Here is a 56,731-nt window from a genome sequence, read left to right as displayed (position 1 = left end):
CCATGTGAGCCGCCGGCCCGACCCCGCCGACCGCCGCGCGGTCCTGGTGGAGGCGACCGAGCGCGGCCACGCGCTCCGCGAGGACGTCCAGCAGGCCTGGGTACGGCTGGAGGAGCGCACCCTGGCCGGGCTGGACGCGGGGGAACGCGTGGAGCTGGTACGGCTGCTGGCCAAGGTGGAGGGGAACCTCTGCGCCGAGGTGGCCGACTGCCCGTCGGAGGCCGCCGGCTGCACGGAGGAGCTGGGGCCCCCGGTCTGCTGACCCGGGCCCCCGCTCCGACGGCGCGCACGGGCCCGGGCCTTACGGGCGCGGGCAAGGCGGGCGGGGCGGGCGCGGGCTCCGCGGCTGTAGGTCCGCTACGGCTGTAGGTCTTCCACCGCTGTGGGTCTGCTACGGCTGTGGGTCTTCTACGGCGGTAGGTCTGGCTACGGCTGTACGTCGGCGAGCGCCGCGAGGGCCCGGTCCACGTCCGCCACCCCGTTGTAGAGGTGGAAGGCGGCCCGCAGATTCCCGGCCCGGGACGAGACGATCACACCCCGGCGCACCAGCTCCGCCGCCCGGTCCCCCAGCCCCGGGACGGCGACGATCGCCGACTCCCCCGGTATCGCCGTATGCCCCAGCTCCGCCAGCCCCTCCCGGAACCTCTCGGCGAGCCCGGTGGCATACGCGTGGATCGCGTCGATCCCCACCTCCTCCAGCAGCGCCAGCGCGTGCTCCGCGCCGTGGTACGGGAGAAAGGCCGGGGTCTCGTCGTAGCGGCGGGCCGACGCGGACAGATCCTCCACCGGCCCGTAGAACGTCCACTGCCGCTCCCCGGCCGAGGGCCCTGCATGGATCGGTACGAGGGAGGGCTGGGCGTCCTCGCCGACGGTGAGGAAGGAGACCCCGCGCGGACAGAGCAGGAACTTGTAGCCCGCGGTGACGGTGTAGTCCCAGTCACCGGCGGCCAGCGGCAGCCACCCCGCGGACTGGCTGGCATCGGCGAGGGTGCGCGCGCCATGGGCCTCGGCGGCCTTGCGCACGGCGGTGAGATCGGCGATCCGGCCGTCGGCGGACCGCACCGTGGAGAAGGCCACCAGCGCGGTGCCGGGGCGTACGGCGTCCGCGAGGCCGTCCAGGGGCGCGTACCGGATCCGCAGATCGCCCCGGACGGTGAAGGGGGTGACCACGGAGCTGTACTCCCCCTCGGGGAAGAGCACCTCGGCGCCGGGCGGCAGGGCCTGGGCGACCAGGGCGACATGGACCGAGACCGAGCTGCCGACGGCGACCCGGTCCGCACCGACCCCGGCGAGCCGGGCGAAGGAGTGCCGGACGGCGGTGACGGCGGAGGAGTCCCCCGAGCCGCCGGCCCGCCCGGCGACCAGCTCCCGGGCGAGCGCCCCGACCGCCTCGGCGGCACGGGTGGGCAGCAGCCCGCACCCGGCGGTGTTGAGATAGGTCTGCTCCGGCGCGAACTCGGTACCACCCAGTGTCTCCATGGCCTCCACCCTGGGCCAGGCCCCCGCCCCGGTCAATCGCGCGCCGTGCCGCCCCGGGGAGCGCCCCGGGGGCACGGGCCCGCAGGCCACCCGGGGTCGGCGGTGGATCACCCGGTTCGGGGACGGCCGCACGGGCCCGGCGGCGGTACGGGGTCAGCCGGCCGAGGGCTCGCAGCCGTCGGGGGTGCACGCGGGGGCCGCCCCGGCGGCGGACGGCGCGGGGTCCTGGCCCTGGCTCCGCTCGCGGCTCCGCTCCTGTTCCTGGTCCTCGCGGGTCTCCCAGGCGCGGGTCAGGGCCTCGGTGAAGACATCCGCGGGCTGCCCGCCGGAGATCCCGTACCGCCGGTCCACCACGAAGAAGGGCACCGCGCTCGCCCCCAGCGACGCCGCCTCGCGCTCGTCCGCGCGGACCTCCTCGGCATAGGCGTCCGGGTCCGCGAGGACGGCGCGGGCCTCGTCCTCGTCCAGCCCCGCCTCGACGGCGAGCGCCAGCGCGGTCACCGGGTCGAAGACCGAGCGCTCCTCGGCGAAGTTCGCCCGGTAGGCCAGGTCCAGCAGGACCTCCTGCCGCCCGTGCGCGCGGGCGAGATGGAGCAGCCGGTGGAGGGCGAAGGTGCTGCCGTGGTCGCGGCCCTCCGTGCGGTAGCCGAGGCCCTCGGCGCGCGCGGCGGCGGCGACATGCTCCTCCATCGCCCGTGCCTCCTCGGGGGTGCGGCCGTACTTGCGCGCCAGCATCCCCACGACGGGCTCGACATCGGCCGGGTCCCGGTTCGGGTCCAGCTCGAAGGAGCGGTGCACCACCTCGACGCCGTCCCGGTGCGGGAAGGCGGCGAGTCCCCGTTCGAAGCGGGCCTTCCCGATGTAGCACCAGGGACAGGCGATATCGCTCCAGATCTCGACGCGCATGAGGGTTCTCTTCTCCCGGGGGGCTCGGACGGTGGCCGGAAAACCGGACCTCCGGGGTCAACACGGACGGTGCCCGGCTGATTCCCGGGCCCGGTCACCGGCGGGCGGCGGGGGACCCCGGGTCGCCGGGGCGGTACGGGATCCCGGGTCACCAAGTGGCGGGGAGGTCCGGGTCGCCGTCCACCGCCGGGGGGCGGCCGTCCACCCGGCGGGGCAGCCCCAGGGGGTTGTCCTCGCGCAGCTCCGGCGGGAGCAGCGCGTCGGGGACGGTCTGGTACGTGACCGGGCGCAGCCAGCGTTCGACGGCGGTGGTGCCGACGGAGGTCCCGGTGGAGGTGGTGGCCGGATAGGGCCCGCCGTGGTGCTGGGCGGGGGCGACGGCGACCCCGGTGGGCCAGCCCCCGGCGAGGATCCGTCCGGCCAGCGGGGTGAGCCGGTCGAGGAGGGCGGCGGCGTCCCCCTCGCCCCGGGACTCGGCGGTGGAGAGCTGGAGGGTGGCGGTGAGATTGCCGGGGAGCCGGTCGAGGACGGCGGTGATCTCGTCGGTGGAGGTGTAGCGGGCGACGACGGTGACCGGGCCGAAGCACTCCTCCAGGAGCAGATCGTGCGGTCCGCCGTCGGTGAGCGGGGCGGCGGGGAGGGTGAGGACCCCGGCGGTGACAGTGGTGGGGCCGGGTCCGGCGCCGGGGGTGACGGGGGCGGTGACCGAGGGCAGCCGCAGCCGTTCGGCGACCCCGTCGAGGAAGGCGGTGCGCATCCGTCCGTCCAGCAGGACTCCGGGGTCGTGTGCGGTGACGGCGCCGGTGAGCGCGGTGAGGAGCCGGTCGCCCGCCGGTCCGGCCGGGGCGAGGACCAGCCCGGGTTTGGTGCAGAACTGTCCCTCGCCGAGGGTCATCGAGCCGGCGAGCCCGGTGCCCAGCTCCTCGGCGCGCTCGGCGGCCGCCGCCTCGGTGACCACGACCGGGTTGAGGGAGCCCAGTTCGCCGTGGAAGGGGATGGGGACGGGGCGGGCGGCGGCGAGGTCGTGGAGGGCGCGTCCGCCGCGTACGGATCCGGTGAACCCGGCGGCGGCGACCAGGGGGTGGTGGATCAGATCGGTGCCCGCGTCGAAGCCGTGGACGACGGCGATCACGTCCTCGGCGACCCCGGCCCGGCGGGCGGCCCCGCGCAGCAGCGCGGCGCAGAGTTCGGCGGTGGCGGGGTGGCCGGGGTGGGCCTTGACGACGACGGGGCAGCCCGCGGCGAGCGCGCTCGCGGTGTCGCCGCCGGGGACGGAGAAGGCGAGCGGGAAGTTGCTCGCCGCGTAGACGGCGACCACGCCCAACGGTACCCGGTAGCGGCGCAGATCGGGCCAGGGCGGGGTGCGGCTGTCGTCGGCGTGGTCGATACGGATGTCGAGGAAGGATCCGTCCGCCACCACCTCGGCGAAGGCGCGCAGCTGGGCGGTGGTGCGGGCGAGTTCGCCGGTGAGGCGGGCGGTGCCGAGCGCGGTCTCGGCGTCGGCGGCGGCGGTGAGTTCGGGGCGGGCCGCGTCGAGGGTGTCGGCGGCGGTGCGCAGCAGCCGTACGCGGGCGGCCCGGTCGGCGAGGGCGCCCCGGGCCGTGTGTGCCGCGCGGACCGCGCGGTCGACGCCGGCGGTGGAGGACTCGCCGGTGACCTGCGCGCACCGCTTCCCGGTGCGGGGGTCCACGCTCCAGACTGGTGCTGCTGTCACCGCGGCTTCCTTCCTGGAATTTCTTCCCGTCGGGCGGCCCTCACCAGCGCCTGTTCGGTATCGTGAACGATGTTCCCGTTGATGAATGGCCATCGGGACTCTATTTCCGGGCGTTCAGCGCGGTCAAGAAGGCAGTTCGGGGGAGCCGGCGCGGTCCTGGGGCCCGTGCGGCGGAGCCCCGCGCGGCCGGCGGGGCCACATGGCGGAGAAGGGGCGGAGCGGGATGTCGACGGTCGATTCCGGTGGATCACAGGTCAAGTCCGCGGTGCGGACGGTGGAGTTGCTGGAGTACTTCGCCGGACGGCCCGGCATGCACTCGCTGGCCGCCGTCCAGGAGGCGGTCGGCTATCCGAAGTCGAGCCTCTACATGCTGCTGCGCACCCTGGTCGAGCTGGGCTGGGTGGAGACGGACGCGACCGGCACCCGGTACGGCATCGGGGTCCGCGCCCTGCTGGTCGGCACCTCGTACATCGACGGCGACGAGGTGGTGGCGGCGGCCCGGCCGACGCTGGACCGGCTCTCCGACGACACCACGGAAACGATCCATCTGGCGCGTCTGGACGGGACCAATGTGGTCTATCTGGCGACCCGTCAGTCCCAGCACTATCTGCGGCCCTTCACCCGGGTGGGGCGCAGGCTGCCCGCCCACTCCACCTCGCTCGGCAAGGCGCTGCTCGCCACCTTCAGCGACGATCAGGTGCGCAGACTGCTCCCGGCGACGCTGCCGTCGCTGACCGAGCACACCGTCACCGACCGGGAGAAGCTCATCCGGGAGCTGCACACCATCCGGGAGCAGGGGTACGCGGTGGACCGCGAGGAGAACACCCTGGGGCTGCGCTGCTTCGGGGTGGCGATCCCCTACCGGACCCCGGCGCGGGACGCGATCAGCTGCTCGGTGCCGGTGGCGCGGCTCACCCCGGGCCATGAGCAGCTGATCAAGGACGCGCTCTTCGACGCGCGGGACCGGCTGACCCTGGCGACCCGGCGGCTCTGAGCCCAACGGCCCCTGAGCCGAGGACTCCTGAGCCGAGGACCCTGGACCGACGGCCCGTGCCGAGCACCCGGGACGACGGCTCTCCCCGGCGAGCACCCGGGGCGGCCGGACACCCCACAGCACTAGGCTGACCGCATGATGATCAGTCCGCCGGGGGGCGGTGCGTGAGCGCTCGGCGGGCGATACGGGCGGCCCGTCCGGTACGGGACCTGTTCGGCAGGACCGCCCGGCTGCGCTGGCTCCATCTGCTGCTGGGCGGGGCGCTGCTGATGCCGTACTGGCTGCTGGCAGCGGTACTGCTCACCCCCGTGACCGCCGATGTGACCCCGCTGTCGGGGCCGTTGTCGGACCAGCTCCTGGCCTATGGGCTCGCCCTGCCCATCGCGGCGGTCACCGCCTGCGCCCCGCTCGCCCGGCCGCTGTCGGTGGCGGCGGCGCGGGCGCTGTGCGGGGTCCCCGCCCGGGCGCTGGCGGACGGGCCGGCCCGCTCCTGGGACGCCCGGCTGGGCGCCGGCGCCTGGTTCGTCCTGCACACCGGGATCGGGGCGCTGATCAGCGGGGCGACCCTGGCCGTCCCGCCCTTCGCCGGGACCATGCTCGTGGTGTCGGTCTGCCCCTGGCTGCGGGAGCCCCTGGAGGTGCCCGCCTTCCCGGCGTGGGTCTTCGTCCTGCTCCCGTTCGCGGGGACGGCCCTGCTGCTGGCGCTCGCCTGGGCCGCCGCGGCGAGCGGCCGGCTGCTGGCCCGGCTCGCCCCCCGGCTGCTGGGCCCCTCCCCCGCGGACCGGCTCGCCGCCGCCGAGCGGCGCTCGGCCGAGCTGGCCGAGCGCAACCGGATCGCCCGGGAGCTGCATGACTCGGTGGGGCACGCGCTCAGCGCGGTCACCCTCCAGGCGGGCGCGGCCCGCCGGGTGCTGGAGAAGGACCCGGAGTTCGTCCGGGAGGCGCTGACCGCCATCGAGGAGACCACCCGGCAGACCGTCGGCGAGCTGGACGCGGTCCTGGGACTGCTGCGGGAGGACATGAACGACACCGACACCGGCGATGGGGACAGGAACGGAGACGGGGACGGGGACAGGAACGGAATGGACAAGGCGGACAGGACAGCCAGGGCAGGCGGGGCGGACGGGACGGGACCGGGCCTGGAGGCACTGGCGGGGCTGGTCTCCCGCGCCGCACCAAGGGTCTTCCTGACCTGCGAGGACGACCTCTCCACCGTTCCCGCGCCGGTCTCCCGCGCGGCGTACCGGATCATCCAGGAGGGGATCACCAACGCCCTGCGGCACGGCGCGGACCAGCCGGTCGATCTGACGGTCCGCGTCCTCGACGACTGGCGGGACGAACGGCCCGGCGGATGGCTCGGCCGTCTGCTCGGCCGCCCCACCGGGCCCGAGGGCCCCGGGGTCCGGGCGCTGATGATCGTCATGGACAACCTGGAGCACCCCGGCCCCCACCGCCCCCGCCCCGGCGGCGGCCGGGGTCTGCGCGGCATCGCCGAACGGGCCGAGCTGCTCGGCGGCCGAGCCCGCTCCGGCCCCGTCCCCACCGCCCCGGGCCAGAGCTGCTGGCGCCTCCTGGTCCATCTCCCGCTGACCGACCGCCCCGGCACCGGAGGGGATGCGCGATGACCGAGGTACGGATCCTGCTCGCCGACGACGAGCGGATGGTACGGACCGCGCTGCGGGTGATCCTCGACGCCGAGCCGGGCCTCTCCGTCGTGGGCGAGGCGCCGACCGGTACGGAGGCGGTCGCGGCGGCCGGCGCGCTCCGACCGGATGTGGTGCTGATGGATGTGCGGATGCCGGAGCTGGACGGCATCGGGGCCACCGAGCGGATCATGGCCGAGGTCCCGGACCCGCCGAAGGTGGTCGTCGTGACCACCTTCGAGAACGACTCCTTTGTGTACGACGCGCTGCGCGCGGGCGCGGCGGGCTTTCTGCTGAAGCGGGCGGCGGCCGAGGAGCTGGTGCAGGCGGTACGGCTGGTGGCGCTCGGGGACTCGCTGCTCTTCCCCGCCGCCGTGCGCTCGCTCGCCGCCGGCCACCCGGAGCGGGAGCGGGGGCGGGGCACCGCTCCCGCCTGGGCCGCCCGGCTGACCGAGCGGGAGGCGGATGTACTGCGGCTGATGGCGACGGGCCTGACCAATGGGGAGATCGCCGGACGGATGGGGGTGGGCCCGGCGACGGTGAAGTCGCATGTCGCGGCGGTGCTGGCGAAGACGGGAGCCCGGCACCGCACCCAGGCGGTGATCGCGGCGTACGAGTCGGGGTTCATCGCCCCCCGCTGACCCGCCCGGGGCACCCGTTCCCTGAGGACTGCGTGAGAAAACCCATAAGAGGGAACGGAATGGACCATTCCGCTCGTCGTTCCCAGGGATGAACAAAACGATCCGGCATGCCGCCGTCTTCAGTCTGCTGCTCGTCCTCGCCCTGCTGCTGCGGGCCACCTGGCTCCAGTCCTACCGGGCCGAGGCGCTGTCCGACCACGACCGCAACCCCCGCCAGACCATCGACCAGTACGCCCAGCCCCTGGGCGACATCGTCGTGGGCGGGTCACCCGTGACCGGATCCGCCCGGTCGAAGGAGGGTGATCTGGCCTATCAGCGCACCTACCCGGACGGCGCGCTCTACGCCCCCATCACCGGCTACAGCTCCCAGGCGTACGGCTCCACCCAGCTGGAGGGGATCTACCGCGATGTGCTGGACGGCACCGACGACCGGCTGAAGAGCCCCGGCGACGCCCTGCTGCGCAGCCGGCAGCAGCCCGGCTCGGTGCTGACCACCATCGACCCCGCCGTCCAGAAGGCCGGCTACCGGGCCCTCGGCGACACCAAGGGGGCCGCCGTCGCCCTCGACCCGGCGAGCGGGGAGGTCCTCGCCATGGTGAGCACCCCCTCGTACGACCCCTCCACCATCGCCGGGCAGACGGACGGCGACACCTGGAAGGCGCTCCTCGCCGACAAGGACAAGCCGATGGTCAACCGCGCCATCCGGGAGCCGATCGCCCCCGGCTCCACCTTCAAGCTGGTGGTCGCCGCGGCCGCGCTGGAGGAGGGGCGCTACGGCTCCGTCGACGAGCCCACCGACAGCCCCATGCCGTACACGCTGCCCGGCACCATCCGCAATCTGCCCAATGACATCCCCGGCGCGCCCTGCGAGAACGCCTCGATCCGTACCGCGCTCCGCTGGTCCTGCAACAACGTCTTCGGCAAGCTCGCCGTCGACCTCGGCCAGGACACGGTCCGGGCCATGGCGGAGAAGTTCGGCTTCAACGACAAGGAGCTGGATGTCCCGGTCCGGGCGTACGAGAGCGTCTACCCCACCGGTCTGGACCGGGCGCAGACCGCGATGACCGGCATCGGGCAGTTCGATGTGACCGCGACCCCGCTCCAGATGGCGATGGTCTCCGCGGTCATCGCCAACGACGGGGTGCTCAAGGCCCCGCACATGGTCTCCGAGGTGGTGGACGGGGACGGGGAGACCCTGGAGTCGCACCAGGACGCCGACGAGCGGCGGGTCGTCTCCGAGCGCACCGCCGCCCAGCTGCGCGAGGCCATGGTCACCGTGGTGGAGGACGGCACCGGCTCCAACGCCCGGGTGGCGGGGGCCGAGGTGGGCGGCAAGACCGGCACCGCCCAGCGCGGCATGAACAACAGCGCGACCCCGTCGGCCTGGTTCACCTCGTACGCCACCGACCCGGAGACCGGCGACGAGGTCGCCGTCGCGGTGATCATCGAGGATTCGGGCGGCCCCCGCTCCGAGGTCAGCGGCAACGGTCTGGCCGCGCCGGTCGCCCAGAAGATGATGGCCGCCGCCCTGAAGTGACACCCCGGGTACCCCGCTCGGATCCCGGGCCCCACCCCGCGCGGGGCCCGGGGCGAGACCCCGGGGCCCTGGGCGCTACCCCGCGTAGGGCTCGGGGTTGTGGCCGGGGCGGGCCAGGAAGCCGAAGTCGCAGCCGGTGTCGGCCTGGGTGATGTGCTCCGTGTACAGCGCCCCGTACCCCCGCTCGTACCGGTCCGGGAGCGGGGTCCAGCCGGCCCGGCGGACGGCCAGCTCCTCGCCGGTGATCTCCAGCCGCAGGGTGCGCGCCGGTACGTCGAGGGTGATCAGGTCCCCGTCGCGGACCAGCGCCAGCGGGCCGCCGATGGCTGACTCGGGCGCGATGTGCAGCACACAGGCGCCATAGCTGGTGCCGCTCATCCGGGCGTCGGAGATCCGGACCATGTCCCGTACCCCCCGCTCCAGCAGATACGAGGGGAGCGGCAGCATCCCGTACTCGGGCATCCCGGGGCCGCCGACCGGGCCCGCGTTCTGGAGCACCAGGACATGGCCGGGGGTGATGCCGAGCGCGGGGTCGTCGATGGTCCGCTGGAGGGTGCGGTAGTCGGGGAAGACCACGGCGGGCCCGGTGTGCCGCAGCAGCCGGGGCTCGGCGGCGATGTGCTTGATGACGGCGCCGTCGGGGCAGAGGTTGCCGCGCAGCACCGCGAGGCCGCCCTCCTCGGCGAGCGGCCGGTCCCGGGGACGGATCACCTCGTCGTTGTGGACCAGCGCCCCCGCCAGCTGTTCGCGCAGGGTGGGGTGGGCCACGGTGGGGCGCTCCTGGTGGAGCCGGTCGGCGATCCGGGTGAGGAGGCCGGGCAGCCCGCCCGCGAAGTGGAAGTCCTCCATCAGATGGCGTCCGCCGGGCCGCAGATCGGCGAGGACGGGCACGGTACGGGCGATCCGGTCGAAGTCGTCCAGGGTGAGCCGGACCCCGGAACGGCCCGCCATGGCGATCAGATGGATCACCGCGTTGGTGGAGCCGCCGAGCGCCAGGACGGTGGTCACCGCGTCCTCGTAGGCCTCCCGGGTGAGCACCGCCGACAGCCGCAGATCGCGGTGGACGAGATCGACACAGAGCCGTCCCGAGGCGGCGGCCATCCGATCGTGGCCGGAGTCGGCCGCCGGGATGGCGGAGGCCCCCGGGACGGTGACGCCCAGCGCCTCGGCGGCGGCGGTCAGGGTGGCGGCGGTGCCCATGGTCATACAGAGGCCGGGCGAGCGGGCCAGACCGGTCTCCAGCTCCGCCAGCTCCCGGTCGCCGATCAGCCCGGCCCGGTGGTCGTCCCAGTACCGCCACATATCGGTACCGGAGCCCAGGACCTCGTTCCGCCAGTGGCCCGGGAGCATCGGCCCGGCGGGGACGAAGACGGCGGGCAGGTCCGCGCTGGCGGCGCCCATCAGCAGGGCGGGGGTGGACTTGTCGCAGCCGCCGAGGAGCACCGCGCCGTCCACCGGGTAGGAGCGCAGCAGCTCCTCGGTCTCCATCGCCAGCAGATTGCGGTAGAGCATCGGGGTCGGCTTCTGGAAGGTCTCGGAGAGGGTGGCGACCGGGAACTCCAGCGGGAAGCCGCCCGCCTGCCAGACCCCGCGCTTGACGGCCTGGGCCCGCTCCCGCAGATGGACATGGCAGGGGTTGATGTCCGACCAGGTGTTCACCACGGCGATCACCGGCTTGCCGAGGTGTTCCTCGGGGAGATAGCCGAGCTGGCGGGTGCGGGCGCGATGGCTGAAGGAGCGCAGGCCGTCATGGAGGTGGCTGCCGTACCACTGATGGCTGCGCAGCCGCCGCTCCCCCGGGTGCTCCCCCGGCGGTGTACCCGGGGGTGCGGCGGGGGGTATGCCGGGAGGTGCGGCGGGGGGATCCGGTCGGGGGGCGTTCATGCGTCCCAGCCCCGGACCAGGGCCGCGACCCGCGCCCGCGCCTCCTCCGGGAGGGCCCGGCTCGGCGGGCGGACATCGCGGCGGCAGTGCCCGAGCGCGGCCAGGGCCTCCTTGACCACGCTGACGTTGTCGGCGGAGCGGTGACGGGCCCGCAGCTCCTCGAAGGGCCGGATCCGCTCCCAGATCTCCATCGCCCGGTCGTACCGTCCGGCGCGCAGCGCGTCCCGCATCGCCAGCGAGATCCCGGGGGCGGCGTTGACCAGGCCGGAGGTGAAGCCGGTGGCGCCGGTGGCCCAGTAGGCGGGGGCGTACAGCTCGGCGAGGCCCGCGACCCAGACGAACCGGGCGAGGCCCGCGTCCCGGGCGAAGGCGGCGAAGGTCACCGCGTCCGGGACGGCGTACTTCACCCCGATCACATTGGGGCAGTGGCGGCCCAGTTCGCGCAGGGCCGTGCCGGGCAGCAGCGGATCCCGGACATAGGGGACGACCCCCAGTCCGGGGACGGCGTCGGCGACGGCCCGGTGGTAGTCGACCCAGCCGCCGGTGGCGACATAGGGGTGCACCGGCTGGTGCACCATGACCAGCCGGGCCCCGGCGGCCCCGGCATGGCGGGCGGCGGCCACGGCGGTCGGCAGCTCCTGCCCGACCCCGGCGACCACGGTGACCGGCACCCCGGTGACCGCCCCGGTGGCCTCGGCCACCTCGACGGTCACCTCGACCGCGCGACGGCGCTCGTCGGGGGTGAGGGCGTAGTACTCCCCGGTGTTGCCGTTGGGCGTCAGGGTGGTGACCCCGTGGTCGATCAGCCGCCGCAGCAGCGCCCGGTGGGCGCCCTCGTCGACGGTGCCGTCGGCGGCGAAGGGGGTGACGGGAATCGCCACGACATCGGCGAGCGCGGTTCTCGGGTCCTCGGTCATGTGCGGTTCCTCTCCCCTTCGTTCGGGATGGACGACCCCGGGAGGCCCCGGCCGGGGCGGGCCCGGTCAGGACGGGCCGGAGAGCCGGGACAGGGCGGTACGGACCAGCCGGAGATCGTCGTCCGAGGCCAGCCCCGCGTGGTAGAGCCGCAGTTCGCCCGCGCCCAGCTCGGCCGCCCGGCGGGCGTCGGCCTCCAGGGTCGCCGGGCGGCCGCCCATCCCCGCGACCACCGTGAGATTGGCCGCGATGACCGCGCCCCGGGTGCTCCGGGCGCCCCGGGTGCTCCGCTCCGCGAAGGGCCGCAGCGCGTCGGGGCCCCCGGCGCAGGGGACGACGACCCCGTCCGCGACGGAGAGGACATGGGCCGGGTCCACCCCGGCGTTGGCCCCGCAGCGGTGGGCGACTGGGTCGGCGTGGAGCAGCACCGGGAAGCCCCCGGGTGCCCCGGCCCGTACCGCCGCGACCGTCTCCTCCTGGAAGGCGCGCGCGGTACGGGTGCGGAAGTCCAGGGTGGCCGCGGTCCCTTCCGCGCCGAGCAGCCGTTCGATCTCCGCGCCGGGCGGGGCTGTGCCCGTCCACACCGGGTCCAGGGCCGCGCGCACCGACCGGGCCAGCCGGTCGGGGTCGGTGCCCCCTTCCGCGTACCCGGCACGGCAGGAGGAGCAGAAGCAGAGGGACATCAGATACTGGGCGGCGTCCCCCAGCTCCACCCCCGCGGTCTTGTCGTGGGCGTGCGGATGGGCCAGTCCGTACCAGCCGCAGGACTCCAGTTCGGTGCCGTGCGCGCCCGGCCGGGTGGCCGCCTCCGCCGCGAGGTCCGCCAGGAAGGCGCGGACCTCCGTACGGGCGATGCAGGGCGCCCAGGGGTAGCGGTCGCCGTAGGCGTTGACGACGGAGGTGTCGGGGTGTTCGGCGCCCAGCCGGGAGTTGTGGGCGAGGACCACCCAGCTGTGGACGTCGAGCCCGGCGGCGGCCAGCGCGCCGGCCGCCTCGGCGAAGGCGTCGCCCGGGGCCCAGGCGCCCGCCGGGTGGGGGCGCAGGCGCCGCCCCGACCACCGTGCCGGGTCCGGTGGATAGAGCACGGAGGCGTACCCGGCGGTGACGATCCGGTGGCGGGGGTGGCGGGGGGTCAGGGCCCGGGTCGAGTGGTACGCGGCGGCCAGGGTGACCTGCCGGACGCCGAGCGCGGCGATCCTCCCGGGGGCTCCGGGGTCCCCGATGACATCCCAGGGGTAGAGGAAGACGGCGGCCCTCACGCGGGCTCCTCCAGCAGGGCGCGCCCCCGCTCGATCAGTTCCGCGAGCGCGTCGACATGGGCGGGCGCGGGGTCGCTCAGCGGTGGCCGTACCCCGCCGACATCGAGTCCTGCGAGCCGTACGCCCGCCTTGACCAGCGAGACGGCGTAGCCGCGCCCCTGGTTGCGCAGGGCGACCAGGGGGGTGAAGAAGCCGTCGAGGAGCCGGGCCACGGTCTTGTCGTCGCCCCGGGTGAGCGCCTGGTGGAAGGTCATGGCGACATCGGGGACGAAGGCGAAGGCGGCGGAGGAGTAGAGGGTGACGCCGATGCCCCGGTAGGCGAGCCCGGTGAGTTCGGCGGTGGGCAGTCCGTTGAAGTAGAGGAAGTCACGGCCGGGGACGTCCCGGCGGACGGCGCTGACCGTGCGCTGGAGCAGATCGAGGTCGCCGAGGCCGTCCTTGAGCCCGGCGATCCTGGGGATGCGGGCGAGTTCCACGACGGTCTCGGGGGTGAAGACGGCGTTGTCCCGCTGGTAGACCACGAGGTCCAGGGCGGTCGCCAGGGCGAGTTCGGTGTAGTGGCGCACCAGTCCGGCCTGGTCGGGGACGACGAGGTAGGGGGGCATGGCGAGCAGTCCGTCGGCCCCGGCCGCCTCGGCGGCGCGTGCGTAGCGGACGGCGAGCGCGGTGCCGTAGCCCGCTCCGGCGAGGACGGGGACCTCACCCCCGGTGGCCTCGACGGCGGCGGCGACGGCGACGGCGAACTCCTCCGGGGTCAGTGCGTGGAACTCGCCGGTGCCGCAGCAGCTGAAGACGGCCGCCGCTCCGGCGTCCACGCCCGCCCGGACATGGGTCCGGTAGAGGTCGGGGTCGAGGGAGCCGTCCGGGCCAAAGGGGGTGACGGGGAAGAAGAGCGGTCCCTGCACCCGGGTCAGACGATCGGCGAGCGGGGCTGTGGTCACGGGCGCTCCCTGGCCGTGCATCGAGCCTCCCAAGAATGAACTCGAACAAACTCGTGCACCAATGTGATCGATGTCCATATCCCTGAACGGCGTCACGCTAAGGCAGCCGAATGCGGCCGGTCAAGACGGAAACCACCGACTTCGAGGCGGAGTTGGTTACTCCGCGCCACACTTGACGGTGTCCGGGCCACTCCCTAGCGTGTCCATGCATGTGAATGCCGTCCAAGAGCCTGAGCAATTCCGTCCATGGACCTGAGCAATTCAAGGAGACTCATCCATGACAGCTCCCCGCACGGTTCTGCTCACCGGCGCGGCCGGCGGACTCGGCACTCTGATGCGGGAGCTGCTTCCCGCGTACGGCTGGACCCTGCGGCTCCTCGACGCCCGCCCGGTCGAGGGGGCACCGGAGGCGATCGTCGCCGACCTCGCCGACCGGGAGGCGCTGCGCGAGGCGGTCCGAGGCGTGGACGCGGTCCTCCATCTGGCGGCGATCTCCCTGGAGTCCTCCTTCGAGAGGATCCTGCGGGCGAACATCGAGGGGACCTTCCGGCTGTACGAGGCGGTGCGCGAGGAGGGGGTCCGGCGGGTCGTCTTCGCCTCCAGCAACCACGCGGTCGGCTACACCCCCCGGCCGCCCGGTGAGCCGCCCCTCGCCCCCGGGGAGCTGATCCCCGTCGACACCCCGCGCCGGCCGGACACCTTCTACGGGCTCTCCAAGTGCTTCGGCGAGGATCTGGCACAGCTCTACTGGGACCGGCACGGGGTGGAGACCGTCTCGATCCGGATCGGCTCGTGCTTCCGGGAGCCCCGTACGGTGCGGATGCTCTCGGTCTGGATGAGCCCCGGGGACGGCGCCCGGCTCTGCCACGCGGCGCTCACCGCCGAGGGGGTCGGCCACACCGTGGTGTACGGCTCGTCGGCCAACACCCGGCTCTGGTGGGACCTGGGGCCCGCACGGGCCCTCGGGTACGAGCCCCAGGACGACTCGGAGCGGTTCGCGGCGGCGCTCGTGGCGGAACAGGGGGAGCTGGACCCGGACAATCCGGACCACCGCTGCCTCGGGGGGCACTTTGTCACCCGTCCGCCGATCTGGCCGCACTGAGGACGGCGGGCGGGGCCCCTGGGGGCACCGGCCCTCCGGCGGGCGGGCCCGGAGGATCACCCGAACGGGGGATAGGGGAGCAAACGGTAAGGGAACGGTAAAGCCCCTTGGCTCGTTCTCCCGGGTATGACAGCCATGACCCCCGGATCGAACCTTCCCCTCCCGGCCGCGCGTGTGGCGGTGGATGTCGCCGCGCCGGTACGGCTCGACGTCTCGGGCCTGCTGCTGACGGACCAGGGCAAGGTGCGCTCCGACGACGACTTCATCTTCTACAACCAGCCCACCGGCCCCGGAGTGACCCACCGCCCCGGCGGCCAGGGCGCCCCGGACGCGATCGTGGTGGACACCTCGGCGATCCCGGCCGGGATCGAGAAGGTCGTCGTCACCGCCAGCCCCGACGCCGCCGGGCAGACCTTCCAGGGCATCGAGCCCACCGCCACCGTCCGGGACGCGGACAGCGGCGCCGTGCTCGCCGCCTTCACCCCGCCCCGGCTGGGCAGCGAGACCGCCCTGGTCGTGGTGGAGATCTACCGGCGCAATGGCGTGTGGAAGGTCCGCGCCGTCGGCCAGGGATACGCCAACGGCCTGGCGGGGATCGCCACCGACTTCGGGGTCTCGGTGGACGAGCCCGCGCCCGCCGCGCCCGCGCCCCAGGCGCCCCCGGCACCGCCCGCCGCTCCCCCGGCGGCCCCCTCCCGGGCCCGCGCCGGCTCGGCACCCACCGCACCCGCCGCACCTCCCGCGCCCCCCGCCCCGGCGCCGCAGGCCGCCCCGGCCGCCCCCGCAGCACCGGCCGCCCCCGGGAAGATCAACCTCGACAAGGGCCGGGTCAATCTCCGGAAGAACGAGACGGTGTCCCTGGTCAAGGGCGGCCGGCCGCTGCTCTCCCAGGTCCGGATGGGCCTCGGCTGGGAGCCCGCCTACCGGGGCAAGGACATCGACCTCGACGCCTCCGTGATCGCCTACGGCCCCAACCGCAACATGCTGGACGCCTGCTACTTCGGCCGGCTCTCCATCCTGGGCGGCGCGATCCAGCACTCCGGCGACAATCTCACCGGCGAGGGCGCGGGCGACGACGAGACGATCACCGTCGACCTCGGCCGTATCCCCGCCGAGGCCACCGGCCTGGTCTTCACGGTGAACTCCTTCACCGGGCAGAAGTTCACCGAGGTCGCCAAGGCGTACTGCCGGCTGATCGACGCCGGCTCCGGTGAGGAGCTGGTCCGTTTCGACCTCACCAGCGCCGAGTCCAAGACCGGCGTGATGATGGCCAAGCTGATCCGGCAGTTCTCGGGCGAGTGGGAGATGACCGCCATGGGCGACTTCGTCAAGGCCCGTACCGTCCGGGACATGGTGCGTCCTGCGGGCCAGGCGCTCTGAGAGGGCGCAAAGGTGTATGCGTCGCCCCGGGCCGCTGGGCCCGAGGCGGCGGGCCGGGGCATCCGGCGCCGGGGCGGAGGGCTCAGTTCCAGGGCCATTCGCCCCGCTCGGCGCGCTCCAGCAGGGGCACCATCCGGAAGGCGTCGTCGGTGAGCCCCTCGAAGCAGTGGGGGCCCGGCGACCGGGCCCCCGGGGGGCGCCGCGCCAGATGCCAGGAGTAGACCGGGGCCGCCCGCCGGCCGGAGGGGCCGGAGCCGCCGGGGTCCGCCGTGTCCGGCCCCGGCACCCCGGGCCACCAGGTGTCGCACGGCTCGCGCCCCGCCGGTTCATCGGTGACGACCAGGACCCGGTCATGGCCCCGATAGCGCTCGCGCAGCGCCTCGGCGGCATGGGTGCCGCCCATGCTGACAAAGCGCTCCAGCACCGCCAGGACCGAGTCCCCCGGCCGGAAGCGGACCACCGCGCTGGAGGAGCCGAACTGCACCAGGTCCGCCCGTTCGGCCCGCATGGCGACGGCGATCCCGAAGACCGAGGCGGCGTCCGCCTTGGTGAGCCGTCGCCCCTCCCCCAGCAGCGACCACATCGAGGCCGAGCGGTCCACCAGCACCAGGGTGCGGCCGGGCAGCCGGGGTACCAGGGCCAGCGCATGGCCCAGCGCCCGCTCCAGCGCCTCCGACCAGCGCAGCGAGGAGGTCTGCTGATGGGCGGCGAGATAGCGCAGCGGCAGCGCCCCCGCACGGGCCACCTCGGCGGGGTCGGCGATCCGCTCCGCGATCCGCCCGGCGGCCTCCTCCGCGATGCCCACCCGGTCGAAGGTGCCCAACTGCTCCACCAGGGCGAGCGGTTCCATCAGCGGGATCAGCACCTCCCACACGGACGCGTCGACCGTCCCCTGGAGCAGCCGGGTCACCTCCTCGGCGCCGATGCCGTCGGCGGCCAGCCGGGCGGCACCGCCGGGGGCGAGGACCGCCGCCCTGCGCTCGGCGACCGGCAGATCGAGGAGGGCCCGGTGGGCCGTCAGGGCACGGTCGGCGGGCGGCGGTTCGGCGGTGTCCGGGCGGTGCCGCCGGTCGACGGCGTACCGGAAGAGCGCGGGCTGCCAGGGTTTGGCCGGGTCGGGCACCGCGTGCACCAGGCTGAGGATGTCACCGAAGCGATAGCCGCTGGTGGCGTGGTCGTACTCCAGCAGCGCCCGGCCGTTCCACAGCCGGGCCACCGCGTCGGCCACCCCCCGCTTGACGGGTTTGGGGATGCTCCGCCCGTACCGTTCCATCCAGTAGGCGATCAGCGCGGCGGGGTCGTCGGCGCGCCGCAGTACCGAGCCGACCACCGCGCGGTTGGACGGCCCCTGGTCCCGGGCGGCGTCGATGCGTGCCCTGACGTACTCGGCCGCCGCCATCAGGGAGACCGTCCGCATCCGGTCCTGGGAGCGCAGCCAGCCGATCAGCCCGGCGGTCCACTCCGGGTCGGCGACGGACAGCTCCCGTAACCCCACGATCAGAGGTGTGCCGGTGCCGGCCGCCGTCAGCGCCTCCGGATTCACGAAGTGCCCGACGATCAGGCGGAACAGCGCGGTACGAGGATCGGGCCCGGAGCCGGGCACGCGTTGCGGCCCGTCGTCGGGACCGTTGGAATGTGCCATAGGGATTCCCCCGGGACTCACGGGGGAAGCACAGCGCCACGGCGCACCGGGCGCCCTGACGGTGAGCCTCCCGAGATCAAAGTGACGGCGGCGGTTTCTTTGCAGGAAGGGGCCGCGGCCTGCGCACCGGGAGGTCCGCCCATTGTAAGGGCCGGGCCACGGAGAACAAGCCCACGGAACCCGTGGAAAGCGTTTGTCGGCCGATCCACGACGGTGGCGGCCGGATCGCGGTGTTCGGGGTTCACCACTGCCCGGGGTGTCCGCCCTTGCCCCCGGCGGTCCCGGACAGCCATCACTGTAGGAGGTGTCCCGGTCCCTTACCGGCGGTTCGGGAATCGCGACCGGCCCGTGGGGCGGGTGCGTCGCCGTCACCCGGGAGACCGCGGGCACGGGCGGCCGGGTGGGGCTGGAGGGAGCAGGCCGGGGGGCAGGCCGCCGGGGGCAGGTGGTCCCGCCGGAGAGGACACGGCGGAGGACGGACCGGTGACCCGCTGACGGCCCGGCCCCGGCCGCGACGACCGGGGCCGGTACGCCCGTACCCCCGGCCGTCAGGAGGTACGGGCGTACAACGCCGCGAGGGTCAGTGGCGGTGCGGCTGACGCCGCCACGGGCCGGTGATGGCGAACATGATCCCCGGGTTCTGGCAGTGCGCGAAGAGCGTCTTCCCGTCCGGCGAGAAGCAGACCCCGGCGAACTCGCTGTACTCGGGCGCCTCCTCGGAGCCGTTGTTCAGCTGGCTGCGGGCGATCGGATAGGTGGCACCCCGGTCGGTCGCGCCGAAGAGGTGCTGGGCCCCGTCGCCGTCCTCGGCGATGACCAGCCCGCCGTACGGGGAGACGGTGATGTTGTCCGGGCCGTCGAAGCCCTCGGCGACCCCGAGGAGCACCTTGAGGGTGACGGTCCGCCGCTTGGGGTCGTAGAACCACACCTGGCCGTTGTGGGCTCCGCCGGGGCTGTCCGCACGGGCGTACGAGGAGACGAAGTACGCGCCGCCGTCGCCCCACCACATCCCTTCGAGCTTGCGGCCCCGGGTGATCCCCGTCTCCCCGAACTGCTTCCGGACCGGGGTGGTACGGGCGTCACGGTCGGGGACGTCGACCCAGTCCACCCCGTAGACGGTGCCGATCCGGGTGGCCCGCGACAGATCGTCGACGAAGCGCCCGCCGGAGTCGAAACAGCGGGGTGCCTGGAACTCCCCGGCGTCGTCCGCGAGGTTGCGCAGCGCGCCCCGGCCGTGGCGGAAGCCGCGCGGCGGGACCCAGCGGTAGAGCAGGCCGTGGGGGTCGCGCGCATCCTCGGTCAGATAGGCGTGGCCCCGGGACGGGTCGATGACGACGGCCTCGTGCGGGAAGCGCCCCAGCGCCTTGATGGGCCGGGGGTCGCGCAGCGCCCGGCGGTCGTAGGGGTCGACCTCGAAGACATAGCCGTGGTCCTTGGTCATCCCGTTCTGACCGGCCAGCTCCTCGGTCTCCTCGCAGGTCAGCCAGGTACCCCAAGGGGTGCTGCCGCCCGCGCAGTTGGTGGAGGTCCCGGTGATGCCGACCCACTGGGCGACCCGGCCGTCACGCCGGGACTCCACGACGGTACAGCCGCCGGCCGCCGCCGGGTCGTACACCCGGCCCTCGGCCAGCGGTACGGGGTGGTCCCAGAGGTCCCGGTGGCCGCGCAGCTCGTGGTTGACGACGAGCAGGGTCACCCCCCGGGCACCGGGGAAGGCGGCGGTGCCGTCATGGGCGGAAGGCGTGAACTCACCGCTCTCCAGACGGGTCACCCCGGCGTGGGTGAGTACCCGGTAGGAGAACCCCTCGGGCAGGGCGAGCAGCCCCTCGGGGTCCGGTATCAACGGTCCGTACCCCAGCCGTGCCGCCGCGTTCTCCTCCCGGTCCGCCGGCTCATCGGCAGCCAGCGCCCCGGGTGCTGTGGCCAGCGCTCCGACGGCGCCGGTGAGGGCGAAGCCGGTGAGCGCCGATTGTCGGCTGAATTCTCTGCGGGTGAGCGGCATAGGGTGTCTCCTGGGTCGGGGGTGGACCTGGGGTTCCTGTGACTGTGCAGGGGTTGCCCACGCGCCTGGTGGGAACGCGAGCAAACGATTCCTCCCTCGTACGAACCTCGTTTGAACACCCAACGACACGGGGGGCTGGAAATCGGCCACTCACTTGGCCGGACTTTTACGCTCCTTCCGGGGACGGGCCTCCGGACATGTGACACGTGCCACTGCCCGGGTCACTCCCCGGTGTCGCCCTCCGATGTCGCCCTCCGATGTCGCCCTCCGATGTCGCCCCCCGGTGTCGTCGTCACCCCCAGGAGATCAGTCCACCGGGTTCGGGGTGAAAGGGGTACGGGAGATGCGACGGGTACGGGAGACGCGCGGAATCGCCCCGGCTCAGGCTCCTCTCCCGGCGCTCGGTGAACAACCGGTGCGTCGTGCGCATGCGCTCCAGCAAGGGGGTCGATCCGCGCGGGTGGAAGACGACCGGCTCACCCGAGACGACGCCGCTGCCGTACGCGTCGAGGAACGCCATGAAGTCGCCGGGCAGAGCGGAGCCGATGTGCTGCTCCAAGGCTGGTCAGCGGGGGTTTACCCGGCCAACGCAGCCGCGCCGGACCCAGGGGTCGAGGGGCTCGGGGCACCGTGCTCCGAGCCCCTCGACCCCTCGGTCCCGCCTCTCCGCTCAGGCTTCCCGCGAGCGCGCCTTGAACGCCGCCTTACGGGCCGCCTTCGCGGCGGACTTGTCCGGGTGGAGGCGCCCCATCGCCTCCAGGACCTCCGCCGTGGACGGGTGGTCCACCCGCCAGGCCGCGTCGAAGAAGCCACCGTGCTGTCCGGTGAGCCCCGCGATCAGCCCCCGCAGCTCCTCCGACTCCCCGTCCGCGTCGAGCTGCGCCGCGATCGTGTCGATGGAGAGCCAGAAGACCATGGACTCCGGCGGCGCGGGCACCTCCGCCGCGCCGCGCTCCGCGAGCCAGACCCGGGCGAGGCCGCCCAGCTCCAGGTCGTCGAGGACCGCGCGGACCTCGGGCTCCGCCTGGTCGCCGACGAGGGCGAGCGCCTGCTGACAGCGGAGGCGCCGCAGCGGACCGCCCCGGTCCGCGCCCCGCGCCGCCGCCAGCAGCTCGCGCGCCGCCGCCACCGGCTCCCGGCGGACGAGCCACTGCTCGGTCTCCGCGCGGGCCGCCCGCTCCGGATAGTGGGCGAGACCGTCCAGCAGCGCGTCCGCGCCCTTGTCCGCCAGCTCGCCCACGGCGGGGGCGTCGACCCCCGCCTCCAGCATCCGCGCACGGACCCCGTACAGCCCGAGCGGTGTCAGCCGGACCAGCCCGTAACGGGAGACGTCCTCGTCCACGAGGGGCGGGGACTCGCCGTCGTCCTCGGCCATCAGGGCCTCGTCCACCGGCTGGTACTCGACCAGACCGATCGGCTCCAGCAGCCGGAACTGGTCGTCCAGCCGCATCATCGCGTCGGAGACCTGCTCCAGCACATCGTTGGTGGGCTCGCCCATGTCATCGGGGACGATCATCGACGCCGCGAGCGCGGGCAGCGGCACCGGCTGGTCCCCGGCGCCCTTGTCCGAGACGGTCAGGAGATAGAGATTGCCGAGGACCCCGTCGAGGAACTCCGCCTCGGCGTCCGGGTCCCACTCCAGCCGGCTGAAGTCGATCTCGCCGTCCTCGCCGATGATGTCGGCCGGGTCGTCCAGGAGGGGCGCGATGGCATCGGCGTGCACCGCGTCCAGCGCCTCCAGCCAGATGGCGAGGACATCCCGGGGGCCGCCCCCGGTGAGCAGCGGGAGATTCTCCCCCGGACCCGCCGTCCCCGGAGCCTCCTCGGCCTCGGCATCGGCATCGGCATCGACGTCGGCGTCCGCTTCGGTATCGGCGTCGCCCTCCGGGTCGGTGAAGGCGATCAGCCCCGCGTCCACCGCGAGCCGCCATGCCTCGCTCGCGAACGCCCGGCCGTCCGCGTCGGGCTCCAGACCCAGCTCCTCGGCCGCGGCGGGCAGCAGTTCCTCCGCCAGTTCGCCGCCCGCGCCGACCCGGGTGTGCGGTCCGGCCCAGCGGGCGAGCCGTACGGCCCGGGTGAGCGACGGGGCGGCGAGCGCGTCCCGTGCCAGCTCCGCGTCCGGGCGCAGCAGCACGGGCGGCAGGGTGGGACCGTCTTGGGGCATCGGGCTGTGTCTCCTCGGCGTACGGGTCGTCGTACGGGATGTACGTACGGGCGGGCGCGCAGGTTCCGGCAGGGTCCCGGGCGCGCTCCAGCGTAGACGTATTTCACCGGGTTTCGCCGACCGGCCCGCCCCCTCCGCACACCTCTGCGAGCACCCCGGTGACCGCCTGCCGCCCCCCTCCGCCGCCCGGCCCGCGCCGCACGCTTCCCCGCTCCCCGGATCCGCCCTTGACAAGTACGGCGGACAGCCCCGAGATTGACGCGCGTAGAGCTGTGGTGATGCCTCATCAGCGCCGCGCCTGCCACCCTCAGCCGCCTCGATCCGGGAGATCGTCCATGCCGTCCTCGTCCGCCGCCCCGAGAGCCGCCGCCCCGCGCCGGGCCGTCCCGCGCACCGCCGTGCTCTCCGCCGCCGTCGCCACCGCGCTCGCCGCCGGGCTGCTCGCCGGGTCCTCCGCCGCCGCGACCCCGGCCGGGCCCGCCGCCGACCAGGTCAGGATCCATGACATCCAGGGGGCCACCCGGATATCGCCGCTGGCCGGGCAGGCCGTCACCGATGTCCCCGGCATCGTGACGGGTGTACGCGGCTATGGCTCGGCCCGGGGCTTCTGGTTCCAGGAGCCGTCCGCCGACGCCGACCCCGCCACCAGCGAGGGTGTCTTCGTCTTCACCGGTTCGGCCACTCCCGCCGTCCGCGCCGGTGACGAGGTGAAGGTGTCCGGCACGGTCACCGAGTACATCCCCGGCGGGGCCTCCTCCGGGAACCAGTCGCTGACCCAGATCACCCGCCCGACGGTCACCGTGGTCTCCTCCGGGAACGCGCTGCCCGCGCCGGTGACCCTCTCCGCCCGCTCGGTGCCCTCCCGGTACGCACCCGAGGGCGACCCCGCCGCCGGCGGCAGCGTCAACGCCCTGCCGCTGCGTCCCCGCGTCTACGCGCTGGACCTCTACGAGGCGCTGGAGGGGAGCCAGGTCCGGATCGGCACCTCGCGGATCGTGGGGGCCAGCGACCCGTACTCCGAGCTGTGGGTGACGGTGAAGCCGCACGAGAACCGCACCCTTCGCGGCGGCGCGCTCTATGGCTCGTACACCTCGCAGAACACCGGCCGGCTCAAGATCCAGTCGCTGATCCCGCTCGCCGAGCGGCCCTTCCCGAAGGCGAATGTCGGCGATGTGCTCACGGGGACGACCGAGGGTCCGCTGGACTTCAACCAGTTCGGCGGTTACACGCTGGCCGCGCGCTCCCTGGGCGCCGTCGAGGACCGGGGGCTGACCCGGGAGCAGGCCCGCCCGCAGCGCTCCGGCGAGCTGGCGGTGGCCACGTACAACGTGGAGAACCTGGACCCGGCGGACCCGCAGGAGAAGTTCGACTCCCTGGCCCGTGCCGTGGTGGAGAACCTCGCCTCGCCCGACATCGTCGCCCTGGAGGAGATCCAGGACAACAACGGCCGGAAGAACGACGGCACGGTCGCGGCCGATGAGACGGTCCGGAAGTTCACGGAGGCGATCGTCGCGGCGGGCGGCCCGTCCTACGACTGGCGCTCCATCACTCCGGAGAACAACAAGGACGGCGGCGAGCCCGGCGGCAACATCCGCCAGGTGTTCCTCTTCAACCCGGAGCGGGTGTCCTTCACCGACCGGGCGGGCGGCGACGCGACCACCCCGGCCGAGGTGACGGCCGGGGCGCACGGCCGGGGCGCCGCGCTGACCCTCTCGCCGGGCCGGATCGACCCGGCGAACACCGCGTGGGCGGACAGCCGCAAGCCGCTCGCGGGCGAGTTCACCTTCCGGGGGCGCTCGGTCTTCGTGATCGCCAACCACTTCGGCTCCAAGGGCGGCGACGAGGCCCTGACCTCGCACCGCCAGCCGCCGAACCGTTCCTCCGAGGTCAAGCGGCTCCAGCAGGCGCAGTCGGTCAACGCCTTCGTGAAGAAGATCCTCAAGGTGGACCGCCGGGCGGATGTCCTGGTCGTCGGGGACATCAACGACTTCGAGTTCTCCGCGACCACCGGCGCGCTCACGGAGGGCGGGGCGCTGTACCCGGCGGTGAAGTCGCTTCCCCGGAAGGACCGTTACTCCTATGTCTTCCAGGGCAACAGCCAGGTGCTGGACCAGATTCTGACGAGCCCGTCGATCCGCGACTTCAGCTACGACAGCGTCCACATCAACGCGGAGTTCTCCGAGCAGAACAGCGACCACGACCCCCAGCTGCTCCGCTTCCGCCCGTAGGGTCCGCGCCTTGCCCCCGCCCCCGTCGCGGCCCGCCTCGCGTCGGGGGCGGTTCCTCGTGCCACGAGGGCGGGGGGTGCAGGGTCGCCCCCGCAGGGGACCGGCGTAGGACCCCCTCACGCTGGACTCGGGCCCCGGTTCGCCGGCCCCGAGGAGGTGAGCCCGGAGGCCCCCGCCCCCGCACATGCGAGACACCTCGCCCCAAGCCCCCTAGGTAAGGGCTGCCCGCACAAAACCAGCCTGTCCGGCGCTTGAGGACGGACCTCAGCCCCGGGCCACCTCGGGGTGAACGGTCGCGTAAATCAAGCCCGTCCGGCGATTGAGGACGGACCTTGGCCCCGAGTCGGCTCGGGGGAACGTCGGGGGCCAGCCCCCGAACCCCTGCTCCTCAATCGCCGGAGGGGCTGGGATTAAGGCACACGTCGGGGCCAGCCCCGAACCCCGCGCCTCAAACGCCGGAGGCGCTCGGCACCAGGGCGATGCCCGGGGCGTACCGCCGGACCCGGGACGTCGTCACCCCCGGGAAGCCATGCACCCGGGCCCACTCCGGCGTGGGCCCGCCGACACCCGCCCCCGGCCCCGCGAGCGCCCGCTCGTGCTCCACCGCGGAGGTCCACTCCGCGTAGTTGAGCACCCGGTCCCCCTCCACCCCGAGGTGGAACCAGCCACCGATGCCCCCGGCCCGAGGGCCCTCCACGGGCCCGTCCGCGGCCAACGCGGTATGGACCGCGTCCACCCACTCCCGCTGCCGCTCCCGGTCCGGCCCGTCGAACTCCACCTCCACGATGACCACCGAGCCGGGGTCCCGTTCGTCGGCCCCGCCCCGGTACAGCTCGTAGAAGTCCAGCCGGACGCGCTCGATCCCGGGCACGGCCGCGTCGATCTCGGCGTTCCGGTCGTCGCGGAAGGTGCGGACGAAGTGGTCGTACGCCTCCCGGTCGGGCCACTGGGAGTAGTGCAGCAGGGTCCGGCCGTCGTCGCCGGGGTGCACGGTGTACGAGAGCGGTCCCCCCTCGGGCCAGGGCCGGGCGAGCCAGGCCCGTTCGATGGCGGCGAGGGCCGCCCGCTGGCGTTCGGGGGTGCCCACGTCCCAGGTGGAGATCCCCACGAGACCGACGCCGGGACGGCGGAGGTCGGGACGGGCCTGCGGCAGGACGGTCGTGGATACGGACATGACGGGCTCCTTCCGTCACACGCCCCGGTGGCGCGCGGTGGATCACCATCGTGAAAGGTCAAGCGCGCTTGAGGTCAACCACCGTTCCGAAGGCCGGGATCCTTCAGCTGCGCTACACCGTCGACCGAAGAGGATCTAAGTGGACCTGAACGATCCGGCGCCCGCAGACTGCCGTCATGACCTCCACACCGCCCTTCGGCAGGGCGCTCTGCGCGATGATCACCCCGTTCACCGGCGACGGGGCGCGGCTGGACCTGGACGCGGCCGCGGCGCTCGCGGTGCGGCTCGTCTCCGGCGGGTGTGACGGTCTGGTGCTGAACGGGACCACCGGGGAGTCCCCGACCACCTCGGACGCCGAGAAGACCACGCTGGTCAGGGCGGTACGGGAGGCGGTGGGCGACGGGGTCCCGCTGATCGCGGGCGTCGGGACGGCCGACACCCGGCACACCGTGGAGCTGGCCCGGGCCGCCGAGGGCGCGGGCGCCGACGGCTTGCTCGTGGTGACCCCGTACTACAGCAGACCGCCCCAGGCCGCGGTGGCGGCACACTTCCGCCGGGTGGCGGACGCGGTGGGCGTTCCGGTGATGCTGTACGACATCCCGGGCCGTACCGGCACCCGGATCGAGCGGGAGACGATGCTGGGCCTCGCGGACCATCCCGGGATCGTGGCGGTGAAGGACTGCACCGGCGATCTGCTGACCGCCGCCGAGGTGATCGCGGGGACCTCGCTGGCGTACTACTCGGGCAATGAGGAGCTGAATCTTCCGCTGTACGCGGTGGGCGGCACCGGCTATGTGAGCACGGTGGCGAATGTGGCCCCGGCGCCGCTGCGGGCGGTGCTGGACGCCTTCGACCGGGGGGACACCGCCGGGGCGGCCCGGCTGAACGCCCGGCTGATGCCCCTGGCACGGGCGCTGATGGCGGCGGGGCTGCCGGGCACGGTCACGGTGAAGGCGCTGCTGGACGCGGGCCCGGTACGGGAACCGCTGCTGCCCGCCGGCCGGGAGACGGCCGACGGGCTGCGGGAGGCACTGGCGGCGCTGGACGCCACCGGGTAGCACCCCCGGTGCGGCGCGTGCGTCAGTTGTGGCTGTGGAGCACGTCGTTGAGTCCGCCCCAGACCGCGTTGTTGGGGCGCGCCTCGACCGCTCCGGTCACCGAGTTGCGGCGGAAGAGGATGTTGTTCGCGCCGGAGAGCTCCCGCGCCTTGACGATCTCCCCGTCGGGCAGGGTGATCCGGGTCCCGGCGGTGACATAGAGACCCGCCTCGACCACGCACTCGTCACCGAGGGCGATCCCGACGCCGGCCTCGGCGCCGACGAGGCAGCGCTCGCCGATGGAGATGACGACATTGCCGCCGCCGGAGAGGGTGCCCATGGTGGAGGCGCCGCCGCCGATGTCGGAGCCGTTGCCGACGACGACCCCGGCGGAGATCCGGCCCTCGACCATGGAGGTCCCGAGGGTGCCCGCGTTGAAGTTGACGAAGCCCTCGTGCATCACGGTGGTGCCCTCGGAGAGGTGGGCACCGAGGCGGACCCGGTCGGCGTCGGCGATCCGTACCCCCTTGGGGGCGACGTAGTCCGTCATCCGGGGGAACTTGTCGATGCTGGTGACCTGGAGGTGCAGCCCCTCGGCGCGGGCGTTGAGCCGCACCTTCTCGATGTCGTCCACGGCGACCGGGCCGAGCGAGGTCCAGGCGACATTGGCGAGCAGCCCGAAGAGGCCGTCCAGGCTCTGGCCGTGCGGCTTGACCAGCCGGTGGGAGAGCAGGTGGAGCCGGAGGTACGCGTCGTGCGCGTCGAGCGGCTTCTCGTCCAGCGAGGAGATGACGGTCCGCACCGCGACCACCTCGACACCCCGGCGGGCGTCGGGCCCGACCGCCGCCGACGCGCCCTCGCCCAGGAGTTCGGCGGCCTGTTCGGCGCTCAGCCGCTCGGTGCCGGAGGGACCGGCTTCGGCGACCAGTTCCGGCGCGGGGAACCAGGTGTCGAGCACGGTGCCGTCGGCGGCGAGAGTGGCGAGACCGGCGGCGACGGCGCCGGTGGTACGGGGGACGGTGGTATCGGTCATGAGGAAAACCTAACCTCCCCTCCGGCCGGGGAGCGAACCGGTCCCATGCTCTGGTCGCCTGGGGCCTGTCTTCCAGATCCAGCCTGATCCGGAAGACAGGCCCATGCTCGCTCAGCGCAGAATCCGGGCCAGGACCTCCCGGGCGAACCCCTCGTCATAGGGGGTGTCGGTGAGCAGCGCCTGGAGACAGATGCCGTCCATCGCGGCGACGAGGGCCCGTGCGGTGGCCGGGTCGGTATGCCGGGCGAGCGCGGCGACGACCTGCTCGGTCCACTCGGCGGCGACGGGCCGCAGCGCGGGGCGGCGCAGGGCAGCGAGATACAGCTCGTACTCCAGCTCCACCCGGGTGCGCTCGCCCGCCAGCCAGCGGCCCATCACCCCGGCCAGCTCCGCCGCGAGATCACCGCCGGGCCCGGCGAGCGCGGAGCGCTCCCGGACGGCTTCCCCGAAGGTCTCGTCGGCCTGCCGGAGCGCGGCGACGAGCAGTTCGTCCAGCGAGGCGAAGTGGTACGTGGTGGAGCCGAGCGGAACGTCCGCCTCGGCGGCGGCGGTGCGGTGGCTGAGCCCGGCGATCCCGTCCCGCGCCACCACCCGCAGCGCGGCCGCCACGATCCGCTGCCGCCGATCGGGGTCGTAACGGCGCCCCATCAGCCCCTCCCGCCCGGCCCGACCCGGGCCATCAGTGCGCCCCGCCCAGATTGAGCAGGACGACCCCGCCGATCACCAGCACCACCCCCGCGATCTTGACCGCGCTGGTGCTCTCCCCCAGGAAGACCATCCCGATCGCGGCGACGACCGCCGTACCGACCCCGGCCCAGATCGCGTACGCGGTCCCGACCTCCAGGGTCTTCAGGGTCTGCGCGAGCAGCGAGAAGGCGATGAGATACCCGGCCACGGTGAACACCGAGGGCCACAGCCGGGTGAATCCCTCGCTGTACTTCATGGCCGTCGTCCCGGCCACCTCCGCCGCTATCGCCGCGGCGAGCAGTCCATATCCCATGCGTACGAGTGTACGCATTGATATGTACTATCGTACACAAAGAAACCAAAGGCGTTCGGAGCACGGATGCGGCCCTTGTCCCGTTGCCGCGCCCCGCCACCGGTCGCTGTCAGAGGCTCCATTCAGGATGGACCCATGAACCCACTTCCGCGTCCGGCCAGCGCGAGAGCAGAGCTGGCCCGAGGCCTACGAGCAGCGATGGCCCAAGGAACGGTGACACTCACCCAGGGCCGGGTCGCCAAAGCGAGCGAGGCCCACGCCCGACTGCCGAAGGTGAGCACCTCGGCCATCAGCGCCTGGACCAAGGGGGAGAGACTCCCAGGCTCCTATGCCGCTCTGAACGCCTTTCTGACCGCTGTCGAGAAGGCCGCCGCACTGCCGAGAGGCAGACTGGACGACGAGCGCAGCAACCTCAGACGCCTTCTCGAAGCAGCACGAGGAGAGAAGCCGACTGAGCCTCCCGCAGAAGTAACCACGCTTCGAGTCCGGGATGCCGACCCGCTTGAGCTGATGGTCCACCGCGCCCGCACCACCGAGGGCGGAAACGCGGTCCCGGCCTATATCGATCGGGACGTGGACGACGGTCTCCGCCGGGCACTCTCCCGCGTGGGCCAGGACGGCGGAGTGCTGCTGCTGGTCGGGGACTCGACCGCCGGGAAGACCCGCTGCGCTTACGAGGCGATGAGCACGGTCCTGCCGGACCATCTACTGTTCGTTCCCGCCGACGCCGGCGACCTCTCCGATACCGTCGACGCGCTCACTCGCGCCGCCTCACAGGGTGAGGACTGTCTGCTGTGGCTCGACGACGCGGAGCGTTTCCTCACGGGTCCGACCGCCCTGGGCCTTCCGGACCTCCGGCGACTGCGCGCCGCCCGCGCGGTCGTACTGGGGACGATGCGGGCCCGCATCCGCCGCGACCTCCCGGCGTGCGAGCTGACCCGACTCGCCGAGGAATTCCAGGTGAGCAGGTTGTGGTCGCCCGGGGAGATCGAAAGGACGCACAGGGAGTGGCGGACGAACCGCGACGGGCGGTTGCGTCTGGCGCTCCGGCAGGCCGACGACTTCGGCATCGCCGAGTCGCTCGCCGCAGGCCCGGAGCTGTGGCACATGCTGCGCGGCGCCTCGGTCGTCGGCGGCAACCCCCGGGGCGCCGCACTGGTGAGTGCGGCGATCGATCTGGCGCTGGCCGGCTGGGCGACCCCGGTCGCCCTCGAAGTCCTGGAAGAACTCCACGAGGACTATCTGCCCGGCACGAACAAGCAGCTCATCGGACCCGAGCCCCTGACCGACGCGCTGACATGGGCCACCGAGCCCCGCCTGGGTGCTACGCGACTGTTGATCCCCGACGGTACGGGGTTCCGCGCGTTCGACTACCTCGTGGACGCCTATCTGCGGGATCGGCAGCCCTCCCCCGAACTCCTCCCGAAGAGGATCTGGGACACGGCCCTCCGGCACGGAGACGACCAGCAGCGGTTCAGCATCGCCGTCGCGGCCCACGCCAATGACCGCGTGGACATCGCGGTGCGGTCGCTCGGCCCGCTCGCGGAAGCGGGGGATGTGGAGGCACTCCGCGCACTGGGAGTGATCTGCCAGCGAAGGGATCTGGACGAGGCGGCACAGTGGCTCCGACTCGCCACGGACACAGGAGACTCCCTGGCGATGCGGCTCATGGGAAATCTGCGCCTGCGCAGGAGCGATCACCAAGGGGCGCAGGACTGGTACCGGCGAGCAGCCCGAGCAGGCGATGAGGTGTGCCAGGCCTACGGCGTCCCGGCGGTTACGAAGGCCACACCGGACACCCGAGTGGCGACGCCGACCGCCCCCGTCCCGGACTCCGCCGAGCAGGGCGGGACAGCCGTGAAGGAGTCCAAGGACGGGGAGGAAGAGGAGTGGTACGACGAGGACAAAGCCTGGGAACCCGCGCCCCGCACCATGCGGGTGCTCCAGGCCGCCTTCTCGATACTCGCCGACGAGGCGTACGACGCGGCGGTCGAGGCCGGGGACACCCGGGTGAACCTGCGCGACAACTACGTCCCCGTCCTCAGTGAGCTGCCCGTGGTGACCTGGGGGCAGGACCGTCAATGGCGCCGCCGCATGGCCCGCTGCTTCGACGATCTGGCTGACGACATCGAGAAGGGCAACTGGCCGGAGCCCACGTGCACAGGGGAGGAGATGGCGATGCACCTCGTCATGCCCCGCGCGGCAGATCTCGTGTCGGACGACCCGGAGTTGGTCGCCGAGTGGACCAAAGGACTGCCCGAGACCTCGGAGGACTACGACTTCGACATCTGCTACGACTTCCTGCAGGACACCGATGTGCTGTTCCTCTTCGAACCCTGGTCGCAGGGGATCGAGAACCCCGACAACCCCACTCATCAAATCCTCGGCATAGCCGGCCTGGAGGCCGATGAATGGTTCGAACCCTTCGGGCCGGAATCACGTGACCCCGCACGCGGCTTCCGCCGCTGACCCGCATCCCGCCGGGAATTCCCGCTCACCCACCCTGACCTGGGTATATCCCCGCGCCGGGCAGAGGCTCCATCCACCAGCCACGGCCAGCGGAGTTTCCTGAGGCCCTCGGCGAACCCGCCGAAGCGACCTCCGAAAGGACCCGCATCATGTCCCTGACCCTTGGGCTCCTGCTTCTCGCCGCCCTGCCGCTCACGATCACCGCCGCCCTGCTCACCGCGCACCTGGCCACCCTGCGGGGTCTCCGTGATGAGCAGCGCGTGCGGGCGTTCCGTCTCTTCGCGCAAGCGCTCCGGAACCGTCGCTAGCGAAAAGGCCGAGGGCCCGGCGCACAGCGCCGGGCCCTCGATGAGAACAAGCGACCGCTCAGACGTTGAAGCCCAGCGCCCGCAGCTGCTCGCGGCCGTCGTCGGTGATCTTGTCCGGGCCCCACGGGGGCATCCAGACCCAGTTGATCTTCAGCTCATTGACGATGCCCTCGGTGGCGGACTTCGCCTGGTCCTCGATCACATCGGTGAGCGGGCAGGCGGCCGAGGTCAGCGTCATGTCGAGGGTGCACACATTGGTGTCGTCGACATGGATGCCGTAGATCAGCCCGAGGTTGACCACGTCGATCCCCAGCTCGGGGTCGACCACGTCGTACAGCGCCTCGCGGATCTCTTCCTCGGAGGCCGGCGCCAGGGCGGCGGCCTCGGTGTTCTCGGTCATGCCGTATTCCTCTCCTGGCTCTCGCCCAGGGCCTGGGCGGTCGCGTCCTTCCACGCCATCCAGCTCAGAAGGGCGCACTTCACCCGTGCCGGGTACTTGGAGACACCGGCGAACGCCACGGCGTCCTCCAGCACCTCCTCCATCGCGTCGTCCGGCTCGATCCGGCCCTTGGACTGCATCAGCTCCAGGAAGGTCTCCTGGATGTGCCGGGCCTCCGCCAGCTCCTTGCCGACCAGCAGATCGTTGAGGACGGAGGCGCTGGCCTGGCTGATGGAGCAGCCCTGGCCGTCGTAGGACACATCGGCGACCCGGGAGCCCTCGTACCGCACCCGCAGGGTGATCTCGTCACCGCAGGTCGGGTTGACATGGTGCACCTCGGCGTCGCCGTCCCGCAGACCGCGCCCATGAGGGTGCTTGTAGTGGTCCAGGATGACGTCCTGGTACATCGAATCCAGCTTCACTGGGACCCCGCTCTATCCGAAGAACCGACGGACGTGCTCCAGCCCGTCGACCAGCGCGTCCACCTCGGCGGGCGTGGAGTACAGATAGAACGACGCCCGCGTCGTCGCGGGAATTCCGTACCGCAGACAGACCGGCCGCGCGCAGTGGTGGCCGACCCGGACCGCGATGCCCTGCTCGTCCAGGACCTGGCCCACGTCATGGGGGTGGATGTCCCCCAGCGTGAAGGAGATCGCCGCACCGCGGTCCTCGGCCGAGACGGGGCCGATGATCCGCAGATCGGGCACCTCCTGGAGCCGGCGGACCGCGTACTCGGTGATCGCGTGCTCATGGGCCGCGATCTTCTCCATGCCGATGGCGTTGAGGTAGTCCACCGCCGCGCCGAGGCCCACGGCCTGGGCGATCGGCGGCGTACCGGCCTCGAACTTGTGCGGCGCGGGGGCGTAGGTGGAGGAGTTCATCGAGACGGTCTCGATCATCTCGCCGCCGCCGAGGAACGGCGGCAGGTCCTCCAGCAGCTCCTGCCGGCCCCAGAGCACGCCTATACCGGTCGGACCGCACATCTTGTGACCGGTGAAGGCCACGAAGTCCGCGCCGAGCGCCTGGACGTCCAGCGGGGCGTGCGGGGCCGCCTGGGAGGCGTCGATCAGCACCAGGGCGCCCACGTCCTGGGCGCGGCGCACGATCGCCTCGACCGGGTTGATCGTGCCCAGGATGTTGGAGACCAGCACAAAGGAGACGATCTTCGTCTTCTCGGTGATGACCTCGTCGATACGGGAGAGGTCGAGCCGGCCGTCGTCGGTCAGCCCGAACCACTTCAGCTTCGCGCCCGTGCGCTGCGCCAGCAGCTGCCAGGGAACGATGTTGGAGTGGTGCTCCATCTCGGTGATGACGATCTCGGTGTCACGGTCCACGCGGTAGGGCTCGTCCGCCCAGCCCAGCATGTTCGCGACGAGGTTCAGCGACTCCGAGGCGTTCTTGGTGAAGATCACCTCATCGCGGCTGGGCGCGTTGATGAACGCCGCCACCTTGTCCCGCGCGCCCTCGTACAGCGCCGTGGCCTCATCGGCGAGCACATGGATACCGCGGTGCACATTGGCGTGGTGGCGCTCGTAGTACTCGGTGACCGCTTCGATCACCTGGCGCGGCTTCTGCGAGCTGGCCGCGCTGTCGAGGTAGACCAGCTTCTTGTCGCCGTGGATCACCCGGTCGAGGATCGGGAAGTCCTTGCGGATCGCCTCGGTGTCGAGAAGGCCCGGCAGCTGTGTCACGAAGATGCGCCGCCCTTCACATACGCCTCGTACCCCTCGGCCTCCAGCTTGTCCGCCAGCTCCGGGCCGCCGGACTCGGCGATCCGCCCGTTGGCGAAGACATGCACGTGGTCGGGCTTGATGTAACGGAGGATACGCGTGTAGTGCGTGATCAGGAGGGTGCCGACCTCGCCGGACTCGCGGACGCGGTTGACGCCCTCGGAGACCACGCGGAGCGCGTCCACGTCCAGACCGGAGTCGGTCTCGTCCAGGATCGCGATCTTCGGCTTCAGCAGCTCCAGCTGAAGGATCTCGTGGCGCTTCTTCTCACCGCCGGAGAAGCCCTCGTTGACATTGCGCTCGGCGAAGGCGGGGTCCATGGACAGCCGCTCCATGGCTCCCTTGACCTCCTTCACCCAGGTACGCAGCTTGGGGGCCTCGCCGCGGACGGCGGTGGCGGAGGTGCGCAGGAAGTTGGAGACCGAGACACCCGGGACCTCGACCGGGTACTGCATGGCGAGGAAGAGACCGGCGCGCGCCCGCTCGTCCACGCTCATCTCCAGCACGTCCTCGCCGTCCAGGGTGACCTGGCCGCTGGTGATCGTGTACTTGGGGTGACCGGCGAGCGAGTACGCCAGGGTGGACTTGCCGGAGCCGTTGGGGCCCATGATGGCGTGGGTCTCGCCCTGCTTCACGGTCAGGTCGACGCCCTTGAGGATCTCCCGGGAGCCGTTCTCGGCTTCGACGGAGACGTGCAGGTCGCGGATTTCAAGCGTTGCCATGGGTGACTCAGGACTCCTGGGTGATGGAGACGAGCACATCGTCCCCTTCGATCTTTACGGGGTACACGGGGACGGGGCGCGTCGCGGGCAGTCCGGACGGCTTTCCGGTGCGGAGGTCGAAGGCGGAGCCGTGCAGCCAGCACTCGATCTGGCAGTCCTCCACCTCGCCCTCGGAGAGCGAGACATTGGCGTGCGAGCAGATGTCGTGGATGGCGAAGACCTCGCCCTCGGTACGGACGACCGAGACGGGGGTGCCGTCCAGCTCGACGCGCTTGGGGGTGTCGTCCTCCAGCTCGCTCAGACCGCAGGCTCGGACAAAACTCATGCGACCGATGCCTCCAGCTCTTCCTCGATCTTCGCGAGGAGGCGCTCCTCCACATCGGGGAGACCGATCTGCTGGACCAGCTCGGCGAAGAAGCCGCGGACCACCAGACGGCGGGCGTCCTGCTCCGGGATGCCGCGGGCCATCAGATAGAAGAGCTGCTCGTCGTCGAAGCGGCCGGTGGCGGAGGCGTGTCCGGCGCCGACGATCTCACCGGTCTCGATCTCCAGGTTGGGCACGGAGTCGACCCGGGCGCCGTCCGTGAGGACGAGGTTCCGGTTCATCTCGTAGGTGTCGGTGCCCTCGGCGGCGACGCGGATCAGCACATCGCCGATCCAGACCGCGTGGGCGTCCTGGCCCTGGAGCGCGCCCTTGTAGACCACGTTCGAGGTGTTGTGCGGCTTGTTGTGGTCGACCAGGAGGCGGTGCTCCTGGTGCTGGCCCCGGTCGGTGAAGTAGAGGCCGAACAGCTCGGCCTCGCCGCCGGTCGCCGCGTAGGAGATCCGGGGGTGGAGCCGGACCAGATCGCCGCCGAAGGTGACGATCACGGACTTGAAGGAGGCGTCCCGGCCGATGAGGGCGTCCTGCTGGGAGACATGGACGGCCTTGTCGTCCCAGTCCTGGACGGAGACGACGGTGAGCTTGGCGCCGTCGCCGAGGACGTACTCGACATTGGCGGCGAGCACCGCGTCACCGGTGTGGTCGATGACGACGACGGCCTCGGCGAACGCGCCCAGCTCCACGATCTGGTGGCCGTAGGCGACCCCGCCCTCGCCGTGGACGGCGATGCGGATCGGCTCGGTGAGCACGGTCTCGCGGGGGACGGTGACGACCGACGCCTGCTCGAAGGCGCTGTACGCCTGGGCGGCGATCCGGTCGACGGGGGTGCCGGCGCGGCCGAGCCGGGCGTCGTCCCGGCCGACGGTCTCGACGGTGACACCCTCGGGCGCCTCCACGGTGACCTTGACGCCGCCGGAGGCGACGGCCGTGCCGTCGTGGAGTCCGCCGAGCCGCTCCAGCGGGGTGAAGCGCCACTCCTCCTCGCGGCCGTGCGGAACCGGGAAGTCCGCCACGTCGAACGACGGGGGCGCGCTCATACGGGTGGCGACGGTCGACTCCGCGGCGACCGCAATCGCGCCGGCGGTCGTGGATCCTGCCGGAATGTTCTGAGCCTCAGCCATGGCTGTCGTCGTGCTCTCTCTCTGCCTTCTGGGTCAAGAAAATCTGCTCGGGGCGGGACGGGCACCGGCCCGCCCCGCCACCGTGGCCGAGGTCCGCCGACCTCCGCCGTGGCCGAGGTCAGCCGACCGAGCCCTCCATCTGGAGCTCGATCAGCCGGTTCAGCTCCAGCGCGTACTCCATGGGGAGCTCCTTGGCGATCGGCTCGACAAAGCCGCGCACGATCATCGCCATCGCCTCGAACTCCGTCAGACCGCGGCTCATCAGGTAGAAGAGCTGGTCCTCGGAGACCTTGGAGACGGTCGCCTCATGGCCCATGGAGACATCGTCCTCGCGGACGTCCACATAGGGGTACGTGTCCGAGCGGGAGATGGTGTCCACCAGCAGGGCGTCACAGAGCACATTGGACTTGGCGCCCGGGGCACCCTCACCGATCTCGATCAGACCGCGGTAGGAGGTACGGCCGCCGCCCCGCGCCACCGACTTGGAGACGATGTTGGAGGAGGTGTTCGGGGCCATGTGGACCATCTTGGCGCCCGCGTCCTGGTGCTGGCCCTCGCCCGCGAAGGCGATCGACAGGGTCTCGCCCTTGGCGTACTCGCCCATCAGATAGACGGCCGGGTACTTCATCGTCACCTTGGAGCCGATGTTGCCGTCGACCCACTCCATGGTCGCGCCCTCGTAGGCCACGGCCCGCTTGGTGACCAGGTTGTAGACGTTGTTCGACCAGTTCTGGATCGTCGTGTAGCGGCACCGGCCGCCCTTCTTCACGATGATCTCGACCACGGCGCTGTGCAGCGAGTCCGAGGAGTAGATCGGGGCGGTGCAGCCCTCGACGTAGTGGACGTAGGCGTCCTCGTCGACGATGATCAGCGTCCGCTCGAACTGCCCCATGTTCTCCGTGTTGATCCGGAAGTACGCCTGGAGCGGGATGTCGACGTGCACACCCTTGGGAACGTAGATGAACGAGCCGCCGGACCACACGGCGCTGTTCAGCGAGGCGAACTTGTTGTCACCGACCGGGATGACGGTGCCGAAGTACTCCTGGAAGAGCTCCGGGTGCTCCTTGAGCGCGGTGTCGGTGTCCAGGAAGATGACGCCCTGCTCCTCCAGGTCCTCACGGATCTGGTGGTAGACGACCTCGGACTCGTACTGCGCGGCGACACCGGCGACGAGACGCTGCTTCTCCGCCTCCGGGATACCGAGCCGGTCGTACGTGTTCTTGATGTCCTCGGGCAGGTCCTCCCAGGACGCCGCCTGCTTCTCCGTGGAGCGGACGAAGTACTTGATGTTGTCGAAGTCGATCCCCGAGAGGTCGGATCCCCAGCTCGGCATGGGCTTCTTGTCGAACAGCCGCAGACCCTTCAGGCGCAGCTTCAGCATCCACTCGGGCTCGTTCTTCTTCGCCGAGATGTCGCGGACGACCTCCTCGGACAGTCCGCGCTTGGCGGCGGCACCTGCCGCGTCGGAGTCGGCCCAGCCGAATTCATACGTACCCAGCCCCTCAAGTTCGGGGTGGGCAGTCTCCGTGGGGAGAGTCATGCGGGGTTCCTCCCGGCCGTGCTTGCAGATGCTGATGGGTTGGTGGTGCTGCGCGGTACGAACGTCGTGCACACCCCGTCGCCGTGGGCGATGGTGGCGAGACGCTGTACATGGGTCCCGAGCAGACGGGAGAAGAGTTCGGTCTCCGCCTCGCACAGCTGCGGGTACTGCTCGGCGACATGCGCGACCGGACAGTGGTGCTGACAGAGCTGCTCGCCCTGCTGGGGCGCGGGGGCGCTACGCGCTGTAGCAGCGTACCCGTCGGCGCTCAAGGCTTTCGCCAGTGCCTCGGTCCGCTCCCCGGGGGGCGCGGCCTCGACCGCTTCCCGGTACGGCTCGGCCTGGGACTCCGCGCGCTCACGGGCGAAGGCGGCGACCGCGGCCCCGCCTCCGGCGTTCCGCTCGATCCAGCGGAGGGCGTCCACGGCCAGCGAGTCGTACGACTGGTCGAAGGCATCCCGGCCGCAGGCGGTCAGAGCGAAGACACGGGCGGGCCTGCCGCGGGTGCGTGCTCCATAGATCCGCTGCTCACGGGCTTCCACCATGGTCTCGGCGACCAGGGTGTCCAGATGCCGGCGGACCGCCGCCTGGGTGAGACCGAGGCGGGCCGCGAGGTCCGCCACAGTGGACGGGCCATGGTCCAGGATCGACCGCGCGACCCGGTTGCGCGTCGGATGATCCGTACGCGTCCCGGTCGCGGGGTCCTCCCTGGGGGCCTCGCCGACGTTTTTCACAACACCATTGTTGCGTAATTCCCAGGGGTGTGACAACCGCCCCAGGTCTCCCCCACGGTGCCCTTCGTCACTTAGGGTTACCTAACGAAGGCTTGCCTCAGTAGCGACTCGGAGGGGTCCCGGAGGGACCTCGGCCGGACCCCGCGATGACGCTCCGTGACCCCTTTGACGGGCCCGGTCACCACCCCGGGCACCCCCGGTCACCGCACGGTTCCGGCCGCCCCCGGGGCGCCCTCCCGCGCTCCGGGGGCGCGATCCGGACCCGCCGGGCGCCCGCCTAGACTTCCCCGCATGCCTAGCGAGTCCGTCGTCCAGATCCAGGGCCTGGTCAAGCGGTACGGATCGAGGACCGCCGTCGACGGCCTCGATCTCGATGTCGCCCCCGGCCAGGTCACCGCGGTCCTCGGCCCCAACGGAGCCGGGAAGACCACCACCATCGAGACCTGCGAGGGATACCGCCGCCCCGACGCGGGCACCGTCCGCGTCCTCGGACTCGACCCCGTCGCCGACGCCCCCCGGCTGCGCGCCCGGGTCGGGGTGATGCTCCAGTCGGGTGGTGTCTACTCCACCGCCCGCGCCGGCGACATGCTCCGCCATATGGCCAGACTCCACGCCCATCCGCTGGATGTGGACGCCCTCACCGAACGGCTCGGCCTCGGCTCCTGCGGGCGCACCCCCTACCGCCGGCTCTCCGGCGGCCAGCAGCAGCGGCTCTCCCTGGCCATGGCCGTCGTCGGCCGCCCCGAACTCGTCTTCCTGGACGAGCCGACCGCCGGACTCGACCCCCAGGCCCGCCGCGCCACCTGGGAGCTGGTACGGGAGCTGCGCGCCGACGGCGTCACCACCGTCCTGACCACCCACGCCATGGACGAGGCCGAACACCTCGCCGACGACGTGGCCATCATCGACGCCGGGAAGGTCATCGCCCAGGGCAGCCCGGACCGGCTCTGCCGCGGCGGCGCCGAGAACACCCTGCGCTTCACCGGACGCCCCGCCCTGGATCTGGCCTCCCTGCTCAAGGCCCTCCCCGACGGGACCGCCGCGAGCGAGACCGCCCCCGGCGGCTACCGCATCAGCGGCACGGTCGACCCCCAACTGCTGGCCACCGTCACCTCCTGGTGCGCCCAGCACGGGGTGATGCCGGACCGCATCACCGTCGAACGGCACACGCTGGAGGACGTCTTCCTCGAACTCACGGGCAAGGAGCTGCGCGGATGAGCGCCGGTACGTTCACCCCCAGGCCGGGCGCGGCACCCATCGGCCGGATGATCGCGGCCCAGACCGCCTTCGAGACCCGGCTGCTGCTGCGCAACGGCGAACAGCTGCTGCTCACCCTGATCATCCCGTCGCTGCTGCTGGTGCTCTTCTCCACCGTCGACATCATCGACACCGGCGCCTCCGGAACCGCCGGGGACGAACCGGTCGACTTCCTCGCCCCCGGGGTGCTCGCCCTCGCGGTGATGTCCACCGCCTTCACCGGCCAGGCCATCGCCACCGGATTCGAACGGCGGTACGGGGTGCTCAAGCGCCTCGGCGCGTCCCCGCTCCCCCGCTGGGGCCTGATGTGCGCCAAGACCCTCTCCGTCCTGGCCACCCAGCTCCTCCAGATCACCCTGCTGACCGTGATCGCGCTGGCGCTGGGCTGGTCACCGCAGGGGGATCCGTTCTCGGTGCTGCTGCTGCTCGCCCTCGGCACCGCCGCCTTCAGCGGGCTCGGACTGCTGATGGCCGGAACGCTGCGGGCCGAGGCCACCCTGGCCGCCGCCAATCTGGTCTTCCTGCTGCTGCTGATGGGCGGCGGGGTGATCGTGCCGCTGGACCGCTTCCCCGACGCGGTCGCCTCCGGCCTCGCCCTGCTGCCGATCTCGGCGCTCTCGGACGGGCTGCGCGAGGTGCTCCAGCACGGCGACTCGCTGCCCTGGGGGGCGCTCGGCGTCCTCGCCGTCTGGGCGGTGGCGGCACTCGGGGCGGCGGCCCGCTTCTTCCGCTGGGAGTGACCACCGGCCGTCCGCCGGGAGCGACCGCCGGATGACCGCCCGCCGTCCGCCGGGAGCGGCCACCGGGTGACCGCCCGCCGTCCGCCGGGAGCGACCCGTTCCGCCGGAAGCGCCCCCGCGCTCCCCGCCCGGAGCCCCCGGGCGGGGCGCCGCCGCGTGCCGGACACATCCTTCCCCGCCTCTTCCCCGAACGCCCGCCCCCGCGCCACTATGAGCCTGCGCAAGATCGGCCCGCCGGCGGCCCGGTCGGCGTGGACGGACGCAGGGAGGGCTCATGGAGCGCACCGCCGCACTGCGGCTGGACGCGGAGTGGACCAAGGTCAGATCGGGCCGGTCCGCCGTCCCGTCCGGAGAGCGCGAACGGATGCTCCGGGACCTGATCGCCGCACTCGCCCCGCACGCCGGGCACGACCTCGGGATCGGTGCCCGCCTCAGCCTGCGGTACGCGGACCTCGCCCGGCACCACTTCGACGCGGGCCGCCGCGCCAAGGCCCTGCGCGCGGTCGCGGAGGCGGTACGGCACTGTGCCGAACCCGCCCGCCGGGACGAGGAACACGCCCGCTGGTACGCACGGGCCCTGCTCAGCCAGGCCGTCTATCTCGCCGAACCGCTCAGCGACGAACTCGGCATGCCCCGCTACGCCTTCCCGGCCCGGGGCGAGCGACCGCCCGCCGCCGTCCGCGCGGACGGACTCGCCGCACTGGACTCCACCCGGCGGGCCATGACCGTCTGGGAGCGGCTGGACGGCGCCGACCCCCGTAACCAGGAAGGTCTCGCCCAGTCCCGCGCCGTCCTCGGCGACCGGCTGGAGGAGCTGGGCGACCCGGTCGAGGCGGTCGCCTGGGCGGTCCGCGCCGAGCGCGCCTTCACGGCACTCGGCGAACCCTCCGGCGCCCGGCACAGCGCCTCCCTGGAACACCTCGGCGACCAGGTCACCCGCCGGCTGCGCCGGTGCCGCTTCCAGGGCGGGCTGACCCGGCTGCGGGACGAGGGGCTGCTCACCGGGGAGCTGCTGCCGCTCGCGGTGGTGGCGGCGCGGGTGGAGGGCGTGGAGCCGGAGGCGATAGCGGCGGGGCTGCGGCTGGACGGCGAGGAGGTGCGGCGGATCCTGCGGGCGCGCTGCTGGCGGGCGGTCTGGCGGCTGGACACCCGGGGCGGCCAGGACGCCCCCTGGACCCCGATGCCCTACCCCTGGCGGGGGATGGACGCGGTCACCGACCGCTCCGCGGCCGATGTCGCGGCGGAGCTGGCCGACGCCCTGCTCACCGGGGACGACCGGCCCGGCCCCACCGTCCACTGGCGGATCTCCGTCTGGTGGGAGGACGAGGGACGGCTGGAGGCGGCCTCCTTCCGCCGGAGCCATGTCCCCCGCGCCTCCCGCGCACCCCGCCCCCAGCAACCCGCCCGTACGCCGCAGTCCCCCCGTACCCCCCAGTCCCCCCGCTCCCAGCAACCGGCCCGTACCCAACAACCGATCCGGTCCCAACAGCCCGCCCGCTCCCAGCAGCAGGCGGTCCGGTCCCAGCGGTCCGCACGGCACCCGGAGAACGGCGTGTCGCCCCGGGGCACACCGCAATCGCCCCCCTAGTGAAAACATGCACAAGGCCCGTCCTACGATGGAGCCCGTGCAGACCCCCCTCGCCCATATCGCCCAGCGCTGGACACCCACCACCGCCACGGTCCGGCGTGCCGCGCTCTCCGCCGTCGTGATGGCGGTCGTCATCATCGTCACGGGCGGCGCGGTCCGGCTGACCGGTTCCGGTCTCGGCTGCGACACCTGGCCCAAGTGCACGGACGACAGCCTCTTCGCCACACCGGAGCAGGGGCTGCACGGCGCCATCGAGTTCGGCAACCGGCTGCTGACCTATGTGCTCTGCGCCGCCGTGGGCTGGGCGATCATCGCCGCCCGCGCGGAGAAGCCGCGCCGCCGCTCGCTCACCCGGCTGGGCTGGGCCCAGTTCTGGATCGTGATGGCCAACGCGGTACTCGGCGGCATCACCGTCTGGGCCGGGCTCAACCCCTGGACCGTGGCGGGCCACTTCCTGCTCGCCAATGTGCTGCTCACGGTGGCGGTGCTGACCTGGCACCGGACCGGTGAGGGCGACGGCGCCCCCCGGCCCCGGGTGGCGCGTCCGGTGGGCCGGCTGGGCTGGGCCATCGTGGCGGTCTCCGGGGTGCTGATCACCCTGGGGACGGCGGTGACCGGCGCGGGCAAGCACGCCGGGGACAGCAGCGATGTCCCCCGGATGCCGTGGGACTGGGCCGACGCCGCCCATCTGCACGCCGCCGCGGCCTGGGTGCTCTGCGCCCTCGCGGTCGCGATGTGGCTGGTGCTGCGGGCCGCCGCGGCTCCGGACGATGTCCGGGCGCGCTGCCGTGAGCTGCTGATCGTGCTGCTGGCCCAGGGCGGTATCGGCTATCTCCAGTACTTCACCGGGGTGCCGGAGATCCTCGTCGGCGTCCATATGCTCGGCTCCGCGCTGATGTGGGTCGCGGTGGTACGGCTCCAGCTGAGCCTGCGGGAGCGTCCGGCGACCGCCGCTCCGGTCGCCGAGCCGGCCGGCCCCGAGCTGTCCCGGGTCTGACCCCGGCCCCCGCCCCTCTCCCCGAGAGGTACGGCGGGGTCAGCGCAGCCCGTACACCCGGCGCGCGTTCCCGGCCGCGAGCATCCCGGCGACCCGCTGCGCGTCCCGGGCCGACCAGGCGCCGTCCCGTACCCAGCCGCCGAGCACCCGGGTGAGCGCCTCGTGGAACAGCCGCGCCCCGACGACATGCAGCTCCGGCAGGTCCCGGGCGCCGCTGGAGTAGAGCACCTTCCCGAAGGGGGCCGTCTCCAGCGTCTCGGCGAGCACGGCGGCGGCCCGTGCCCCGGTGGTGGCGAGCGCCGTGCCCAGATCGGCGTACACATGCGGGAAGACCCCGCTGAGCCGGGCGGCGGCGCGGTGGTGCGGATAGCCGTGGAGCAGGACGAGCGAGGTGCCGAGGCCCGCGGTGGCGGCGGCGAATCCCGCGAGCGCCGCCGGGTCGGCATCGCCCGTATGCAGCTGGAGCGGGAGCCCGGAGCCGACGGCGATCCACAGGAGATGGCGTAAGAGCACCGGATCGGTGGCGTCCGTACCGGGGCGCCGTACGGCGAGCCAGCGCCCGGCGGCCCGGCGGGTCTCCCCCGGCTCGGGCGGTTCGGGCAGCACCGCCGGGCCGCCCCGTACGGCGGTGCCGACCGCGAAGGCGACGGCGGCCCCGGCGGCTTCGTGGACCGCCCCGGCGAGGGCGGCGAGGAACTCCCCGGCCGAGCCCGCGCTGTCGGCGGCCCGCCGGAGCAGCGGTTCCAGCCGGACGATCTCATGGGCTTCGGCCCCCGCCGTCGCGGCGAGTTCGGCGGGCGGGGTGAGATCGCCGGGCACCCCGGTGTCGACCAGATAGGCCCCGATCCCGCTGGACCGCAGCAGCAGCCGCCCGGCCTCGGCGGGTCCCAGTTCCCGGCGGCGGGCGAGATAGCGGGCCGGCGGGCAGTGCGGTTCCAGCCCGAGCAGCGGCGGGCACCAGCGGCGGATCGCGAAGCCGGTCTGGGTGTCGAAGAAGGTGGTGCCGGGGGCGGGCGCGCCGTCCGCCGGGGCGAGCCGTGCCTCGAAGGTGGCGAGGCCCAGCTCGGTCCGGAGCACCCCGTGGCAGCGCTGGTCGACGAGGCTGGGTGGGTCGATCATCGGGGCTCCCGGTCGGCGACGGCACGTACGGACACGATCGTCACCAGAGGTACCCCGGTGCGGTGCCGGTCAGCCGTTGGAAGGGCCACCGACCTGGATGCCCGCCATCCGGGTCCACTCATAGGGACCGGTGCGGACCTTGGCGGCCAGTTCGCCGTCGAAGGAGTCGTGCAGGGTGAGTCCGGCCTTCTCGGCCGCGGCGGCGGCGATCTCCTGGTTCGGGGCGACCAGATCGCCCCAGCCGCCGTCCTCGCCGACGAGGACGATCCGGGTGCCGGCCTGACCGATGTGGGCGAGGTGTCCGTCGGCCCCGCCGTGGGCCCGGGAGAAAGCGGTGATCTCCCGCGCCAGCCTGGCGGCGGTGCGCTCGGCGTGCTTGGTGTCTGCCATGGCCGCGATATTACTTACGGGTATCGGGGGTGGCCATGGCCCGGGCCCGTGACGGGCACCACGGGCACCCGCCCCGGAGGGTCCAGCGCGGGAACCGGAGGGTTCAGCGCCCGTCCCGGAGGGCTCAGCGCAGGAAGGGGTCGATCGCGACGGCGAGGAAGACCACCGACACATAGGTGATCGACCAGTGGAAGAGCCGCATCTCCTTCAGCTTGGCCCCGGTGATCCCGGACTTGGCGCGGGCCTGGAGGGCGTGCGCCTCCCAGAGCCACCAGCCACCGGCGGCCAGCGCCACCGTGGTGTAGAACCAGCCCGTGTACCCCAGCGGGGTGAGCAGCAGCGAGACCGCGACCATGACCCAGCTGTACGCGACGATCTGGCGGGCCACCGTCCGGTTGGAGGCGACGACCGGCAGCATCGGGACGCCGACGCGGGCGTAGTCGTCCTTGACCTTCATGGAGAGCGGCCAGTAGTGCGGGGGCGTCCAGAAGAAGATGACCAGGAAGAGGATGACCGCGGCCCAGGAGACCGAGTTCGTCACCGCGGACCACCCGATCAGCACCGGCATACAGCCCGCGATGCCGCCCCAGACGATGTTCTGCGAGGTGCGCCGCTTGAGGATCATCGTGTAGACGATCACATAGAAGAGGAGCGCGCCGAGGGAGAGCCAGGCCGAGAGCCAGTTGACGAGCAGGCCGAACCAGAGGGTGGAGACGACCGCGAGGACCAGGCCGAAGACCAGTCCCTCACGCGGCGAGACCATGCCGGTGACCAGGGGCCGCTGGGAGGTGCGGTCCATCAGCGCGTCGATGTCGCGGTCGATGTACATATTGAGGGCGTTGGCACCGCCGGCGGAGAGATAGCCGCCCAGGCAGGTGGCGACGACCAGCCAGAGGTCCGGTACCCCTTGCGCCGCGAGGAACATCACCGGCACTGTGGTGATGAGCAGCAGTTCGATGATCCGGGGCTTGGTCAGCGCCACGAACGCCATGACGCGCGCCCCGAACGACCGGTGGCCGGGGGATGTCCCACGCTCCCCCAGCGCCTCACGGGTGGAGGAGGTCTCCCCACCCGCTGGACGGGATTCGACGGCCGTCACGCACACCCCTGACAGAGACTCCAGCAAGCCCTGGCCGCATGTGGACATACATGAAGGCCCGGTAAAGACTTGCGCGTACGACGCCACTGTAGAGGCTGCCCCCGCATCGCCCCGCACGGGGGTGGGGTCGTGTTGAGCGGTGCTCCGCGGCCCGGGTGATCCCCGGGAGAGGCCCGCGTGATCGCTTCGGGCGGCCGGGGTGATCGCTGGGAGAAGAGGCCGTGCGCCGTGTCGCGGGTAGGCTCGGCAGCGCCCGGTGCATCCATCGTCACCGGGCCACGCACATGGAGCATTGTGGAGAGGAGCCCTGACCCAGGGTGAGCACCGAGCCGACCACCACAGACCTTGAGTGGACCGATCTGGACCAGCGGGCCGTCGATACCGCCCGCGTCCTGGCCATGGATTCCGTACAGAAGGTCGGCAACGGCCACCCCGGTACGGCCATGAGCCTGGCACCCGCCGCCTACGTGCTCTTCCAGAAGCTCATGCGGCACGACCCGGCCGACGCGGACTGGACCGGACGGGACCGTTTCGTCCTCTCCGCCGGGCACTCCTCGCTGACCCTCTACACCCAGCTCTACCTGGCCGGGTACGGCCTGGAGCTGGACGATCTGAAGGCCTTCCGCACCTGGGGCTCGAAGACCCCCGGTCACCCGGAGTACGGCCACACGACGGGCGTCGAGACCACCACCGGGCCGCTGGGCCAGGGTGTCGCCAACGCGGTGGGCATGGCCATGGCCGCCCGCTACGAGCGCGGTCTGTTCGACCCGGAGGCCGCCACCGGCACCTCGCCGTTCGACCACACCATCTGGTGCATCGCCGGTGACGGCTGCCTCCAGGAGGGCATCGCGGCCGAGGCGTCCTCCCTCGCGGGCCACCAGAAGCTGGGCAATCTGGTGCTCCTCTGGGACGACAACCACATCTCCATCGAGGGCGACACCGAGACCGCGGTCTCCGAGGACACCCTCAAGCGGTACGAGGCGTACGGCTGGCACGTCCAGCGGGTCGAGCAGCTGCCCAACGGCGATCTGGACCCGGCGGGCCTCTACCGCGCGCTGAAGGCGGCCCAGGCGGAGACCTCGCGGCCGTCCTTCATCGCGGCCCGTTCGATCATCGCCTGGCCCGCTCCGCACGCGCAGAACACCGAGGCCGCGCACGGCTCGGCGCTGGGCGAGGAGGAGGTCGCGGCCACCAAGCGGGTGCTCGGCTTCGACCCGGAGCAGACCTTCGAGGTCTCCGACGAGGTCATCGGCCACACCCGCAAGGCGCTGGACCGGGGCCGGCAGGCGCAGGCCGCGTGGGAGAAGACCCTCGCCGCCTGGCGTACCGCCAACCCGGAGCGGGCGGCCGAGTTCGACCGGATCCGCGCGGGCGAGCTGCCCCAGGGCTGGGAGGAGCTGCTGCCGGAGTTCGAGGCGGGCAAGTCGGTCGCCACCCGGGCCGCCTCCGGCAAGGTCCTCCAGGCGCTGGGCGGGGCCCTGCCCGAGCTGTGGGGCGGCTCCGCCGACCTGGCCGGCTCGAACAACACCACCATCGACAAGACCTCCTCCTTCCTCCCGGAGGGGAACCCGCTGCCGGAGGCGGACCCGTACGGCCGTACGGTCCACTTCGGTATCCGTGAGCACTCGATGGCCGCCGTGATGAACGGCATCACGCTGCACGGCAACACCCGCGTCTACGGCGGCACCTTCCTGGTGTTCTCCGACTACATGCGCAACGCGGTGCGGCTGTCGGCGCTGATGCACCTTCCGGTGACCTATGTCTGGACCCATGACTCGATCGGTCTGGGCGAGGACGGCCCGACCCACCAGCCGGTGGAGCACCTGGCGTCGCTGCGGGCGATCCCGGGGCTGAACATCGTCCGCCCGGCCGACGCCAACGAGACGGCCGTGGCCTGGCGTGAGATCCTCAAGCGGTACACCAAGGAGTTCGGCGTGGGCGCGCCGCACGGTCTGGCGCTGACCCGCCAGGGTGTGCCGACCTACCCGCGCAACGAGGACGCCGGCCGCGGTGGCTATGTCCTCTTCGACGCCGAGGGCGCCGGTGGCGAGACCGTCGAGCCCCAGGTGGTGCTGATCGGCACGGGTTCCGAGGTGCAGCTCGCCGTGGAGGCCCGGGAGCAGCTCCAGGCGGCCGGGGTGCCGGTGCGGGTGGTCTCCATGCCGTCCGTGGAGTGGTTCGAGGAGCAGGACCAGGAGTACCGGGACGCGGTGCTGCCGCCGTCGGTCCGGGCGCGGGTCGCGGTCGAGGCCGGAATCGGTCTGACCTGGCACCGCTATGTGGGTGACGCGGGCCGGATCGTCTCGCTGGAGCACTTCGGTGCCTCGGCCGACGCCAAGGTGCTGTTCCGCGAGTTCGGCTTCACCGCCGACGCGGTCGCCACCGCCGCCCGGGAATCCCTCGCCGCCGTGACGCGCTGACGCCGTCAGGGACCGATCCGTACTACGTACTACGCAGGAGATGCAGACCCCCATGACAGACGCACTCAAGCGCCTCTCCGACGAAGGCGTCGCGATCTGGCTCGACGACCTGTCGCGCACCCGTATCACCTCCGGCAACCTCGCCGAGCTGATCGACCAGCAGCATGTGGTGGGCGTGACCACCAACCCGTCGATCTTCCAGAAGGCGATCTCCAGTGGTGACGGCTACGAGCAGCAGCTCACCGAGCTGGCGACCCGCGGTGTCACCGTGGACGAGGCCATTCGCATGATCACCACGGCGGACGTCCGGGACGCCGCCGACATCCTCCGTCCCGTCTTCGAGGCGACGGACGGCCAGGACGGCCGGGTCTCCATCGAAGTCGACCCGCGCCTGGCCCACCACACGGCGGCGACCGTCGCCGAGGCCAAGCAGCTGGCGTGGCTGGTGGACCGCCCCAACACCCTGATCAAGATCCCCGCCACCAAGGCCGGGCTGCCCGCGATCACCGAGACCATCGGCCTGGGCATCAGCGTCAATGTGACGCTGATCTTCTCGCTGGAGCGGTACCGCGCGGTGATGGACGCCTACCTCGCCGGTCTGGAGAAGGCCCACGAGCGTGGGCTGGACCTCTCGAAGATTCACTCGGTGGCGTCGTTCTTCGTCTCCCGGGTGGACACCGAGATCGACAAGCGCATCGACGCCCTGGGCACCGAGGAGGCCAAGGCCGCGCGCGGCAAGGCCGGTCTCGCCAACGCCCGGCTGGCGTACGAGGCGTACGAGGAGGTCTTCGGCTCCGAGCGCTGGGCCGCCCTGGACCGGGCGCGGGCCAACCGCCAGCGTCCGCTCTGGGCCTCCACCGGGGTCAAGGACAAGGCGTACAAGGACACCCTGTACGTGGACGAGCTGGTGGCGCCGGGCACGGTCAACACCATGCCGGAGGGGACCCTGGAGGCCACCGCCGACCACGGGCAGATCACCGGTGACACCGTGCGCGGCACCTATGACCGTTCGCGCGCGGAGCTGGCGGCCGTCGAGGCCCTCGGCATCGCGTACGACGATGTCGTGCAGTTGCTGGAGGACGAGGGCGTCGAGAAGTTCGCCTCCGCCTGGAACGACCTGCTCGCGTCGACCGAGGCGGAGCTGCAGCGCCTCGCCCCCTCGGAGGGCTGACCACCGTGTCCGCTATTGGCGAGGCCAACCCGCTTCGTGACGCCGCCGACCGACGGCTCCCGCGTATCGCGGGGCCGTCGGGCCTGGTGATCTTCGGTGTCACCGGCGACCTCTCCCGCAAGAAGCTGATGCCCGCGGTGTACGACCTGGCCAACCGCGGCCTGCTGCCGCCGGGCTTCTCCCTGATCGGGTTCGCCCGGCGGGAGTGGCAGGACGAGGACTTCGCCCAGGAAGTCCACGAGGCCGTGAAGGAGCATGCCCGTACCCCCTTCCGGGAGGAGGTGTGGCAGCAGCTCAACCAGGGGATGCGGTTCGTCCAGGGCGACTTCGACGACGACGATGCCTTCGAGACCCTGAAGAAGACCATCGCGGAGCTGGACCAGGCCCAGGGGACCGGCGGAAACTTCGCCTTCTATCTCTCGGTGCCGCCGAAGTTCTTCCCCAAGGTCGTCCAGCAGCTCAAGAAGCACGGGCTGGCCGAGAAGGAGGGCTCCTGGCGCCGGGCGGTCATCGAGAAGCCCTTCGGGCACGATCTGGAGTCGGCCAAGGAGCTGAACCAGGTCGTCCATGAGGTCTTTCCCTCGAACGAGGTCTTCCGGATCGACCACTACCTCGGCAAGGAGACCGTCCAGAACATCCTGGCGCTCCGGTTCGCCAACACGCTCTTCGAGCCGATCTGGAACCGGTCCTATGTCGACCATGTCCAGATCACCATGGCCGAGGACATCGGCATCGGCGGCCGGGCCGGGTACTACGACGGCATCGGCGCCGCCCGTGACGTCATCCAGAACCACCTGCTCCAGCTGCTGGCGCTGACCGCGATGGAGGAGCCCGCCTCCTTCGACGCGGACGCCCTCGCGGCGGAGAAGGTCAAGGTCCTGGGCGCCGTGCGGCTCCCCAAGGACCTGGCCGAGAGCACCGTGCGCGGTCAGTACGCGGCGGGCTGGCAGGGCGGCGAGAAGGCCGTCGGCTATCTCCAGGAGGACGGCATCGACCCGTCGTCCAAGACCGACACCTATGCCGCCATCAAGCTGGGGATCGACAACCGCCGCTGGGCCGGGGTGCCGTTCTATCTGCGCACCGGCAAGCGTCTGGGCCGCCGGGTCACCGAGATCGCGGTGGTCTTCCAGCGCGCCCCGCACTCCCCCTTCGACCACACCGCCACCGAGGAGCTGGGCCAGAACGCCCTGGTCATCCGCGTCCAGCCGGACGAGGGCGTGACCATGCGCTTTGGCTCCAAGGTCCCGGGCACCTCCATGGAGGTGCGCGATGTGTCGATGGACTTCGCGTACGGGGAGTCCTTCACGGAGTCCAGCCCGGAGGCGTACGAGCGGCTCATCCTCGATGTGCTGCTCGGCGACTCCAACCTGTTCCCCCGGGTGGAAGAGGTGGAGCTGTCCTGGCGGATCCTCGACCCGATCGAGGAGTTCTGGGAGAAGAACGGCAGGCCCGCGCAGTACGCGTCGGGTACCTGGGGTCCGGTCGAGGCGGACGAGATGCTCGCACGAGACGGACGGAGCTGGCGCCGGCCATGAAGATCGATCTTACGGACACCACTTCCAGCAAGATCAACAAGGCGCTGGTGCAGGGCCGCCGGGCGATCGGCACCCCGGCCGTCGGCATGGTGCTCACCCTGGTCATCGTCACGGACGAGGAGAACGCGTACGACGCGCTCAAGGCGGCCAACGACGCCTCCCGTGAGCACCCCTCGCGCACCCTTGTGGTGATCAAGCGGGTCTCCCGCACCCCCCGGGCGCGGGCCCAGGCCCGGCTGGACGCCGAGGTCCGCGTCGGCGCCGAGGCCGGCACCGGTGAGACGGTGATCCTGCGGCTGTACGGGGAGGTCAGCGAGCACGCCCAGTCGGTCGTGCTGCCGCTGCTGCTGCCGGACGCGCCGGTCGTCGTCTGGTGGCCGGTGAACGCGCCGCTGGACCCGGCGAAGGACCCGCTGGGCGCGCTGGCCCAGCGCCGGGTGACCGACACCTACGCCTCCGAGCAGCCGATCCAGGAGCTGACGGCGCGCGCCGACGCGTACACCCCCGGGGACACGGATCTCTCGTGGACCCGGATCACCCCCTGGCGCTCGATGCTCGCCGCCGCGCTGGACCAGGTGGCCTGCGAGGTCACCGGGGTCGAGGTGGAGGGCGAGGAGTTCAACCCCAGTGTGGAACTCCTCGCGATGTGGCTGGCGGACCGGCTGAACGTACCGGTCAAGCGGTCCCTCTCCGCGGGTCCCGGGCTCACCGCGGTCCGGATGGACACCAACTGCGGTCCGATCATCCTGGACCGGGCGGACGGTTCGCTGGCGAACCTCTCCATCCAGGGCCAGCCGGACCGGGCGGTGGCGCTCAAGCGCCGGGAGACCGCCGAGCTGATCGCGGAGGAGCTGCGGCGGCTCGACCCGGACGACACCTACGCCTCCGCGCTGCGGTACGGGGTGGACCGGCTCGGCGACGTGGACCGGGTACCCCCGGTGCCCGCCGCCGCGCCTGCCGCTCCGGCCGGGGCCGGGGAGCCGGACGCCGGGGACGCCCCGGCGAAGAAGGCCGCGAAGAAGGCCCCGGCCCGAAAGGCGGCCTCCGCGTGAACACCCCCCAGCTGGTGGTCCACCGGGACAAGGAGCTGATGGCGCAGGCCGCGGCGGCCCGGCTGATCACCAGGATCGTGGACGCGCAGTCCGCGCGGGGCTCGGCCTCGGTGGTGCTGACCGGCGGGCGCAACGGCAACGCGCTGCTCGCCGCGCTCGGCACCGCCCCGGCCCGGGACGCCGTGGACTGGCAGCGGCTGGATCTGTGGTGGGGCGACGAGCGGTTCCTGCCCGAGGGCGACCCGGAGCGCAATGTCACCCAGGCCCGTGCGGCCCTGCTCGACCGGGTACCGCTGGACCCCGCGCGGGTCCACGCCATGCCCGCGTCGGACGGGGAGTTCGGCGGGGACCCGGACGCGGCGGCGGCCTGGTACGCGGCCGAGCTGGCCGCGGCGGCCGGCCCCGAGGACCACGGTCCGGTGCCGGTCTTCGATGTGCTGATGCTGGGCGTCGGCCCCGACACCCATGTGGCCTCGCTCTTCCCGGAGCTGCCCGCGGTACGGGAGACCGAGCGCACGGTGGTCGGCGTGCACGGCGCGCCCAAGCCGCCGCCGACCCGGATCTCGCTGACGCTGCCGGCGATCCGGGCGGCGCGTGAGGTGTGGCTGCTGGCGGCGGGCGAGGACAAGGCGAAGGCGGTGGCGATGGCGCTCTCCGGCGCGGGGGAGATCCAGGCCCCCGCGGCGGGCGCGCGCGGCCGCACCCGCACGCTCTGGCTCCTCGACGCGTCGGCCGCCTCCGAGCTGCCGCGCGCGCTGTATCCCCCGTCCCTGGCCTGACCCGGGACCCCCTTGAGGGCCCGCCCCCCGGCACCCCGGGCGGCGGGCCCTCAGCCGTTCCCGAGCCCGCTCGGGCCCTTGTCGGGGCCAGCCCCGAACCCCGCTCCTCAATCGCCGGAGAGGCTTGTTTTTCTGCTGCGGGCCCCGAACGGAGAGCAAAATCCAGCCTTGTGGGGTCCCCCGGACGAAGTCTGGGGGACCTTGAGACGCAGGGGCCTCAAAAAATCAGCCCCATGGGGGTCCCCCCGGACGGAGTCTGGGGGAGATTGAGGAGCGGGGTTCGGGGCTGGCCCCGACGAGAGCCCGAGGTCACTCGGGCCCGAGGTCCGTCCTCAATCGCCGGACGGGCTGAATTTTGAGGCCCCCGCTCGGGGCCAGGGCTACTCGGAGGCAGAGGGCGCGGGCTCCAGGAAAGGGTCCAGCAGGCCCGGGACCGCGCTCGCCGCGAGGCGCAACGCGTCGGACGCCGCGGCGTCCCGTACCACATAACCCCCCGCACCGGCCGCCGTCGTCGCCGTCAACGACACCAACCCCACCCTCCGCTGGAAGACGGACTGCCGCACCACCCACCCCGTCACCCCCGCCCTCCGCAACGCCACCGTGGACCGACGGAACACCCCCGCCCGCACCACCACGAAGTCGCCGCTCAGCGCGTGCCCCAGCGACCGGTGCGCGTCCCGCGCCCAGAGGAGCGCCGCCGGGAGGCCCACCAGCGCGACCCCCGCGGCGATCCACAGCAGGACGGGGGTGAGCCACACCCCCAGCCCCGCGAGGAGCGCGGAGGGGCCCGCCACGGCCAGCAGCGCCCAGCGGATACGGCGCCCCCGGGCCGCCCGGGGGTGCGGGACCAGCGGCGTCCCGGTCGGCGCGACCGGCTCCCGCAGCACCCGCGCGACCACCGCGTCCGCGACCGCCCGGGGCGCCGCCGGCAGCAGTACCTGGAGATCGGCGTGCTCGTCCTCGGAGGACTGCCCCACACCGACCGCGACCGCGTCCACCCGGGCCGCGCCCACCAGCCGTACCCCCAGCGGTTCGACCAGTTCGACACCGCGCAGCCGCCGCTCCTCCAGCGTGATCGAGCGGGTGGTGAAGAGCCCCCGCCGCACCCCGAGGGTGCCACCGGGCTCCCGCTCCAGGCGGTGGTTCCACCACATCTCGGTCCACAGACCCAGCGAGCCGACCACCCCCGCGAGCAGCGCCGCCAGCACCAGGCCGACGATCATCACGGGGATCGAGGTGCCCCGGAAGACATCGCCGACCCCGCCGATGACCTCCTCCTGGACCCCGAACCAGTCGCTGAGCTGGAGCACCGCCCCGACCGCCGCACCGCCGAGCGCGGGCGCGACGAAGGAGAGCGGGGCATAGCGGATCCAGGAGGGGTCCAGCCGGACGAGCCTCCCCTCGTGGCGGGTGCCGTCCTCCGCCGTCCGGGCCCGGTCCAGCAGCTCGCGGCGGAGCCGTTCGCCCTCCGCGCGGGAGACCGGGCTCAGCTCCAGGGTGGGCGTACCGCTGCCGGCCTGCTCCCCGGTGGCGATCTTGACCTTCACCAGTCCGAGCACCCGCAGCAGCGGATGCGCGGTGAGGTCGACGGAGCGGATCCGCTCCCGCGCCAGGGAGCGCCGGCTGAGCAGCAGGATGCCGCTGTGCAGCTCGACCGTGTCGGCGCCGATCCGGTAGCGGGTACGGCGCAGTCTGAGGTGTTCGGTGCCCGCGCCGCCCGCGATCAGCAGGACCGCGCCGAGGATCAGCAGCAGGGTCGCGGTGCCCGGCCAGGGGCCGCCGCCGGCCCAGGAGGCGCCGGAGAGGATCAGTCCTACGGGGGGACAGGCGCCGATGGCGACGGAGGCCATGACGGCCCCGGCCACCAGCGGCGCCCGGGGGTCCAGCCGCCGCCAGCCGTCGTCGGTACGGCCGGGGTGCTCCCGGGGGGCCGACGGGGCGTCGGATATGCCGCTCATGTGGCGTCCCCGGGGGTCGCCTGGGTGATCCTGGCGAGCCTTCCGGCCAGCTCGCCCGCGGTCTCGTGGTCCAGTCCCTCGATGATGAGGGCGCCCTTGGAGGAGGCGGTGGTGACGACGAGGGTCGCCAGCCGGAACCGCCGCTCCAGCGGGCCCTGACGGGTGTCCACGGTCTGGATCCGGGACATCGGGGCGATCCGCCACTCCTGCCAGAACGCCCCGGTCCGGATGTACACGGCCTCGTCGGTGACCTCCCAGCGGTGCACCCGGTACCGCCAGCGCGGCACGGTGAGCGCCTCCAGGAGGCCGAGGACGGCGACCGCGAGGGCGGCACCGTACAGCCAGGGCCGGGCGGGTGCGATCAGCCATCCCGGCACCGCGAGGAGGGCGGCGACCAGGGCCGTCCCGATCAGCGAGCGGGCCAGCCAGAGGCCGATGACCCGCCGGTCGAGCGGGTGCGCGGGCTCCCTCAGCCGTACCGCTGCTGCCCGTACCACTGTCCGTTCCCCCGTATCCCCCGTACGCATCGGCTCAGCGCCCGCGCAGCGTGCGGTAGACGGTGGTGAGCGCGGCGGTCGAGCTGTCCAGCCCGTCCGTGTCCGCCGCCCCGGTGAGCACCGGCTCGATCCGCTTGGCGAGGACCTTGCCGAGTTCGACGCCCCACTGGTCGAAGGAGTCGATGTTCCAGATCGCGCCCTGGACGAAGACCTTGTGCTCGTACAGGGCGATCAGCTGGCCGAGGACGGAGGGTGACAGCTCGTCCGCGAGGATGGTGGTGGTGGGGTGGTTCCCGGCGAAGGTCTTGTGCGGTACGAGTGCCTCCGGCACCCCCTCGGCCCGTACCTCCTCGGCGGTCCGGCCGAAGGCCAGTGCCTGGGTCTGGGCGAAGAAGTTGGCCATCAGCAGATCGTGCTGGGCCGCCAGGCCCCCGGTGAGCTGCGGCACGGGCCGGGCGAAGCCGATGAAGTCGGCGGGGATCACCTTGGTGCCCTGGTGGATCAGCTGGTAGTAGGCGTGCTGGCCATTGGTGCCGGGCGTGCCCCACACCACCGGGCCGGTCTGCCAGCCGACCGGCTCGCCGTCCCGGGTGACCGACTTGCCGTTGGACTCCATGTCGAGCTGCTGGAGATAGGCGGTGAAGCGGCTCAGATAGTGCGAGTACGGGAGGACCGCGTGGGCCTGCGCGTCGAAGAACGCCCCGTACCAGACGCCCAGCAGGCCCAGCAGCAGCGGTGCGTTCTCCTCCGGTGGCGCGGTCCGGAAGTGCTCGTCGACCCGGTGGAAGCCGTCCAGCATCTCCCGGAAGCGCTCGGGGCCGATCGCGATCATCAGGGAGAGCCCGATGGCCGAGTCGTACGAGTACCGTCCGCCGACCCAGTCCCAGAACTCGAACATGTTCGTCGTGTCGATGCCGAACTCCGCGACCTTCTCCGCGTTGGTCGACAGGGCCACGAAGTGCCGGGCCACCGCCTCCTGACCGGCGTTCAGACCGTCGAGCAGCCAGGAGCGCGCGGAGGTGGCGTTGGTGATGGTCTCGATGGTGGTGAAGGTCTTGGAGGCGACGATGAAGAGGGTCTCGGCGGGGTCGAGTCCGTACAGCGCCTCATGGAGGTCGGCGCCGTCCACATTGGAGACGAAACGGAACGTCAACTCGCGCGCGGTCCAGGGGCGCAGTACCTCGTACGCCATCGCCGGTCCGAGGTCGGATCCGCCGATACCGATGTTGACGATGTTCTTGACGGGCCTGCCGGTATGACCGGTCCACTCGCCGGCGCGGACCCGTGCGGCGAAGGCGTCCATCCGGTCGAGGACCTGGTGGACGCCGGGGACGACATTCTCCCCGTCGACCTCGATCACGGCGTCACGGGGGGCGCGGAGGGCGGTGTGCAGGACGGCCCGGTCCTCGGTGACATTGATCTTCTCGCCGCGGAACATGGCGTCCCGCAGACCCGCCACGTCGCTCGCCCCGGCGAGGGCGTGCAGCAGGGTCAGGGTCTCCTCGGTGACCAGGTTCTTGGAGTAGTCGATCCGGAGGTCGCCGACGCGCAGGACATGGGTGTCGCCCCGGCGGGGGTCGGCCGCGAAGAGGTCCCTCAGATGGGTCTGTCCCAGCCGCTCGCGGTGGTCGCCCAGAGCGGTCCACTCGGGCATCCGGTCGAGCCTCGTTCGGCCGCTTGTGTTCACTCGGACATCAGCTCACTTCTTGTCGTCACTGCCCTGCCGGCCCGTCGTTCCCAACCTAATTGATCAGATGGGCCGGTGCGGTGAGGGAGGGGCGGCGTCGGCCGAGAGCGAAGCGGGAATAGTCCGGCGGCCGTCCCGGACCGGCGGCGGCGCCGGGTCCGGACCCGTCTCCGGCCGCCCGGACCGGGGTCCGGGCATGCCTCCGGGGGGGGCCCCCGGGGGGGCGCGCGGGGGGGGGGGCCGGCGCCGGGGCCGCCCCCGCCCCCCCCGGCGCGCGCCAGCCTCCGGCCGTCCCTGGTGTGGTTGGGGTCAGCCGAAGGAG

General features: G+C 72.6%; 49 protein-coding genes (1 of these 49 cut by a window edge). 20 read left to right on the top strand and 29 right to left on the bottom strand.

Features of this window, described 5'->3' with window-relative positions; all coding sequences use genetic code 11:
• Window positions 1–262: the final stretch of a MarR family winged helix-turn-helix transcriptional regulator gene (locus ABT354_RS24840; protein ID WP_351497495.1), read on the top strand. Its footprint begins 272 nt before the window's first position; 262 of the gene's 534 nt are visible here — the last part of the coding sequence; its start codon lies beyond the left edge, outside the window; its stop codon occupies window positions 260–262.
• 164 nt (window positions 263–426) lie between these two features.
• Here the strand turns inward: ABT354_RS24840 and ABT354_RS24835 are convergent, their stop codons facing one another.
• The 3 genes from ABT354_RS24835 to ABT354_RS24825 form a co-directional block, all read right to left on the bottom strand.
• Window positions 427–1,479 (bottom strand): aminotransferase class V-fold PLP-dependent enzyme, encoded by a 1,053-nt coding sequence (locus ABT354_RS24835; RefSeq protein WP_351497492.1) that lies wholly within the window; start codon window positions 1,477–1,479, stop codon window positions 427–429.
• Window positions 1,480–1,632: 153 nt separating this feature from the next.
• Window positions 1,633–2,385, bottom strand: a complete 753-nt coding sequence (locus ABT354_RS24830) for a DsbA family oxidoreductase (RefSeq protein ID WP_351497490.1) — start codon at window positions 2,383–2,385, stop codon at window positions 1,633–1,635.
• A 148-nt stretch (window positions 2,386–2,533) separates the two neighbouring features.
• On the bottom strand, window positions 2,534–4,099 hold the full coding sequence (locus ABT354_RS24825) for an aldehyde dehydrogenase (NADP(+)) (RefSeq protein ID WP_351497488.1): 1,566 nt from the start codon (window positions 4,097–4,099) through the stop codon (window positions 2,534–2,536).
• Between the two features lie 223 nt (window positions 4,100–4,322).
• Between ABT354_RS24825 and ABT354_RS24820 the strand changes: the two genes are divergently transcribed.
• From ABT354_RS24820 to ABT354_RS24805, 4 genes are all read left to right on the top strand, one after another.
• Window positions 4,323–5,093 carry an IclR family transcriptional regulator gene (locus ABT354_RS24820; protein ID WP_351497486.1) on the top strand — a complete coding sequence of 257 codons (771 nt, stop codon included), beginning with the start codon at window positions 4,323–4,325 and terminating at the stop codon, window positions 5,091–5,093.
• 164 nt (window positions 5,094–5,257) lie between these two features.
• Window positions 5,258–6,718 (top strand): sensor histidine kinase, encoded by a 1,461-nt coding sequence (locus tag ABT354_RS24815; protein ID WP_351497484.1) that lies wholly within the window; start codon window positions 5,258–5,260, stop codon window positions 6,716–6,718.
• Window positions 6,715–7,377, top strand: a complete 663-nt coding sequence (locus ABT354_RS24810; RefSeq protein WP_351497481.1) for a response regulator transcription factor — start codon at window positions 6,715–6,717, stop codon at window positions 7,375–7,377. Before ABT354_RS24815 ends, ABT354_RS24810 begins: the two co-directional genes overlap by 4 nt.
• Before the next feature lie 88 nt (window positions 7,378–7,465).
• Window positions 7,466–8,914, top strand: coding sequence for a peptidoglycan D,D-transpeptidase FtsI family protein (locus ABT354_RS24805; RefSeq protein WP_351497479.1), 1,449 nt, complete (start codon window positions 7,466–7,468; stop codon window positions 8,912–8,914).
• A gap of 75 nt (window positions 8,915–8,989) precedes the next feature.
• On the opposite strand, the gene ABT354_RS24800 is transcribed toward ABT354_RS24805, so the two are convergent.
• The 4 genes from ABT354_RS24800 to ABT354_RS24785 form a co-directional block, all read right to left on the bottom strand.
• A complete protein-coding gene (locus tag ABT354_RS24800; RefSeq protein ID WP_351497477.1) occupies window positions 8,990–10,798 on the bottom strand; it encodes an IlvD/Edd family dehydratase in 1,809 nt (602 codons plus the stop codon).
• On the bottom strand, window positions 10,795–11,715 hold the full coding sequence (locus ABT354_RS24795) for a dihydrodipicolinate synthase family protein (RefSeq protein ID WP_351497475.1): 921 nt from the start codon (window positions 11,713–11,715) through the stop codon (window positions 10,795–10,797). The genes ABT354_RS24800 and ABT354_RS24795 overlap by 4 nt, the downstream gene beginning before the upstream one ends.
• Before the next feature lie 66 nt (window positions 11,716–11,781).
• Window positions 11,782–12,972 carry a hypothetical protein gene (locus ABT354_RS24790; RefSeq protein ID WP_351497473.1) on the bottom strand — a complete coding sequence of 397 codons (1,191 nt, stop codon included), beginning with the start codon at window positions 12,970–12,972 and terminating at the stop codon, window positions 11,782–11,784.
• A complete protein-coding gene (locus ABT354_RS24785) occupies window positions 12,969–13,913 on the bottom strand; it encodes a 5-dehydro-4-deoxyglucarate dehydratase (RefSeq protein WP_351497471.1) in 945 nt (314 codons plus the stop codon). The genes ABT354_RS24790 and ABT354_RS24785 overlap by 4 nt, the downstream gene beginning before the upstream one ends.
• A gap of 277 nt (window positions 13,914–14,190) precedes the next feature.
• Here ABT354_RS24785 and ABT354_RS24780 point away from each other — a divergent pair, with 277 nt between their 5' ends.
• Window positions 14,191–15,015: an NAD-dependent epimerase/dehydratase family protein gene (locus tag ABT354_RS24780; protein WP_351497469.1), complete on the top strand. Its 825-nt coding sequence runs from the start codon at window positions 14,191–14,193 to the stop codon at window positions 15,013–15,015.
• Between the two features lie 135 nt (window positions 15,016–15,150).
• A complete protein-coding gene (locus ABT354_RS24775) occupies window positions 15,151–16,395 on the top strand; it encodes a TerD family protein (protein WP_351497634.1) in 1,245 nt (414 codons plus the stop codon).
• 82 nt (window positions 16,396–16,477) lie between these two features.
• On the opposite strand, the gene ABT354_RS24770 is transcribed toward ABT354_RS24775, so the two are convergent.
• From ABT354_RS24770 to ABT354_RS24755, 4 genes are all read right to left on the bottom strand, one after another.
• Window positions 16,478–18,037, bottom strand: a complete 1,560-nt coding sequence (locus tag ABT354_RS24770) for a TROVE domain-containing protein (RefSeq protein ID WP_351497467.1) — start codon at window positions 18,035–18,037, stop codon at window positions 16,478–16,480.
• Window positions 18,038–18,617: 580 nt separating this feature from the next.
• Window positions 18,618–20,039: an alkaline phosphatase PhoX gene (locus tag ABT354_RS24765; RefSeq protein ID WP_351497465.1), complete on the bottom strand. Its 1,422-nt coding sequence runs from the start codon at window positions 20,037–20,039 to the stop codon at window positions 18,618–18,620.
• Window positions 20,040–20,331: 292 nt separating this feature from the next.
• Window positions 20,332–20,598: a hypothetical protein gene (locus ABT354_RS24760; RefSeq protein WP_351497463.1), complete on the bottom strand. Its 267-nt coding sequence runs from the start codon at window positions 20,596–20,598 to the stop codon at window positions 20,332–20,334.
• Window positions 20,599–20,709: 111 nt separating this feature from the next.
• A complete protein-coding gene (locus ABT354_RS24755; protein ID WP_351497461.1) occupies window positions 20,710–22,203 on the bottom strand; it encodes a hypothetical protein in 1,494 nt (497 codons plus the stop codon).
• Between the two features lie 335 nt (window positions 22,204–22,538).
• On the opposite strand from ABT354_RS24755, the gene ABT354_RS24750 reads away from it, so the two are divergent.
• Entirely contained in the window at window positions 22,539–24,431 is a 1,893-nt protein-coding gene (locus ABT354_RS24750; RefSeq protein WP_351497459.1) for a DUF8508 domain-containing protein, read from the top strand.
• Window positions 24,432–24,879: 448 nt separating this feature from the next.
• Here ABT354_RS24750 and ABT354_RS24745 read toward each other — a convergent pair whose 3' ends face one another.
• Entirely contained in the window at window positions 24,880–25,605 is a 726-nt protein-coding gene (locus tag ABT354_RS24745; protein WP_351497457.1) for an antibiotic biosynthesis monooxygenase, read from the bottom strand.
• A gap of 176 nt (window positions 25,606–25,781) precedes the next feature.
• On the opposite strand from ABT354_RS24745, the gene dapA reads away from it, so the two are divergent.
• Window positions 25,782–26,663 (top strand): 4-hydroxy-tetrahydrodipicolinate synthase, encoded by an 882-nt coding sequence (dapA, locus tag ABT354_RS24740; protein ID WP_351497454.1) that lies wholly within the window; start codon window positions 25,782–25,784, stop codon window positions 26,661–26,663.
• A gap of 22 nt (window positions 26,664–26,685) precedes the next feature.
• On the opposite strand, the gene dapD is transcribed toward dapA, so the two are convergent.
• From dapD to ABT354_RS24725, 3 genes are all read right to left on the bottom strand, one after another.
• On the bottom strand, window positions 26,686–27,675 hold the full coding sequence (dapD, locus tag ABT354_RS24735) for a 2,3,4,5-tetrahydropyridine-2,6-dicarboxylate N-succinyltransferase (RefSeq protein WP_351497452.1): 990 nt from the start codon (window positions 27,673–27,675) through the stop codon (window positions 26,686–26,688).
• Between the two features lie 111 nt (window positions 27,676–27,786).
• Window positions 27,787–28,323: a TetR/AcrR family transcriptional regulator gene (locus tag ABT354_RS24730; RefSeq protein WP_351497450.1), complete on the bottom strand. Its 537-nt coding sequence runs from the start codon at window positions 28,321–28,323 to the stop codon at window positions 27,787–27,789.
• A gap of 31 nt (window positions 28,324–28,354) precedes the next feature.
• A complete protein-coding gene (locus ABT354_RS24725) occupies window positions 28,355–28,675 on the bottom strand; it encodes a DMT family transporter (protein ID WP_351497447.1) in 321 nt (106 codons plus the stop codon).
• 213 nt (window positions 28,676–28,888) lie between these two features.
• On the opposite strand from ABT354_RS24725, the gene ABT354_RS24720 reads away from it, so the two are divergent.
• Window positions 28,889–31,144, top strand: coding sequence for an SEL1-like repeat protein (locus tag ABT354_RS24720; protein WP_351497445.1), 2,256 nt, complete (start codon window positions 28,889–28,891; stop codon window positions 31,142–31,144).
• 149 nt (window positions 31,145–31,293) lie between these two features.
• A complete protein-coding gene (locus ABT354_RS24715) occupies window positions 31,294–31,452 on the top strand; it encodes a hypothetical protein (protein WP_351497443.1) in 159 nt (52 codons plus the stop codon).
• A 58-nt stretch (window positions 31,453–31,510) separates the two neighbouring features.
• Here ABT354_RS24715 and ABT354_RS24710 read toward each other — a convergent pair whose 3' ends face one another.
• From ABT354_RS24710 to ABT354_RS24675, 8 genes are all read right to left on the bottom strand, one after another.
• Window positions 31,511–31,852, bottom strand: coding sequence for a metal-sulfur cluster assembly factor (locus ABT354_RS24710; RefSeq protein ID WP_351497441.1), 342 nt, complete (start codon window positions 31,850–31,852; stop codon window positions 31,511–31,513).
• Window positions 31,849–32,313 (bottom strand): Fe-S cluster assembly sulfur transfer protein SufU, encoded by a 465-nt coding sequence (gene sufU / locus ABT354_RS24705; RefSeq protein WP_351497439.1) that lies wholly within the window; start codon window positions 32,311–32,313, stop codon window positions 31,849–31,851. Before sufU ends, ABT354_RS24710 begins: the two co-directional genes overlap by 4 nt.
• Window positions 32,314–32,325: 12 nt before the next feature.
• Window positions 32,326–33,582, bottom strand: a complete 1,257-nt coding sequence (locus ABT354_RS24700) for a cysteine desulfurase (protein WP_351497437.1) — start codon at window positions 33,580–33,582, stop codon at window positions 32,326–32,328.
• Window positions 33,579–34,343, bottom strand: coding sequence for a Fe-S cluster assembly ATPase SufC (gene sufC, locus ABT354_RS24695; RefSeq protein ID WP_351497435.1), 765 nt, complete (start codon window positions 34,341–34,343; stop codon window positions 33,579–33,581). The genes ABT354_RS24700 and sufC overlap by 4 nt, the downstream gene beginning before the upstream one ends.
• A gap of 7 nt (window positions 34,344–34,350) precedes the next feature.
• Window positions 34,351–34,668 carry a non-heme iron oxygenase ferredoxin subunit gene (locus ABT354_RS24690; RefSeq protein ID WP_351497433.1) on the bottom strand — a complete coding sequence of 106 codons (318 nt, stop codon included), beginning with the start codon at window positions 34,666–34,668 and terminating at the stop codon, window positions 34,351–34,353.
• Complete coding sequence (gene sufD / locus ABT354_RS24685; RefSeq protein ID WP_351497431.1) at window positions 34,665–35,846, bottom strand: Fe-S cluster assembly protein SufD; 1,182 nt, start codon at window positions 35,844–35,846, stop codon at window positions 34,665–34,667. Before sufD ends, ABT354_RS24690 begins: the two co-directional genes overlap by 4 nt.
• Before the next feature lie 118 nt (window positions 35,847–35,964).
• Window positions 35,965–37,386, bottom strand: a complete 1,422-nt coding sequence (gene sufB / locus ABT354_RS24680) for a Fe-S cluster assembly protein SufB (protein WP_351497428.1) — start codon at window positions 37,384–37,386, stop codon at window positions 35,965–35,967.
• The gene (locus tag ABT354_RS24675) at window positions 37,383–38,120 is read right to left on the bottom strand and encodes a helix-turn-helix transcriptional regulator (RefSeq protein WP_351497426.1); all 738 of its coding nucleotides are present in this window, start codon (window positions 38,118–38,120) and stop codon (window positions 37,383–37,385) included. Before ABT354_RS24675 ends, sufB begins: the two co-directional genes overlap by 4 nt.
• A 291-nt stretch (window positions 38,121–38,411) precedes the next feature.
• Here ABT354_RS24675 and ABT354_RS24670 point away from each other — a divergent pair, with 291 nt between their 5' ends.
• The 4 genes from ABT354_RS24670 (at window position 38,412) to ABT354_RS24655 (ending at window position 42,702) form a co-directional block, all read left to right on the top strand.
• The gene (locus ABT354_RS24670) at window positions 38,412–39,338 is read left to right on the top strand and encodes an ABC transporter ATP-binding protein (protein WP_351497424.1); all 927 of its coding nucleotides are present in this window, start codon (window positions 38,412–38,414) and stop codon (window positions 39,336–39,338) included.
• On the top strand, window positions 39,335–40,117 hold the full coding sequence (locus ABT354_RS24665; protein WP_351497421.1) for an ABC transporter permease: 783 nt from the start codon (window positions 39,335–39,337) through the stop codon (window positions 40,115–40,117). The genes ABT354_RS24670 and ABT354_RS24665 overlap by 4 nt, the downstream gene beginning before the upstream one ends.
• Before the next feature lie 274 nt (window positions 40,118–40,391).
• Complete coding sequence (locus tag ABT354_RS24660) at window positions 40,392–41,705, top strand: hypothetical protein (protein WP_351497419.1); 1,314 nt, start codon at window positions 40,392–40,394, stop codon at window positions 41,703–41,705.
• A gap of 28 nt (window positions 41,706–41,733) precedes the next feature.
• Entirely contained in the window at window positions 41,734–42,702 is a 969-nt protein-coding gene (locus tag ABT354_RS24655) for a COX15/CtaA family protein (protein WP_502983490.1), read from the top strand.
• Between the two features lie 39 nt (window positions 42,703–42,741).
• On the opposite strand, the gene ABT354_RS24650 is transcribed toward ABT354_RS24655, so the two are convergent.
• From ABT354_RS24650 to ABT354_RS24640, 3 genes are all read right to left on the bottom strand, one after another.
• Window positions 42,742–43,821, bottom strand: coding sequence for an amidohydrolase family protein (locus ABT354_RS24650; RefSeq protein WP_351497415.1), 1,080 nt, complete (start codon window positions 43,819–43,821; stop codon window positions 42,742–42,744).
• Window positions 43,822–43,890: 69 nt separating this feature from the next.
• Window positions 43,891–44,211 (bottom strand): hypothetical protein, encoded by a 321-nt coding sequence (locus ABT354_RS24645; RefSeq protein WP_351497412.1) that lies wholly within the window; start codon window positions 44,209–44,211, stop codon window positions 43,891–43,893.
• 124 nt (window positions 44,212–44,335) lie between these two features.
• Entirely contained in the window at window positions 44,336–45,310 is a 975-nt protein-coding gene (locus tag ABT354_RS24640) for a heme o synthase (RefSeq protein ID WP_502983489.1), read from the bottom strand.
• A gap of 317 nt (window positions 45,311–45,627) precedes the next feature.
• On the opposite strand from ABT354_RS24640, the gene tkt reads away from it, so the two are divergent.
• The 5 genes from tkt to pgl are packed head-to-tail and all read left to right on the top strand — an operon-like array spanning window position 45,628 to window position 52,267.
• Window positions 45,628–47,730 (top strand): transketolase, encoded by a 2,103-nt coding sequence (tkt, locus tag ABT354_RS24635; RefSeq protein ID WP_351497410.1) that lies wholly within the window; start codon window positions 45,628–45,630, stop codon window positions 47,728–47,730.
• Window positions 47,731–47,782: 52 nt separating this feature from the next.
• Window positions 47,783–48,901 carry a transaldolase gene (gene tal, locus ABT354_RS24630; protein ID WP_351497408.1) on the top strand — a complete coding sequence of 373 codons (1,119 nt, stop codon included), beginning with the start codon at window positions 47,783–47,785 and terminating at the stop codon, window positions 48,899–48,901.
• A 14-nt stretch (window positions 48,902–48,915) separates the two neighbouring features.
• Window positions 48,916–50,436: a glucose-6-phosphate dehydrogenase gene (gene zwf, locus ABT354_RS24625; protein ID WP_351497630.1), complete on the top strand. Its 1,521-nt coding sequence runs from the start codon at window positions 48,916–48,918 to the stop codon at window positions 50,434–50,436.
• Window positions 50,433–51,488, top strand: coding sequence for a glucose-6-phosphate dehydrogenase assembly protein OpcA (gene opcA, locus ABT354_RS24620; protein ID WP_351497406.1), 1,056 nt, complete (start codon window positions 50,433–50,435; stop codon window positions 51,486–51,488). Before zwf ends, opcA begins: the two co-directional genes overlap by 4 nt.
• The gene (gene pgl, locus ABT354_RS24615) at window positions 51,485–52,267 is read left to right on the top strand and encodes a 6-phosphogluconolactonase (protein WP_351497404.1); all 783 of its coding nucleotides are present in this window, start codon (window positions 51,485–51,487) and stop codon (window positions 52,265–52,267) included. Before opcA ends, pgl begins: the two co-directional genes overlap by 4 nt.
• 380 nt (window positions 52,268–52,647) lie before the next feature.
• On the opposite strand, the gene ABT354_RS24610 is transcribed toward pgl, so the two are convergent.
• Genes ABT354_RS24610 through pgi form a run of 3 tightly spaced genes read right to left on the bottom strand, consistent with a single transcriptional unit; the run spans window position 52,648 to window position 56,409 of the window.
• Window positions 52,648–54,225 (bottom strand): PH domain-containing protein, encoded by a 1,578-nt coding sequence (locus ABT354_RS24610; RefSeq protein WP_351497402.1) that lies wholly within the window; start codon window positions 54,223–54,225, stop codon window positions 52,648–52,650.
• On the bottom strand, window positions 54,222–54,752 hold the full coding sequence (locus ABT354_RS24605; protein WP_351497400.1) for a PH domain-containing protein: 531 nt from the start codon (window positions 54,750–54,752) through the stop codon (window positions 54,222–54,224). Before ABT354_RS24605 ends, ABT354_RS24610 begins: the two co-directional genes overlap by 4 nt.
• Before the next feature lie 4 nt (window positions 54,753–54,756).
• Complete coding sequence (pgi, locus tag ABT354_RS24600; RefSeq protein WP_351497398.1) at window positions 54,757–56,409, bottom strand: glucose-6-phosphate isomerase; 1,653 nt, start codon at window positions 56,407–56,409, stop codon at window positions 54,757–54,759.
• Between the last annotated feature and the right edge of the window lie 322 nt (window positions 56,410–56,731).

The organism is Streptomyces sp. NPDC000594, from assembly GCF_040299965.1.
Classification (GTDB): Bacteria; Actinomycetota; Actinomycetes; order Streptomycetales; family Streptomycetaceae; genus Streptomyces.
Note: the sequence above shows the minus strand (reverse complement) of the source record. Positions and strands in the feature narration are given on the sequence as shown.

Bases quoted from the DNA above. Each gene is read 5' to 3' on its own strand.
- ABT354_RS24835 (WP_351497492.1), bottom strand. From the start codon at position 1,479: ATGGAGACACTGGGTGGTACCGAGTTCGCGCCGGAGCAGACCTATCTC.
- ABT354_RS24830 (WP_351497490.1), bottom strand. From the start codon at position 2,385: ATGCGCGTCGAGATCTGGAGCGATATCGCCTGTCCCTGGTGCTACATC.
- ABT354_RS24820 (WP_351497486.1), top strand. From the start codon at position 4,323: ATGTCGACGGTCGATTCCGGTGGATCACAGGTCAAGTCCGCGGTGCGG.
- ABT354_RS24810 (WP_351497481.1), top strand. From the start codon at position 6,715: ATGACCGAGGTACGGATCCTGCTCGCCGACGACGAGCGGATGGTACGG.
- ABT354_RS24805 (WP_351497479.1), top strand. From the start codon at position 7,466: ATGAACAAAACGATCCGGCATGCCGCCGTCTTCAGTCTGCTGCTCGTC.
- ABT354_RS24800 (WP_351497477.1), bottom strand. From the start codon at position 10,798: ATGAACGCCCCCCGACCGGATCCCCCCGCCGCACCTCCCGGCATACCC.
- ABT354_RS24795 (WP_351497475.1), bottom strand. From the start codon at position 11,715: ATGACCGAGGACCCGAGAACCGCGCTCGCCGATGTCGTGGCGATTCCC.
- ABT354_RS24780 (WP_351497469.1), top strand. From the start codon at position 14,191: ATGACAGCTCCCCGCACGGTTCTGCTCACCGGCGCGGCCGGCGGACTC.
- ABT354_RS24775 (WP_351497634.1), top strand. From the start codon at position 15,151: ATGACCCCCGGATCGAACCTTCCCCTCCCGGCCGCGCGTGTGGCGGTG.
- ABT354_RS24770 (WP_351497467.1), bottom strand. From the start codon at position 18,037: ATGGCACATTCCAACGGTCCCGACGACGGGCCGCAACGCGTGCCCGGC.
- ABT354_RS24765 (WP_351497465.1), bottom strand. From the start codon at position 20,039: ATGCCGCTCACCCGCAGAGAATTCAGCCGACAATCGGCGCTCACCGGC.
- ABT354_RS24755 (WP_351497461.1), bottom strand. From the start codon at position 22,203: ATGCCCCAAGACGGTCCCACCCTGCCGCCCGTGCTGCTGCGCCCGGAC.
- ABT354_RS24750 (WP_351497459.1), top strand. From the start codon at position 22,539: ATGCCGTCCTCGTCCGCCGCCCCGAGAGCCGCCGCCCCGCGCCGGGCC.
- ABT354_RS24745 (WP_351497457.1), bottom strand. From the start codon at position 25,605: ATGTCCGTATCCACGACCGTCCTGCCGCAGGCCCGTCCCGACCTCCGC.
- dapA (WP_351497454.1), top strand. From the start codon at position 25,782: ATGACCTCCACACCGCCCTTCGGCAGGGCGCTCTGCGCGATGATCACC.
- dapD (WP_351497452.1), bottom strand. From the start codon at position 27,675: ATGACCGATACCACCGTCCCCCGTACCACCGGCGCCGTCGCCGCCGGT.
- ABT354_RS24730 (WP_351497450.1), bottom strand. From the start codon at position 28,323: ATGGGGCGCCGTTACGACCCCGATCGGCGGCAGCGGATCGTGGCGGCC.
- ABT354_RS24725 (WP_351497447.1), bottom strand. From the start codon at position 28,675: ATGGGATATGGACTGCTCGCCGCGGCGATAGCGGCGGAGGTGGCCGGG.
- ABT354_RS24715 (WP_351497443.1), top strand. From the start codon at position 31,294: ATGTCCCTGACCCTTGGGCTCCTGCTTCTCGCCGCCCTGCCGCTCACG.
- ABT354_RS24710 (WP_351497441.1), bottom strand. From the start codon at position 31,852: ATGACCGAGAACACCGAGGCCGCCGCCCTGGCGCCGGCCTCCGAGGAA.
- sufC (WP_351497435.1), bottom strand. From the start codon at position 34,343: ATGGCAACGCTTGAAATCCGCGACCTGCACGTCTCCGTCGAAGCCGAG.
- ABT354_RS24690 (WP_351497433.1), bottom strand. From the start codon at position 34,668: ATGAGTTTTGTCCGAGCCTGCGGTCTGAGCGAGCTGGAGGACGACACC.
- sufD (WP_351497431.1), bottom strand. From the start codon at position 35,846: ATGGCTGAGGCTCAGAACATTCCGGCAGGATCCACGACCGCCGGCGCG.
- sufB (WP_351497428.1), bottom strand. From the start codon at position 37,386: ATGACTCTCCCCACGGAGACTGCCCACCCCGAACTTGAGGGGCTGGGT.
- ABT354_RS24670 (WP_351497424.1), top strand. From the start codon at position 38,412: ATGCCTAGCGAGTCCGTCGTCCAGATCCAGGGCCTGGTCAAGCGGTAC.
- ABT354_RS24665 (WP_351497421.1), top strand. From the start codon at position 39,335: ATGAGCGCCGGTACGTTCACCCCCAGGCCGGGCGCGGCACCCATCGGC.
- ABT354_RS24660 (WP_351497419.1), top strand. From the start codon at position 40,392: ATGGAGCGCACCGCCGCACTGCGGCTGGACGCGGAGTGGACCAAGGTC.
- ABT354_RS24655 (WP_502983490.1), top strand. From the start codon at position 41,734: ATGGAGCCCGTGCAGACCCCCCTCGCCCATATCGCCCAGCGCTGGACA.
- ABT354_RS24650 (WP_351497415.1), bottom strand. From the start codon at position 43,821: ATGATCGACCCACCCAGCCTCGTCGACCAGCGCTGCCACGGGGTGCTC.
- ABT354_RS24645 (WP_351497412.1), bottom strand. From the start codon at position 44,211: ATGGCAGACACCAAGCACGCCGAGCGCACCGCCGCCAGGCTGGCGCGG.
- tal (WP_351497408.1), top strand. From the start codon at position 47,783: ATGACAGACGCACTCAAGCGCCTCTCCGACGAAGGCGTCGCGATCTGG.
- opcA (WP_351497406.1), top strand. From the start codon at position 50,433: ATGAAGATCGATCTTACGGACACCACTTCCAGCAAGATCAACAAGGCG.
- ABT354_RS24610 (WP_351497402.1), bottom strand. From the start codon at position 54,225: ATGAGCGGCATATCCGACGCCCCGTCGGCCCCCCGGGAGCACCCCGGC.
- ABT354_RS24605 (WP_351497400.1), bottom strand. From the start codon at position 54,752: ATGCGTACGGGGGATACGGGGGAACGGACAGTGGTACGGGCAGCAGCG.